The organism is Pedococcus sp. P2_E5 (genome assembly GCF_056403895.1).
The window spans coordinates 1-56,215 of record NZ_JBFUEP010000023.1 but is presented as its reverse complement, the minus strand read 5'-3'; the positions used below and the strand labels follow the sequence as shown (position 1 = coordinate 56,215).

Annotated in this window: 54 protein-coding genes and 1 tRNA gene (1 of these 55 cut by a window edge); 19 read left to right on the top strand and 36 right to left on the bottom strand. The window is 69.5% G+C overall.

Annotated elements, in window-relative coordinates; translation table 11 throughout:
* On the top strand, positions 1-532 hold the 3' portion of the coding sequence (locus tag AC1DVZ_RS09695) for a FadR/GntR family transcriptional regulator (protein ID WP_477617978.1). It extends 230 nt beyond the left edge of the window; only the last 532 of its 762 coding nucleotides appear in the window; the start codon falls outside the window, past its left edge; the stop codon is at positions 530-532.
* Between the two features lie 5 nt (positions 533-537).
* Here the strand turns inward: AC1DVZ_RS09695 and AC1DVZ_RS09690 are convergent, their stop codons facing one another.
* From AC1DVZ_RS09690 to AC1DVZ_RS09675, 4 genes are read right to left on the bottom strand one after another with little or no spacing between them, the layout of a single operon-like run.
* Positions 538-1,515: an aldo/keto reductase gene (locus AC1DVZ_RS09690; protein WP_477617977.1), complete on the bottom strand. Its 978-nt coding sequence runs from the start codon at positions 1,513-1,515 to the stop codon at positions 538-540.
* Positions 1,512-2,363 carry an amidohydrolase family protein gene (locus tag AC1DVZ_RS09685; protein WP_477617976.1) on the bottom strand — a complete coding sequence of 284 codons (852 nt, stop codon included), beginning with the start codon at positions 2,361-2,363 and terminating at the stop codon, positions 1,512-1,514. The genes AC1DVZ_RS09690 and AC1DVZ_RS09685 overlap by 4 nt, the downstream gene beginning before the upstream one ends.
* Complete coding sequence (locus AC1DVZ_RS09680) at positions 2,360-3,124, bottom strand: SDR family NAD(P)-dependent oxidoreductase (RefSeq protein WP_477617975.1); 765 nt, start codon at positions 3,122-3,124, stop codon at positions 2,360-2,362. Before AC1DVZ_RS09680 ends, AC1DVZ_RS09685 begins: the two co-directional genes overlap by 4 nt.
* On the bottom strand, positions 3,124-3,972 hold the full coding sequence (locus AC1DVZ_RS09675; protein ID WP_477617974.1) for a fumarylacetoacetate hydrolase family protein: 849 nt from the start codon (positions 3,970-3,972) through the stop codon (positions 3,124-3,126). The genes AC1DVZ_RS09680 and AC1DVZ_RS09675 overlap by 1 nt, the downstream gene beginning before the upstream one ends.
* Positions 3,973-4,129: 157 nt before the next feature.
* On the opposite strand from AC1DVZ_RS09675, the gene AC1DVZ_RS09670 reads away from it, so the two are divergent.
* Positions 4,130-4,858 carry a FadR/GntR family transcriptional regulator gene (locus AC1DVZ_RS09670; RefSeq protein ID WP_477617973.1) on the top strand — a complete coding sequence of 243 codons (729 nt, stop codon included), beginning with the start codon at positions 4,130-4,132 and terminating at the stop codon, positions 4,856-4,858.
* Positions 4,859-5,455: 597 nt separating this feature from the next.
* Here the strand turns inward: AC1DVZ_RS09670 and AC1DVZ_RS09665 are convergent.
* The 6 genes from AC1DVZ_RS09665 to AC1DVZ_RS09640 form a co-directional block, all read right to left on the bottom strand.
* Positions 5,456-6,526 (bottom strand): glycosyl hydrolase family 32, encoded by a 1,071-nt coding sequence (locus AC1DVZ_RS09665; protein WP_477617972.1) that lies wholly within the window; start codon positions 6,524-6,526, stop codon positions 5,456-5,458.
* Positions 6,527-6,573: 47 nt separating this feature from the next.
* Complete coding sequence (locus tag AC1DVZ_RS09660) at positions 6,574-6,741, bottom strand: LacI family DNA-binding transcriptional regulator (protein WP_477617987.1); 168 nt, start codon at positions 6,739-6,741, stop codon at positions 6,574-6,576.
* Between the two features lie 62 nt (positions 6,742-6,803).
* Positions 6,804-8,033: a glycoside hydrolase family 32 protein gene (locus AC1DVZ_RS09655; protein ID WP_477617971.1), complete on the bottom strand. Its 1,230-nt coding sequence runs from the start codon at positions 8,031-8,033 to the stop codon at positions 6,804-6,806.
* A 7-nt stretch (positions 8,034-8,040) separates the two neighbouring features.
* A complete protein-coding gene (locus tag AC1DVZ_RS09650) occupies positions 8,041-8,961 on the bottom strand; it encodes a carbohydrate ABC transporter permease (RefSeq protein WP_477617970.1) in 921 nt (306 codons plus the stop codon).
* 2 nt (positions 8,962-8,963) lie between these two features.
* On the bottom strand, positions 8,964-9,911 hold the full coding sequence (locus AC1DVZ_RS09645) for a carbohydrate ABC transporter permease (RefSeq protein ID WP_477617969.1): 948 nt from the start codon (positions 9,909-9,911) through the stop codon (positions 8,964-8,966).
* 135 nt (positions 9,912-10,046) lie between these two features.
* Positions 10,047-11,336: an ABC transporter substrate-binding protein gene (locus AC1DVZ_RS09640; RefSeq protein WP_477617968.1), complete on the bottom strand. Its 1,290-nt coding sequence runs from the start codon at positions 11,334-11,336 to the stop codon at positions 10,047-10,049.
* A 378-nt stretch (positions 11,337-11,714) separates the two neighbouring features.
* Here AC1DVZ_RS09640 and AC1DVZ_RS09635 point away from each other — a divergent pair, with 378 nt between their 5' ends.
* Entirely contained in the window at positions 11,715-12,740 is a 1,026-nt protein-coding gene (locus AC1DVZ_RS09635; protein ID WP_477617967.1) for a LacI family DNA-binding transcriptional regulator, read from the top strand.
* A 347-nt stretch (positions 12,741-13,087) separates the two neighbouring features.
* On the opposite strand, the gene AC1DVZ_RS09630 is transcribed toward AC1DVZ_RS09635, so the two are convergent.
* Both AC1DVZ_RS09630 and AC1DVZ_RS09625 read right to left on the bottom strand, forming a co-directional pair.
* A complete protein-coding gene (locus AC1DVZ_RS09630; RefSeq protein WP_477617966.1) occupies positions 13,088-14,089 on the bottom strand; it encodes a LacI family DNA-binding transcriptional regulator in 1,002 nt (333 codons plus the stop codon).
* Positions 14,090-14,691: 602 nt separating this feature from the next.
* Positions 14,692-14,775 (bottom strand) — tRNA-Tyr (locus AC1DVZ_RS09625).
* Between the two features lie 101 nt (positions 14,776-14,876).
* Between AC1DVZ_RS09625 and AC1DVZ_RS09620 the strand changes: the two genes are divergently transcribed.
* On the top strand, positions 14,877-15,377 hold the full coding sequence (locus AC1DVZ_RS09620) for a YajQ family cyclic di-GMP-binding protein (RefSeq protein ID WP_477617965.1): 501 nt from the start codon (positions 14,877-14,879) through the stop codon (positions 15,375-15,377).
* A 105-nt stretch (positions 15,378-15,482) separates the two neighbouring features.
* Here AC1DVZ_RS09620 and AC1DVZ_RS09615 read toward each other — a convergent pair whose 3' ends face one another.
* From AC1DVZ_RS09615 to pepN, 3 genes are all read right to left on the bottom strand, one after another.
* Positions 15,483-16,460 carry a serine/threonine-protein kinase gene (locus AC1DVZ_RS09615; RefSeq protein WP_477617964.1) on the bottom strand — a complete coding sequence of 326 codons (978 nt, stop codon included), beginning with the start codon at positions 16,458-16,460 and terminating at the stop codon, positions 15,483-15,485.
* 244 nt (positions 16,461-16,704) lie between these two features.
* A complete protein-coding gene (locus AC1DVZ_RS09610) occupies positions 16,705-18,870 on the bottom strand; it encodes a hypothetical protein (protein ID WP_477617963.1) in 2,166 nt (721 codons plus the stop codon).
* 153 nt (positions 18,871-19,023) lie between these two features.
* Positions 19,024-21,495 (bottom strand): aminopeptidase N, encoded by a 2,472-nt coding sequence (gene pepN, locus AC1DVZ_RS09605; RefSeq protein ID WP_477617962.1) that lies wholly within the window; start codon positions 21,493-21,495, stop codon positions 19,024-19,026.
* Between the two features lie 104 nt (positions 21,496-21,599).
* Between pepN and AC1DVZ_RS09600 the strand changes: the two genes are divergently transcribed.
* Positions 21,600-22,487, top strand: a complete 888-nt coding sequence (locus AC1DVZ_RS09600) for an SGNH/GDSL hydrolase family protein (RefSeq protein WP_477617961.1) — start codon at positions 21,600-21,602, stop codon at positions 22,485-22,487.
* Between the two features lie 81 nt (positions 22,488-22,568).
* Here the strand turns inward: AC1DVZ_RS09600 and AC1DVZ_RS09595 are convergent, their stop codons facing one another.
* The 12 genes from AC1DVZ_RS09595 to AC1DVZ_RS09540 form a co-directional block, all read right to left on the bottom strand.
* The gene (locus tag AC1DVZ_RS09595; protein WP_056924211.1) at positions 22,569-22,772 is read right to left on the bottom strand and encodes a cold-shock protein; all 204 of its coding nucleotides are present in this window, start codon (positions 22,770-22,772) and stop codon (positions 22,569-22,571) included.
* A 241-nt stretch (positions 22,773-23,013) separates the two neighbouring features.
* Complete coding sequence (gene htpX / locus AC1DVZ_RS09590) at positions 23,014-23,901, bottom strand: zinc metalloprotease HtpX (protein WP_477617960.1); 888 nt, start codon at positions 23,899-23,901, stop codon at positions 23,014-23,016.
* Positions 23,902-23,962: 61 nt separating this feature from the next.
* The gene (locus tag AC1DVZ_RS09585; RefSeq protein ID WP_477617959.1) at positions 23,963-25,516 is read right to left on the bottom strand and encodes a proton-conducting transporter transmembrane domain-containing protein; all 1,554 of its coding nucleotides are present in this window, start codon (positions 25,514-25,516) and stop codon (positions 23,963-23,965) included.
* Complete coding sequence (locus tag AC1DVZ_RS09580) at positions 25,513-26,988, bottom strand: complex I subunit 4 family protein (RefSeq protein ID WP_477617958.1); 1,476 nt, start codon at positions 26,986-26,988, stop codon at positions 25,513-25,515. Before AC1DVZ_RS09580 ends, AC1DVZ_RS09585 begins: the two co-directional genes overlap by 4 nt.
* A gap of 28 nt (positions 26,989-27,016) precedes the next feature.
* Positions 27,017-28,891, bottom strand: coding sequence for an NADH-quinone oxidoreductase subunit 5 family protein (locus AC1DVZ_RS09575; protein WP_477617957.1), 1,875 nt, complete (start codon positions 28,889-28,891; stop codon positions 27,017-27,019).
* Positions 28,888-29,259 carry an NADH-quinone oxidoreductase subunit NuoK gene (nuoK, locus tag AC1DVZ_RS09570; protein ID WP_477617956.1) on the bottom strand — a complete coding sequence of 124 codons (372 nt, stop codon included), beginning with the start codon at positions 29,257-29,259 and terminating at the stop codon, positions 28,888-28,890. Before nuoK ends, AC1DVZ_RS09575 begins: the two co-directional genes overlap by 4 nt.
* Positions 29,256-29,807 (bottom strand): NADH-quinone oxidoreductase subunit J family protein, encoded by a 552-nt coding sequence (locus tag AC1DVZ_RS09565; RefSeq protein WP_477617955.1) that lies wholly within the window; start codon positions 29,805-29,807, stop codon positions 29,256-29,258. The genes nuoK and AC1DVZ_RS09565 overlap by 4 nt, the downstream gene beginning before the upstream one ends.
* A complete protein-coding gene (locus AC1DVZ_RS09560) occupies positions 29,804-30,415 on the bottom strand; it encodes a NuoI/complex I 23 kDa subunit family protein (protein ID WP_477617954.1) in 612 nt (203 codons plus the stop codon). Before AC1DVZ_RS09560 ends, AC1DVZ_RS09565 begins: the two co-directional genes overlap by 4 nt.
* Positions 30,412-31,371 carry a complex I subunit 1/NuoH family protein gene (locus AC1DVZ_RS09555; RefSeq protein ID WP_477617953.1) on the bottom strand — a complete coding sequence of 320 codons (960 nt, stop codon included), beginning with the start codon at positions 31,369-31,371 and terminating at the stop codon, positions 30,412-30,414. Before AC1DVZ_RS09555 ends, AC1DVZ_RS09560 begins: the two co-directional genes overlap by 4 nt.
* Positions 31,368-31,898: an NADH-quinone oxidoreductase subunit C gene (locus AC1DVZ_RS09550; protein ID WP_477617952.1), complete on the bottom strand. Its 531-nt coding sequence runs from the start codon at positions 31,896-31,898 to the stop codon at positions 31,368-31,370. Before AC1DVZ_RS09550 ends, AC1DVZ_RS09555 begins: the two co-directional genes overlap by 4 nt.
* A complete protein-coding gene (locus tag AC1DVZ_RS09545; protein ID WP_477617951.1) occupies positions 31,895-32,482 on the bottom strand; it encodes an NADH-quinone oxidoreductase subunit B in 588 nt (195 codons plus the stop codon). The genes AC1DVZ_RS09550 and AC1DVZ_RS09545 overlap by 4 nt, the downstream gene beginning before the upstream one ends.
* Positions 32,482-32,838, bottom strand: coding sequence for an NADH-quinone oxidoreductase subunit A (locus AC1DVZ_RS09540; RefSeq protein WP_477617950.1), 357 nt, complete (start codon positions 32,836-32,838; stop codon positions 32,482-32,484). Before AC1DVZ_RS09540 ends, AC1DVZ_RS09545 begins: the two co-directional genes overlap by 1 nt.
* A 70-nt stretch (positions 32,839-32,908) precedes the next feature.
* Between AC1DVZ_RS09540 and AC1DVZ_RS09535 the strand changes: the two genes are divergently transcribed.
* Both AC1DVZ_RS09535 and AC1DVZ_RS09530 read left to right on the top strand, forming a co-directional pair.
* The gene (locus AC1DVZ_RS09535; RefSeq protein WP_477617949.1) at positions 32,909-33,556 is read left to right on the top strand and encodes an LON peptidase substrate-binding domain-containing protein; all 648 of its coding nucleotides are present in this window, start codon (positions 32,909-32,911) and stop codon (positions 33,554-33,556) included.
* Between the two features lie 39 nt (positions 33,557-33,595).
* Positions 33,596-34,099: a DinB family protein gene (locus AC1DVZ_RS09530; RefSeq protein WP_477617948.1), complete on the top strand. Its 504-nt coding sequence runs from the start codon at positions 33,596-33,598 to the stop codon at positions 34,097-34,099.
* 46 nt (positions 34,100-34,145) lie between these two features.
* Here AC1DVZ_RS09530 and AC1DVZ_RS09525 read toward each other — a convergent pair whose 3' ends face one another.
* Positions 34,146-34,688 (bottom strand): GNAT family N-acetyltransferase, encoded by a 543-nt coding sequence (locus AC1DVZ_RS09525; protein ID WP_477617947.1) that lies wholly within the window; start codon positions 34,686-34,688, stop codon positions 34,146-34,148.
* A 113-nt stretch (positions 34,689-34,801) separates the two neighbouring features.
* Positions 34,802-35,785, bottom strand: coding sequence for a glycosyl hydrolase (locus AC1DVZ_RS09520; protein WP_477617946.1), 984 nt, complete (start codon positions 35,783-35,785; stop codon positions 34,802-34,804).
* 256 nt (positions 35,786-36,041) lie between these two features.
* Between AC1DVZ_RS09520 and AC1DVZ_RS09515 the strand changes: the two genes are divergently transcribed.
* Entirely contained in the window at positions 36,042-37,592 is a 1,551-nt protein-coding gene (locus AC1DVZ_RS09515; protein WP_477617945.1) for an HNH endonuclease signature motif containing protein, read from the top strand.
* A 154-nt stretch (positions 37,593-37,746) separates the two neighbouring features.
* Positions 37,747-38,256 carry a putative immunity protein gene (locus AC1DVZ_RS09510; protein WP_477617944.1) on the top strand — a complete coding sequence of 170 codons (510 nt, stop codon included), beginning with the start codon at positions 37,747-37,749 and terminating at the stop codon, positions 38,254-38,256.
* 9 nt (positions 38,257-38,265) lie between these two features.
* On the opposite strand, the gene AC1DVZ_RS09505 is transcribed toward AC1DVZ_RS09510, so the two are convergent.
* Positions 38,266-38,949 (bottom strand): hypothetical protein, encoded by a 684-nt coding sequence (locus AC1DVZ_RS09505; RefSeq protein WP_477617943.1) that lies wholly within the window; start codon positions 38,947-38,949, stop codon positions 38,266-38,268.
* A 195-nt stretch (positions 38,950-39,144) separates the two neighbouring features.
* Between AC1DVZ_RS09505 and AC1DVZ_RS09500 the strand changes: the two genes are divergently transcribed.
* The 10 genes from AC1DVZ_RS09500 to rarD all read left to right on the top strand — a co-directional run bounded on the left by AC1DVZ_RS09500 (position 39,145) and on the right by rarD (position 48,162).
* Entirely contained in the window at positions 39,145-39,447 is a 303-nt protein-coding gene (locus AC1DVZ_RS09500; RefSeq protein ID WP_477617942.1) for an urease subunit gamma, read from the top strand.
* 26 nt (positions 39,448-39,473) lie between these two features.
* Positions 39,474-39,833, top strand: coding sequence for an urease subunit beta (gene ureB, locus AC1DVZ_RS09495; RefSeq protein WP_477617941.1), 360 nt, complete (start codon positions 39,474-39,476; stop codon positions 39,831-39,833).
* Complete coding sequence (locus AC1DVZ_RS09490) at positions 39,826-41,535, top strand: urease subunit alpha (RefSeq protein WP_477617940.1); 1,710 nt, start codon at positions 39,826-39,828, stop codon at positions 41,533-41,535. Before ureB ends, AC1DVZ_RS09490 begins: the two co-directional genes overlap by 8 nt.
* Before the next feature lie 13 nt (positions 41,536-41,548).
* The gene (locus AC1DVZ_RS09485) at positions 41,549-42,217 is read left to right on the top strand and encodes an urease accessory protein UreF (RefSeq protein WP_477617939.1); all 669 of its coding nucleotides are present in this window, start codon (positions 41,549-41,551) and stop codon (positions 42,215-42,217) included.
* Positions 42,210-42,950 (top strand): urease accessory protein UreG, encoded by a 741-nt coding sequence (gene ureG / locus AC1DVZ_RS09480; RefSeq protein WP_477617938.1) that lies wholly within the window; start codon positions 42,210-42,212, stop codon positions 42,948-42,950. The genes AC1DVZ_RS09485 and ureG overlap by 8 nt, the downstream gene beginning before the upstream one ends.
* Entirely contained in the window at positions 42,934-43,653 is a 720-nt protein-coding gene (locus AC1DVZ_RS09475) for an urease accessory protein UreD (RefSeq protein WP_477617937.1), read from the top strand. The genes ureG and AC1DVZ_RS09475 overlap by 17 nt, the downstream gene beginning before the upstream one ends.
* Positions 43,654-43,717: 64 nt before the next feature.
* Positions 43,718-43,966: an SCO4226 family nickel-binding protein gene (locus AC1DVZ_RS09470; RefSeq protein ID WP_477617936.1), complete on the top strand. Its 249-nt coding sequence runs from the start codon at positions 43,718-43,720 to the stop codon at positions 43,964-43,966.
* A gap of 216 nt (positions 43,967-44,182) precedes the next feature.
* Positions 44,183-46,123 (top strand): 2-oxoacid:acceptor oxidoreductase subunit alpha, encoded by a 1,941-nt coding sequence (locus AC1DVZ_RS09465; RefSeq protein WP_477617935.1) that lies wholly within the window; start codon positions 44,183-44,185, stop codon positions 46,121-46,123.
* On the top strand, positions 46,120-47,217 hold the full coding sequence (locus AC1DVZ_RS09460; RefSeq protein ID WP_477617934.1) for a 2-oxoacid:ferredoxin oxidoreductase subunit beta: 1,098 nt from the start codon (positions 46,120-46,122) through the stop codon (positions 47,215-47,217). Before AC1DVZ_RS09465 ends, AC1DVZ_RS09460 begins: the two co-directional genes overlap by 4 nt.
* Before the next feature lie 24 nt (positions 47,218-47,241).
* Complete coding sequence (gene rarD / locus AC1DVZ_RS09455) at positions 47,242-48,162, top strand: EamA family transporter RarD (protein WP_477617933.1); 921 nt, start codon at positions 47,242-47,244, stop codon at positions 48,160-48,162.
* Positions 48,163-48,231: 69 nt separating this feature from the next.
* Here rarD and AC1DVZ_RS09450 read toward each other — a convergent pair whose 3' ends face one another.
* From AC1DVZ_RS09450 to AC1DVZ_RS09425, 6 genes are all read right to left on the bottom strand, one after another.
* On the bottom strand, positions 48,232-50,589 hold the full coding sequence (locus AC1DVZ_RS09450; protein ID WP_477617932.1) for a glycoside hydrolase family 31 protein: 2,358 nt from the start codon (positions 50,587-50,589) through the stop codon (positions 48,232-48,234).
* Positions 50,586-51,737 (bottom strand): glycoside hydrolase family 15 protein, encoded by a 1,152-nt coding sequence (locus tag AC1DVZ_RS09445; RefSeq protein ID WP_477617931.1) that lies wholly within the window; start codon positions 51,735-51,737, stop codon positions 50,586-50,588. The genes AC1DVZ_RS09450 and AC1DVZ_RS09445 overlap by 4 nt, the downstream gene beginning before the upstream one ends.
* Positions 51,738-51,804: 67 nt before the next feature.
* Entirely contained in the window at positions 51,805-53,070 is a 1,266-nt protein-coding gene (locus tag AC1DVZ_RS09440) for an ABC transporter substrate-binding protein (RefSeq protein WP_477617930.1), read from the bottom strand.
* Between the two features lie 67 nt (positions 53,071-53,137).
* Positions 53,138-54,019 carry a carbohydrate ABC transporter permease gene (locus AC1DVZ_RS09435; RefSeq protein ID WP_477617929.1) on the bottom strand — a complete coding sequence of 294 codons (882 nt, stop codon included), beginning with the start codon at positions 54,017-54,019 and terminating at the stop codon, positions 53,138-53,140.
* Complete coding sequence (locus AC1DVZ_RS09430) at positions 54,012-54,893, bottom strand: carbohydrate ABC transporter permease (RefSeq protein ID WP_477617928.1); 882 nt, start codon at positions 54,891-54,893, stop codon at positions 54,012-54,014. The genes AC1DVZ_RS09435 and AC1DVZ_RS09430 overlap by 8 nt, the downstream gene beginning before the upstream one ends.
* Positions 54,890-56,104 (bottom strand): ROK family protein, encoded by a 1,215-nt coding sequence (locus AC1DVZ_RS09425; protein ID WP_477617927.1) that lies wholly within the window; start codon positions 56,102-56,104, stop codon positions 54,890-54,892. The genes AC1DVZ_RS09430 and AC1DVZ_RS09425 overlap by 4 nt, the downstream gene beginning before the upstream one ends.
* Positions 56,105-56,215 lie beyond the last annotated feature (111 nt).

Sequence of the window (56,215 nt, the reverse complement as noted above, 5' to 3'; positions counted from 1 at the left end):
GGTCGGGACCGTCGTGCGAGCCATGGACTCGTGGGACCTCATCGACGAGGTTGTCCTGAGCGCCATGGTCAAGTACGACGAGTCGCTCGGAATCCTTGATGACCTCGTGTCAGTCCGGGCCGCGCTGGAGATGGCCATGGCGGAGGAGGCTTGCAGAGGTCAGCAGGCTGCCGATCTCAGCACCCTGCGGCTGGCCTACGAGGAGATGACGGAGAGCTCCAACGATGCCCCAGCGTTCGCCCGGGCCGACGTTCGGTTCCACGACGCCGTGATGACCTTGTCCGGGAACCGGCTGGGGCGAGCCATCGTCACCAGCATCCACGACCAGGCCCGAACCACCGGTCGGTACCACGGCTCGGCGACCCAGGCCAACATCGACATCACGCTGGCCGAGCACCGGGCCATCCTCGACGCCCTGGAGCACCGCGACGGCGCCCGCGCGGGGCTGGCGATGCGGGCGCACATCCTCGGGTCCTGGGAGCGCCGCCGGCCGGTCGCCGCCGACTCGCGCGGCACCAGCGCCGCCGACTGATGGAGTCAGAGAAGCCCTTCGACGATGGCGTCGGCGTCGTCCCAAAACGCCTCGGGCACGGGCCGTGACAGCCACCGGACGGCAGATTCGGCGTGGTCGGGCTTGCCCAGCCCGGCGACGACGCTCGCGACAGCTGCGTGCCTGAGGGGGAACTGGAGGGCGACCTGGGGAAGGGTGCAGCCGTGTTCCCGCGCGAGGGCGGCGAGGTCACGAGCTGCCTGCAGGAGGCGTGCATCAGGGGTTTCGTAGTTGAAGTGCGATTCTGCGCGGGGATCGGCTCGTGCCAGCAGGCCGGAGTTGAACGGCGCAGCACTCACGACGCTGACCCCACGCTCGAGGCAAGCGTCGAGCAGGGGTGCACCGGTGCGGTCGAGCAAGGTCCATCTGCCCGCCACCATGACGACGTCCAGCTCGCTCTCCTGCACGAACCGGAGCGGCCCCTGCCACTGGTTCATGCCTACGCCGACCGCCCTCACGATGCCTTCGTCGCGCATGCGCACCAGTTCGGGCAGCGCTCCGTCGAGAACTTCCTGCGTGAAGTCGTCGGGGTCGTGCACATACGCGACATCGACGTGGTCGACGCCCAGCCGCTCGAGGCTCTCCTCCAGGCTGCGGCGTACACCTGGGCCCGAGTAGTCCAGTTCACGGCGCAGGTCGTCGGCGACGTCGAACTGGTGGGCCATGTCGGACCCCGTGGCGTTCTCGTTGGAAACCAGCAGGCGCCCGACCTTGGTGGAGAGAACGTACTCGGCGCGCGGCCGATCAACCAACGCCGCTCCCAGGCGGCGCTCAGACAGCCCGAGGCCGTAGTGGGGGGCGGTGTCGAAGTAGCGAATTCCGTTGTCCCACGACGTATTCACCACCGCGCTGGCCTGTTCGTCCCCGACGGCTCGATACAAGTTCCCGAGGTTGGCACCCCCGAAGCCCAGTGTGGTCACCTCGACGTCGGTCGCCCCCAGCCGTCGCCTTTCGAGGTTGGTCATGGCAGGCCGTACCAGGTCGTCGTGGTGCCCCCGAGCACCGCCTGCTGCTCGCCCGGCGAGAGCTGGGCGACAAGCTGTTCGTTCGCGCTCCACACCGTCGCATAGTCGGCGCGAATGAGGCAGACGGGCCAGTCGGAGCCCGCCATCATCCGGCCAGGACCGAAGACCGCGAGCGCGTGGGCGGCATACGGCTCGAGGTCGGCGACCGACCATGTCGGGGACGCTTCCGTGACCATCCCGGACAGTTTGCAGGCCACGTTCTCGGATGTCGCGAGGTCGGCCAGGTGGGTGGACCACGGCTCGAGGTCACCCGTCGCGATCGACGGCTTGCCGAGGTGGCTCAGGACGAACCGGACCTCCGGGGCCCGTCGGGCAGTCTCGATCGCGGCGGGGAGCTGGTTCTCGTGGATGAGGAGGTCGAAGGCGAGCCCCGCCTGGCCCACGGCCGCCAACCCTCGCCGCACGTCCTTGCGGTTCAGCCACAGCGGGTCGGCCTCGCCCTGCGCCTGGTGTCGCAGCCCCACCAGATGCTCACCACCCGGCGAGGACCTGAGCTCGGCGATCCGCTCCGACACATCCGGCGAGGTCAGGTCGACCCACCCGACGACGCCGCGGACGACTGGAGTGTTGGCGGCCAGGGCCAGGAGCTCGGCGGTCTCTGCCGCGACGTTGATCGTCTCGACAAGCACGGTCCCGCTGACGCGGGCTGCAAGCAGTTGCGGCTCGAGCTCGCCGATCGTGAAGGTTCGGTCGATCCCTGGAAAGGTCGTCGTCCATCCTTGGGGCCGAACGTCGAGGTCCCAGAGGTGGTGGTGGGCGTCGATGCGCTCGGTGGTCGCTGTGGTCACGACCGGGGTCGCAGTCGAAGCCGGTCCATCCCGCCGTCCACGGCCAAGGTGGTGCCGGTTGTCGAGCCGGCCAAGGGGGAGACGAAGTATGCGACGGCGTGTGCGATCTCCTCCGGGGTGACCAGTCGCCCGTGGGGCTGCCTGGCCTCCAGCGCTGCTCGCTCTGCGGCAGGGTCATCGGCCGAGCTGAGCAGGCGTTGCACCCACGGGGTGTCGGCCGTGCCGGGGTTCACCGCGTTGACCCGGATGCCCTCGGGCAACAGGTCCGCCGCCATGGCGAGCGTCAGGGACAGGACGGCGCCCTTGCTGGCTGAGTAGACCGCCCGGTTGGGCAGGCCGGCCGTGGCGGCGATGGAGGAGATGTTGACGATGGCCGCGTGGTCCGACTCGCGCAGACTTGGCAGTGCGGCGCGAGTCACGCGCACGATGCCGAGGACGTTGATGTCCAGCACCCTGAGCCACTCCGCGTCGTCGTTGCCATCGACGCCGCCCTGGGCGCCGATGCCGGCGTTGTTCACGACGATGTCGAGTCCCCCAAGGGTGGTGACAGCCTCCGTCACCGCTGCCCGGACCGCGGCGTCGTCACTGACATCGGCTGCGACGGCGAGGCGCCGGCCCCCGGCCACCGGGCTGATGTCTCGGTCCAGCACGGCGACCGCCGCACCGCGGTCAGTCAGCAGGTCGGCGATGGCCAAGCCGATACCCGAGGCTCCGCCGGTGACGAGTGCCTTGAGGCCCGCGAATTCTCCAGTTGCAGTCATCACGCGGCTCCGAAGGTCTGGCGCTGGCGACCCAGGCCGTCGATCTCGAGCTCGACGACGTCCCCGGCCCTGAGGTAGGGCGTGCCCGGCACGCCGAGGGCGACCCCGGCAGGGGTGCCCGTGTTGATCACGTCACCGGGGTAGAGCGTCATGAACTGGCTGATGTAGTGGACGAGGAAGTGGGCCCCGTAGACCATGTCTGAGGTCTTGCCGTCCTGCTTGAGCTCGTCGTTGACCCAGAGCCGGAGGGTGAGCGCCTGAGGATCGGCCACCTCGTCGGGGGTCACAAGCCAGGGGCCGAACGGGTTGAACGTCGCGCAGTTCTTTCCCTTGTCCCATTGCCCGCCGCGTTCGATCTGGAACTCGCGCTCGGAGACGTCGTGGCTGATGGCGTAGCCCGCGATGTGCTCGGCTGCGGAGGCGGGGCTCTCGAGGTAGGCCGCCTCGCGGCCGATCACGACTGCGAGCTCCACCTCCCAGTCGGTCTTCGACGAGGCTCGCGGAACAAGGACCTCGTCGTCTGGCCCCACCACCGTGTCGGGAGCCTTCATGAACAGCACGGGCTCGCTCGGGACGGCGGCACCGGTCTCGGCGGCGTGGTCGCGGTAGTTGAGTCCGACACAGACGATCTTCCCGATCCTTGCCAGCGGGGGGCCGAACCGCGTGGACCCGTCGATCACGGGCAGATCGCCGGCGGACAGTGCCCGCCCCACGGTCGCGTGGAGATCCCCGGACAGGGCGGTGCCATCCAGGTCGCCGATGACGGTGCTGAGGTCGCGCCACGCCCCCGCCTCGTCCTGGACAGCGGGGCGCTCTGCGCCGGCGGCCCCGATGCGTGCCAACTTCATGGGTACTGCCTTCCTTGCCCACAGCGTGGCACAGGCCGCGCGGTGGGTGTGCTGGTGCGGGTCGCGGTGGACCCGGCAGATGACACGCTCTCGACGGGGCTAATCATTATTCGTCATACGTATTCTGTCAAGGCGCGTTTCTGGTTATGCTGCGGCCATGAGCGCAATCCTGTCCTCGCCGTGGCCACGCCGGCCTCGTCGTCTCGCCACCGCGGTGGTCGAGGAACTGGTCGACCGGATTGTGAGCGACGAACTGGTCACAGGCGACAGCCTGCCCACCGAACCGGTGCTGTGCGAGACCTTCGGTGTGAGCCGAACCGTCGTGCGCGAAGCGGTGAAGGCACTCGAGGCGATGCGCCTGGTCACGGTCCAGCAGGGTCAGGGGACGCGAGTCCGCCCGCTGGCCGACTGGGACCTGTTGAACCACACGGTGCTGTCGGCCGTTGTTCGCCACGACGCTGGCAACTCGATCCTGGAGGACCTGGTCGACGTTCGCCGGGCGTTGGAAGCCCAGATGGCCGGCCAGGCCGCCACCAATGCCACGGAGGCGGACCGAGCTGCAATCACCCAGTGCATGATTGCGCTCGACGACAGCATCGACGACGCCACGGCCTACTTGACGGCTGATGTGGCCTTCCATGACGCGATCATGGCCGCCTCGCGAAATCGTCTGGGGCGAGCCATGATCCACACCGTCACCGTCGAGGCCTATCGCAGCATGCGCTTCGTCGGCGACCCCTCCAGGGAGCACATTCGGTTGACCAACGAGGCCCACCAGCGGATTCACGAGGCAGTTCTGGCCGGTGACGCAGAAGCGGCCGAGCAGGCAATGGACGAACACATCCTTGAGTCGTGGCAGCGCAGGCGCCCCGCTAGGGAGAAGTAGTGCAGGTCGCCCCGTTCGTCACCTGCCTGGGGATGTCCGGTTCCCGATGTGCGCCGCGCGACGGTCATGGTTTCGGAGCGGCTCGGGCACGAGGTCGTCTTCCCCCAGGCCTCCTCTGCGCAGGTCCACGACGGCAGGAGTCCGACTGTCACGGCCGTCGGACCCCAGATTCCCCGCCCATTCCCCGCAGCCACGATCGGCCATGGCCTTTCCGCAGACCACAGGCCTACCGAAGACCCCGCAAACCTTCCGGCGACACATACCCCTACCGGGCAAAAAGAGGGCGCCCGACTCGCGTTTTCCGCAGGTCAGACGCCCTCTGTGCACGTGGTGGCAGGTGAAGGATTCGAACCTTCGAAGCTTTCGCGATGGATTTACAGACCGAGGTATGCCGCCCGCCCACCTTCGGCTTCACGGCTCACCAACGAACTCCGCCGCGACTTCCCCACAGCCACTCGACGGCCCCCGAAGCCAGTCGACGCCAGCCGGACACACTCCCAGCGTTGGATGAGGACCAGACAGGCTCGTGCCATGGGTCCCCTGTGACTTTCTGGAGCAGCCGAGTAGCCACGAACGGGCTTGCCACAGTCGCCCCAGCTACGTGCGGCATTCCGCTGCCAAGGCTGCTGGAAAAGAGCCAGTTGGACGTGGGTGCTTCTCATGATGGGCGCCGTCGCTGTCGACGAACCAAATGCGTCCGTCCTTCAGCACGCACTTCATCGGGTCAGTGACGGCGCCGATGAAGACGTCGTCGACTCGGTTGATGAACGCGAGGAACATCATGTCGCCGGAGGTTCGGTCGCGAATGAACCGGCCGACGTACAGCTCATCGGTGGTCAGCAACTGTGCACCTTCGATGTCGTACGGACCCAACGGCGTTTCGGCCCTTGCTGCCCACACTCCACCCGTGGTGCCCGACGCGCGGCGCCACCGTGCGGCGTCCTGTGCCACGCAGCTGAACGTGACGAAGTGAGCGCCATCGAAGTCCACGAGGTTGAGGACTTCGAGGTGGCCGAAGCCCTGGCCCGGCTCCGTGAGTGGGGCACGCAGTTCCCAGGCTGTGAGGTCCGCGGACCAACCGTGGCCGATGACCCCTCGGTCGAAGTAGTCCGGCGGACCTGACGCCGCCCGAGCCGTGATCAGCATGTGCCATCCGGTGCCCTCCGGATCTGGAAACACCCAGGGGTCGCGGAATGCCTCGTCGTGCCAACGCCCCGCGGCAAGCGTCTCGTACCATCGGTCGTCTGTTGACAACACCGGACCGGAACCCTTGTCCCAGTGGATCAGATCGGCACTGGTGGCGAAGCCGATAGCTTGGATGTTGCTGCCGGCCGGAGGTCGCGTCGAGCCGGTGTAGAACATGAACCACCGACCATCTGGATGCCTGACGACCGACCCGGTCCAGGTGGCGAGGTCATCGAATGCTGGCGCGTCGCTTCGCACGAGCGCATCCTCAACTCGCGTCCAGTTGCGGAGGTCCCCCGACACGGCATGCCCGATGGAGGCGCGGTCATGCCTGGCGTCTGGATCCTTCAAGGCCCTCGAGGCGAAGAGGAAGAACATGTGGTACTTCTGTCCGTCGTCGACGAGCCAGAAGTCCCACACCCATGACTCCGGGAGTCGAAACACGAATGGTCTCCTTCGTTCTTCGCTACGGCCGAGCGACATTCCGGGGCTTCCAATGCCTTGACCCGAACTTCGGGTAATGACATGGGTCAGCGCCCGTTGCGCATACGCCTGACCGACGCTGCAGCCTCGTTGCGTTCGTACCCGAGCGTTTTGATAGCGCGAATCACAGCGGTTCGGGCCGCCTCGCTGACGTGTGCGTTGCCATTCACGACGCGCGAGACCGTCGCGGTGCTGACTCCGGCGACGCGCGCCACATCCTTGACCGTCGGCGGCCCGGGCCCGGGCCCGGTGCCGGCGCTTGAGTCGAGCTCCGGGATCACGGCATGCCGTCGGGGTTGGTTGGGGACACGGGCAGGGCTGCCGGCGCGGGCAATTGCGCTCCGGCGATTGAGGTCCCCGTGCACACCTCCAGGACGGGACCGTCGACGATGACTGTCAGCGTCTCAGCAGGCTTGTCACGCGCTGATGGGATGCGCAGGTGCGTTGACCCGACGCTGACCACCAGCTCGTCGCGGCCGGACTTTACTTCGACACCGTTGTGGTGGAACCCGTCGATCTCGTCAACCTCGAGCAAGGTGACGTCAGGGTCAGCGCCGTGGGCTCGGAACGCGTCCATCGCGTTGGGGTGTGGTCGAAGATGCAGCACGCCGTCGACGACCGAGAGCCGGTAGGGGATGCTGAGGGCGCCAGCCCAGCCGGCGTCCAGGTCGGCTACTCCCCGGATCCAGAAGATGGCGCATGGGAGGTTGTCGGCGTCGAGGAACGCTGTCGCGGCGTAATGGCCCCCTCCGTGCGTGATCTGTGTCCATTCGGTGCTCTCGAACCGACCGTCCTGAAGCTGTCCGACGGCAGCCAGTACCTCGCCCGTGATGCCGTCCTTCCAGGAGCCGACGAACAGGACGTCATGCCCGTCGACCCTGACCAGGTGTGGACATTCCCAGGCGGTGCCGAGCCAGGGTCCGTCGTTTCTGAGGACTCCGACCGCGAGCTCGCCGTCGAATGCCCAGGTGGTCAGGTCCTTGGACACCCAGCTGAGGACTGCGGGGCGCCCGTCGACATACCCGGCGCCGACCACCATCCGCCAATGATCCTTCTCCCGCCGCACTGACGGGTCCCGGAAGACGGCGATCCGCTTGCGCGTTTCCACATCGAGCGGAAGCTCTACGCGGTCCCCGTTCGTCCACCGTTGCCACGCCTCATCGACTGGGAACGCGGCTCGCACATCCGCCACATCCAGATTTGGTTCCCGCGCCGAGGTATAGAGGATCAGTGGCTGCCCGTCCAGAGAGAAGCAGAGGGTTCCCGTCCAACATCCGATCTCATCGGGGGCAGGCTCGAGCGCGGTCGCCTCGGGCATCCAGTTCATCAGGTCGAGGCTGGTCGCGTGCCCCCAGCTGATCTCGGGACTCCATGACACCCGCTCAGGAAGGGCTTGGTGAAACAGGTGGAATTTCCCGTCATGGAAGACGACCCCGTGTGGGTCGTTGAGCCAACCCTGTCGGGGTGTGAAGTGAAAGGCTGGTCGCCCATTCTTTGCGTGGCTCACTCCGTTCTCAGCCCTTCACGCCGGAGGAAGCGATCGAGTTGATGAACGATCGCTGGAAGGCGATGAACAGCATCAGCACCGGGACGGTGATCATGGTCGCGTACGCCATGATCTGCCCCCAGGCGACGTTGAGCTGCTTGAAGTAGCCGATGCCGACCATCACTGGCCGAAGTTCCTCGGACTGGACGGACATCAGCGGCCACAGGTACTGGTTCCACATCGGCAGGAACGTCAGGATCGCGACCGTGGCGATGGCTGGGCCTGACAGCGGCATGATGATGCTGCGGTAGATGCGGAACCAGCTCGCCCCGTCAACCATGGCAGCCTCGTCCAGCTCCTTGGGGATGCTGTCGAAGTACTGGTAGAAGAGGAACATCGAGAAGGCGTTGGCGATGAACGGGACGATCTGCACCTGATAGGTGTCCAACCATCCTTGGCTGAAGCCGCCCGGTCCGAAGAAGGGCAGCTTGTTGGACCACCACAGCAACGGCAGGGCCAGGGTCTCGAACGGCACGATCAGGGTCGCGAGGATGATCCCGAGGACGAAGGATCCGCCGCGGAACTTGATCCGGGCCAATGAGAAGGCCGCCATCGAGTTGACGATGAGCCCGAGCACCACGGTGACGACTGTGATGAGGATCGAGTTCATCATGAACTGGGCGAAGGGGACCCGGTTGAAGACTCCCGTGTAGTTGTCCAGGGACAGGTCACCGACGGGCAGGAACGCCTTCGGGCCGGTGAGGTCGGCGAAGATCTGGGTGTCGGGTTTGAAGCTGGAGATGATCATGAACACCAGGGGCAGGCCGAACACCAGGCACAGGGCCGCCCGAAGGAGGACGCCGAGGGCGACGCTGATCCGGTTGGGGCCCTGGTCGGGGCGGTGGGTTGCGGGGGCCGCCGTCTCGGCGACGTGGGGCAGGGTGGTCATGGTCAGGCCTTCTCACGAGTGAGGTAACGGTTGACAAGAGTGACTGCGAGGACGAGCACGAAGAAGGCCAGCGAGATCGCGGAGGCATAGCCCGTCTGTTGCTGCTGGAACCCGGTCCGGACCGCCATGAGCACGAGCGTGGAGGTCGAGTCCAGGGGTCCTCCTTCGGTCATGATGTTGACCTGGGTGAACAGCGAGAACGCCGAGATGGTGATGGTGATGAGGATGAAGGTCCGGGTCGCCCGGAGTCCCGGCCAGGTCACGTAGCGGAACTTCTGCCACGTTCCGGCGCCGTCGAGGTCGGCGGCCTCGTACAGGTCGCCCGGGATCGTCTGGAGGCCGGAGAGCCAGATGACCATGTGGAAGCCCATGGCCTGCCAGGCGGACATGAGGATGATGGCGATGAGCGCGGTGTGCGGGTCGCCCAGCCAGTCCGGCCCGGCGATCCCGAAGTTCGACAGTGCTTGGTTGATGAGGCCGTTCTTCTGGTAGAGGAACAGCCACAGCATCGACACGACCACCATGGAGGTGACGACCGGAAGGAAGTACACGGTCCGGAAGAAGTTGACCCCACGCATCTTGACATTGACCAACAAGGCCAGCCCGAGCGCGCAGGCGGACTGCAACGGCACGATGATGATCGCGAAGATGATCGTGTTGCGCAGCGACTTCCAGAAGGTCTCGTCTTCGAAGAGACGGGTGAGGTTGTCCAGGCCGGTGAACTGGGCGGGCCTGGGAGAGATCAGTCTCGCGTCGGTGAAGGCGAGCACGAAGGTGAGGCCGATCGGGATCAGCAGGAAGGTGATCAACAGGACGGCAGCGGGCAGCAGCATGAGCACTGCGGTGCCGGTCGCCTGCCCGGGCCGTCGAGGCTTGCCTGTCGCCGCCGGCTTGCCGGTCGCCGCCGGATTCCCGCCCTTGGCGGCTCGAGGCGTCGAGATGGTCGTCATTGTCCGTCTCCTTTGATGGGCACAACGGGTCACGCACGTTCGGGTTGATGTCGGGCCGAGGCTGAGTCGGGCCGTGAGGTCGGTATGCCGCGGGGTGGGACACTCGCCCGCGGCATACCGGGTCCTCTTGTGGCCTTACTTGAAGTAGCCGTTGCCCTTCTGGTTGGCGTCGATGTCCTTGACGGCCTGGTCGAGCGCCTTCTTGGGGTCGGCACCGGTCAGGATGTCCTGCGCGGTCTTGGTGAACTCCGTCGCGATGAACGGGTAGCCGGGGGTGATGGGACGAAGCACCGCGTACTTCTTGGCGTACTGACGGAAGATGTCGTTCTCACCGCCGGCCTGGTAGCCCGGCACGGTGGCAGCGGCTGCATCCGTCGCCGGGATGTTCTTGGTTCCCGCTGCTACCGAGGCGACGTACTTGTCCTGGGCGGCGAACTTCATGTAGTCCTGCGCACCGGCCTTCTCAGCGCAGCCGGTCGAGACGCCCCACTGCCACGAGCCGCCGCCGATCTTGGGGCCGTTGCCGAGGTCCGGCGGCGGCAGGAACAGGGTGTCGGCGCCGAAGGCCTTGCGGGTGTCGGTCGCTGTCCAGGTGCCGTTGTACAGGATGGCGGTCTTGCCGTTGACGAAGTCCTTGGCGGGGTCGGCGCCCGACTTGAGCGGCACCAGTCCGTCGGTGACCAGGCCTCGGAACCACTTGGCCCACTCGACCGCCTTGTCGCCGTTCAGGGTTCCGTCCGCCGACTTGTAGTCGGTCCGGTTGACGAGGTCACCGCCGAAGCTCTGCAGCATCGGCGAGTAGGCGTACGGCCACCACTCGCCCGTGAAGCTCGTCGCGATGTCGAGGGGGTTCTGGTACTTCCCAGATGCCTTCAGCTTCTGGAGCGCGGCCGTGAACTCGTCCTTGGTCCAGGGCTGTTCGATGGTGGGGACCCGGATGCCGTTTTTGTCGAGGATGGTCTTGCGGGTGACCATCACGAGGGCCACGTCGTAGTACCCGTAGGAGAAGGTCTTGCCGTTGTACTTGCCGAGCACGCTGGGCAGGAACTTGGAGAGTGTGCCGTCCAGGCCTTCGAGGGGTGCGAGGTAGCCGGCCCATGCCCAGTTGGGGACGTTGGGGCCGTCGATGTCCAGGATGCAGGGCAGCTTCTTCGAGGCGGCTGCGGCGACGACGGACTGGTTGTAGGAGTCCTGCGGGAAGGCCTGGACCTTCACCTTGTACTTGGTCTGGCTGGCGTTGTAGTCGTCGACGATCTTGGTGATCGCGGCGAGCTCTTCCTTGTTGCCGGCGTTGTGGGTCCACATGGTCAGTTCGCCGTTGCCGCCACCGCTGGAGCTGCCGCCCTTGGCGCAGGCGGTCAGTGACAGTGGGAGCGCGGCGACGAGCAAGCCGACGGCGATGCGCTTGATGGGGTTGAGCTTCACGGGAGTCCTCCGAGGGGTCCATGGGCAGATGAGGGTGTTCAGAGCCGGGATGAAGGCGCACCGGCGTCTGTCTTGGCAGTGGGCGAGCCCACAGTCGGGTCGACTCGATCGCGAGGATGAGCAATGTTCGAGCCGGGCCTCAGCGACGAAAAGTGCGGGCCACGGCCTCGTCGTTGGGGCTGCCGAAGGTTCCCTTGGTGTGGGATCCTTTGCTTGCTAAATGGATTCAGCAAGGTGATGCTAGCAGCCACTGTGGGTCCTCACAAGAGGCTGCTAAAACCTTTCTACGTGCATCTATATGAGCGGCCTGGATTCGCAGACCGGTACTATCAGGAGACTGATGACCGAACGGGTCGCCAGCTATCGAGGGGTGGACAAATGCAGAAGCGGGTCACGCTGGCCGACGTGGCAGCACGCGCGGGCATGTCCAAGACGGCCGTCAGCTTGGCGCTCAACAACCGTCCCGGGTCGCGGTTGTCCGCGGAGGCCGTGGAGCGGATTCAGGCAGCGGCGCGCGAGCTGAACTACCGGCCCAACCCCGCCGCCCGGTCCCTCAGGATGGGCAGGACGCATACGGTCGGGTTCATCTCGGACGAGGTGACCGTCACCCGCTACGCGTCGGCCATGATCCGGGGTCTGCTGGACGTGGCGGACGAGCATGACCACGGGGTCCTGATCGCGGAGACCGGCGAGCACCCCAAGCAGTTGGATAAGGCGCTCGAGTTCATGATTGATCGCCAGGTCGACGGAATCGTTTTCGGGTCGCTCACGGCGCGGCTGCTTGAGCTGCCGGAGCTGCCCGAAGGCATCCGGGCGGTCACCGCAAACGCCACGAGCGCCACGGCTCACTCGGCCGTTCTTCCCGCGGAACAGGAGGCCGGGTACCGCATGGCCAGGTTGTTGCTCGATGCGGGCCACCGCGACGGGATCGGCATCGTGGGATATGCCCCGAAGGCCATCGACTCGCCCCTCATCTCGGCCACGATCGGCAACCGGTTCGCGGGTATCTACCGAGCACTCGACGAGGCCGGGGTTGCGCCCGTCGTCACGGCCGAGTTCGAAATGTGGGAGCCGTGGAATGGCTACGACGCCACCAAGAGCATCCTCGAGTCGGGTGTGAAGTTCACCGCCCTGATGTGTCTCAACGATCGCGTCGCCTTCGGCGCGCACCAGGCTCTGACGGAACGCGGCGTGATGGTTCCGCACGATGTGTCCATCGCCTCGTTCGACGACGACGAACTCGCCTCGTACATGCGTCCCGGCCTGACCACAGCCCGGCTCCCGTATGAGCAGATGGGACGGCGAGCAATGACACAGCTGATGGACCCCGACGCTACCCCGGGTAGCCATTTCATCGAGATGCCGATACAAGTTCGCCAATCCATTACGGCGCCGCGGCCGTGAAATGCCTGCGTCGTCAACACCCTTGGGGTCGGTGACCGTCGAGGCGTCCAGGAGCTTCCTGCTGCCAAAGAGCCGAGTCCCTGAGTCACAGATCGCCATGGCCACAAGTCCGGCGCACGAGGTCAGGTCAAAGGCAATGGTGGCTGCCACCTTCGTCCCTCCCGGGGGTGTCCAAGTGAACATGTTTTCTCCTCTGGACCTGTGCATGGCTGGATGGCGCCTTGCAGGCGCTACGAACTTGCCGGGCGCGTATTCGTCTCCCGGAGTGGATGAAGCTGTTCGAGACCGTCGCCAAGGCTGTCCTGCTCATGGTCGGCGTTCCGTGGCTCGGGTCTCCACCGGACCTTCTAGGTGTCGTCGGGTGCAGTGGTGGGGTGAGAGCAACCGCATGACCGGCGGATGATGAGGTCGGTCTGGAAGAGGGTGTGATTGTTGGCGCCCTCGTCAGCAGATCCATCAAGGATGAACTTGACTGCCGCGCTGGCCATGGACCGAACTGGCTGGCGCACAAGTGTCAGCGGCGGCCAGGTGTGAGCCGCCTCTGAGATGCCGTCGAAGCTGACGACGGCGATCTGTCCAGGCACATCGAGTCCGCGATCGTGGATCGCATGGAGAACGCCGATGGCCTGGATGTCAGAACTGACGAAGATCGCGGTTGGGACACGGGGTCGGGACAGCAGTTGGGCTGCCGCTTCATAGCCGCCGTCCGGCGTGTACCTCGCCCGCACCACCGGTCCCAGCTCCGCGCCGTGCAGGCGATGTGCCTCGCGCCACCCCACCTCGCGATCGTCTGGCTCGGCCGAGGAAGCTCTGCCGGCAATGAGAGCCACTTCAGGGTGCCGATGCGTCGTGAGCAGGTGCAGGACCGCCTCAGTGGTCCCAGCTGTTGAGTCTGGCCCCATGGTGCGGAAGCCTGGGATGGCGAACGGGCAGTTGACGAACAACAGCGGAACTCCTGGACTGCGAAGTCTGGAGACGTCTTTTCGCGCCAGACAGGTCATCGAAATGATGCCGTCCACGTTGCGTCCGGCTAGGCGTTCTATGAGCTCGAATTCAGTCTCGGGCCGACCAGCCGAGTTGGCCGTCAGGAGCTCTACCCCAGCGTCGTTTGCCGCTTCATACACGATGTCGTTGAACTCGCCGAAGAAGGGGTTGGCCGTGCCTTGGTGGATGACGCCGATAATTCCTGTTGAGCCGGTGCTTAGCGCCCTGGCCTGGGTATTCGGCCGGTAGCCGAGGAATTCGATGGCCTCGCGAACGCGCTTCGCTGTCTCTGGGGCAACAGGCCGCGGACCATCGTTGACGACGTAGCTAACGACCGCCGTGCTTACACCCGCGAAGCGGGCCACATCGGCCAACGTCACACTGCGTGGACGTTTCGATGACCTCGGCATCATCGTCCTCCAGACCGGTCGCCATCATGCATCTCGTGAACGATGCTAAGGGCTTAGATTGCTTCCTGTCCAGACCCAGATTTAGGCGCTCGATCACGGGCCAATCGTCATCTATGGGCTTAGAGTGTCTGGGCCTGCGCCCAGGTGGTGACCCTCGACAGACCCGGTCTTCGCGCGGGCGTCTCTTTGAGTTTGGGCATGCGGACCTCGCCACGTACTTGCGGAACAGGATTTTCGCCGGTCAGGATGCCCCACCTCGTACATCCCGACCCAGACGATGTCGAAAGGGTTCACACGCCCCTAGGGCGCTATACCCAAGCCTTCCGGTAGCCCGCGTTGCAGCACGGACCACCTGACCACGCCTCCCCAGCGTCTGGTGGATGAGCAGGCCTGCGGTCAGGGCAGCCGCCTTTGCACGCCAAAACGGACACAGCGTTTCCGCAGGTCAGAAGCCTGACGAAGTGGCCGTAAGTCTTCCTGCGTGGCATACCCCTACCGGGTAACAGTAGAGGACGCCCGACCCGCGTTTCCGCGGGTCAGGCGCCCTCTGTTGCACGTGGTGGCAGGTGAAGGATTCGAACCTTCGAAGCTTTCGCGATGGATTTACAGTCCACTCCCATTGGCCGCTCGGGCAACCTGCCGTGGTGCGCGTGGAAGGATAGCAAGGACACCCACGAATGCCGAAACCGGTAGCCGCCCAAGCCCGCGGCCGCCGCGTGACGCCCAGGAAGGACACGCCACCATGGCCGACAGCTCGTTCGACATCGTCAGCAAGATCGACCACCAGGAGGTCGCCAACGCCCTCAACAGCGCCTCGCGCGAGGTGGCGACGCGCTACGACTTCAAGAACGTCGGCGCCTCCATCGAGGCCAGCGGCGAGGACAAGGTGATCATCAAGGCCAACACCGAGGAGCGCGCCAACGCCGTCCTCGACGTCTTCCAGACCTGGCTGGTCAAGCGCAAGGTCTCGCTCAAGCACCTCGACATCCCCGAGCGCGGCCCCCAGCTCTCCGGCAAGGAGTACCGCCTCGAGCTCGGCCTGCAGGAAGGCATCTCGCAGGAGAACGCCAAGAAGGTCGGCAAGATCATCCGCGACGAGGGCCCCAAGTCGGTCAAGTCCCAGATCCAGGGCGACGAGCTGCGCGTCACCAGCAAGTCGCGTGACGACCTCCAGGCCGTGCAGGCACTCCTCAAGGGCAAGGACGACCTGGACTTCGCGATCCAGTTCACCAACTACCGCTGACATCGGCGCCCGAGGGCGCCCTCCCGGAGCAACAGGTATGCCGCCGTCCCCCAGTCGGGGACGGCGGCATACCTCTCTGCGGTGGTCGCGCTGGGTCGTGCGGCGCTAGGCGCTGCCGGGTTGGGCCGTGTCCGTGCCGGTCTCCATGGCCATGGTCGGGCCACCGAGGTCGGGGAAGCGGATGACCGAACCGTCGGTGTTGGGTGAGTCGTCCTCGGACCAGCTGTCGAGCGCGCTGGCCAGACCCAGCGAGAGCCCCGCCATCTCGTGGTCGCCGATGCCGACGCGCGAGGCGACCTCGCGGGCGTTGGCGGGACGGTCAGCCGGGCTCTTCGCCAGGCAGTCCCGCACGAGTGACGCGAGGTCGTCGGGGACGCCGTCGGGCAGTGGCGGGGGTGGTTCGTTGACATGGCTGAGAGCCGTCGCGACGGGAGTCCCCCTGTCGAACGGCCTACTCCCCGAAAGCATCTCGTGCGCAACCACCCCGAGGGCGTAGAGGTCGCTGGCCCCGGTCGCGGCCTGGCCCAGCGCCTGCTCCGGGCTGAGGTAGTCCGGCGTGCCGAGCATCTCGCCCGCCCTGGTGTGACCAGCGGCGTCGAGCGCCCGCGCGATCCCGAAGTCCGTGAGCTTCACGAGCCCGTCGGGACGCACGAGGATGTTGGCCGGCTTCACGTCGCGGTGGATCACCCGCGCCTCGTGAGCGACGCCGAGGGCGAGGGCGGCCTGTCCGATGAGGGAGCGCACCTCCGCGGGGTCGAGCGGGGCGCGGCGCTTGAGCAGCAGGGACAGCGGCTCACCCTTGACCAGCTCCATGACGAGGAAGGCCAGGCCGTCGTCCTCGCCGTAGTCGAACAAGGTCGCGATGTTGGTGTGCAGCAAGGCTGCCGAGTGCACGGCCTCGTCACGGAACCGGAGGGCGAAGAGCTCCTCGTGTCCGGTGTCGGGGCGCATGACCTTCACGGCCACGGTGCGCTGCAGCACCGTGTCCGTGCCGGCCCAGACGTCCGCCATGCCGCCGGATGCGATCCGTGCACCGAGCACGTAACGACCGCCGAGTGTGTCGCCTTCGTCGAGTCGGTTCATCCTGGGTAATCCACCCGTACCTCCGTAGACGGAGGTGAACGTCAGCTGACATCGCAAAAGCCCTCGCCACCTGCGATGGTAGCCCCGAAACGGCCGCAGTGCGCCCCTGCGCGTCCGGCAATCAGCCCTCTGACCTGCACCGACGCCGCGTGTCCTTCGATTCCGCAGGCTCACAGGCCCCACGCAGAGGTATGCCGCCGTCCCCGAGCCGGGGACGGCGGCATACCCGTCGTGGGTCGTCGCCTCAGGGGAGGTGGATCGTGATCTCCCGCTGCTCGCCACGGTCCAGCGACACCGTGGTGGCGTCGGCCTCGGAGGTTGCCGAGTCGTACCAGACCGTCTCGCCCTGGCCGTCCTCGGTGTAGCGGGTCAACGCCAGGGTGAAGTCGCCCGGTGGCAGGTACGTCGAGCTGAAGGTGTTCCCGTTGTAGACGTCGAAGTCACCGATGTAGTCGCCGGACGTCGTCCAGATCAGGCCGACCCAGTAGTCCGTGGTCGGCTGCCCGTCCGCGGTGACGACGCTGCCGGTGATCTGGGCACCGGGCTGGAGGATCGCGTCGTAGCTCGTGGGCTTCAGCGCCCTGACCCGCAGCGGCACGGCGGCCGACGCGTCGTCCGCGTTGCCCGACCACAGAGGGGCGAGCCCTGACTCGTGCTGCGGCTCCACGAACACCGTGTGCTGCCCGGCCGGCACCCCGTGGATCGTGTACCGCCCGTCCTCGTCGGTCTGCGCATAGGGCGGGACGACAGGTCCACCGGCCCGACCGGAGTAGCCGCTGTCCGGGCTCACCCAGGCGCCGACCACGGGCAGCCCGCGGTAGTCGGTGATCCGACCCGTGATCGTGCCGCCCGGCTTCAGCTGGACGTTGCGAACCTTCTCGACCTGGCCGGCGCCGACGGCGACGAGGTCTGCCGTCGCCTGCGACGTGGCCTTGAAGGCCCAGCTGAGCGAGTAGGGCGAGTCCTGCGTGACCTGCTGGAACGACAGCGCGTACGTGCCCTGCGGAAGGCCCTTCACGGCCCACTGGCCGTCGGGCCCGGAACAGGTGGGCACCTCACCGCGGACCACGCCGCCGGTCCGGCCGGCGAAGGCGTGGGGGCAGACCTCGGCCAGCGCGGTCCCGGTCTTGGCGTCGACGACCTTCCCCGAGATGGTCGCACCCGTGGCGAGGGCAGCGCCCACTGTGGCGGGGGATCCGCGCTCGACCGTGAAGGTCGCGGCGTCACCGAGGACCCGGGTGTCCCCGGTGAACTCCGAGACGTACCTGCCCAGCGGGTCGGTGAACTCGGCGATGAAGCTGCCGGTGCTGCTCACGTCGACGGAGTAGTGACCCGATTCGTCGGTGCACCCCTCCCCCGCCCACATGAGGTTGTCCGGGTCGTCGCCCGGCGCGTAGACGGTCACGCACGCGCCGTCGATCGGGGCCTGGGTGGCGGCGCTGCGCACCACGCCCTCGACCTGCGCGGCGGCGAGGAACTGGTCGTCCACCTGCACGGTGTCGCCCGCCGCGACGGTGAAGTGCGCCGCGTCGTCGCGCGACGTCTTCCCGAAGGCCCACTGGTTCGCGGGCCATGAGTCGAAGTTGACGACGTACTCCCCGGGCCGCACCAAGGCGCTCCAGGCGCCGTCCTGGTCGGTCGACGCGAACGCGGCGGTGTAGCCGTCGTCGCTGGAGCTCGAGACCGCGACGCTGGCCCACTCGGCGGGCTGCCCGTCCGCCCGGGTGAGCGTCCCGCGGAGGTGCCCGCYGGTGGCGAGGGCTGCGTCCACGATGGCGGGCGCGGTGATCAGGTCAGCATCCGCGTAGGACGTGGCGTCGTTGGCCCACTCGCCCACGTGCACGTCGTCATAGGCCTCGAACTCGACCTTGTAGCCGGCGCCGGCGACCAGGCCATCCACCGTCCAGGTGCCGTCCTCCGCGCTGCACGTCGAGGTGACGTAGGCGTCGGTCTCGTCGGCCAGCGTCACACACGCCTGGAGCGGGGCGCCCGTGTCCTCGGCGGTGATCGTCCCGGACAGGGTCGAGTCCCCGACCTCGCGCGAGTACTCGAGGGGGAAGTCGAGGTGGGTCGGGGCCTCGACGACCGCGGCGTCCTCGAACGTGGTCGCCCCGCCGCTCCACTGCCCCTTGTAGAGCGAGTCGAACGCGTAGGCCTCGACCTTGTAGCCGACTCCCGTCTCCACTCCCTCAGCCGTCCACTGACCGCTCTCGTCGGTGCAGCCCGAGGCGATGAAGGTGTACCCAAGGTCGTAGACGCTGACGCACCCCTGCAGGCTCTCGCCCGTGGCTGCCGCCGTGATCGTCCCCGAGATGGTCGATGGTTCTGCTTGCGCGGGTGCGGCAAGGACCCCGGTGGCCAGCGCAGCCGCCAGCACGATCCCCCCGACCCGCCCGAATGCTGCGCGCATGAGCCGCGTGCCTTCCGCCGGTGTGTGTGAACAAATCGGGCGGAACATAGCAGTGGAGCCGAGTGGTGCGGGCGGTTTAGACCAACTTCTTACCTACCGGCCGCCGCCCGGCTGTGCGGCCGGCGGCCGGCGGCATACCTGCCGTGGGCGGACTCAGCCGAAGGTGGCCCGCGAGCGCAGCGCCTCGCGGAGCTCGGACTCGGCGTCGACCACACTCCGCCGCACCCCCACGCTGAGTTCGCCGCCCTCCACGGCCGCGGCGCTGAGCTCGGCCGTCGCCTCCTCCACGATCCGCGCGGGGTAGGCCAGCGTCGCGACACGGGCGATCGCGTCCTCCCCTACCCAGGCGGTCATGGCAGGGACCTCGGTGAAGTAGCGCTCGACATAGGGCCGCACGGTGTCGAGGTCGTCGGCGAGCCAGAACCCCTGGGCCAGTGCGTTGAGCTCGTAGTTGGAGCGCGATCGGTTGGCCGTCAGCTCGTCCCAGGCCCAGGACTTCGCGTCGGCCGACGGCATCGCCGCGCTGGCGAACAACGCGTTGAGCCGGCCCTGGAGCGTGTCGTCGTCGGCGCGCCGGCCCTCGACGAAGCCTCGGTCGACCAGGCCGCGGGAGGCGAGGTTGCGCACCGCGATCCAGCCGAAGTCCGAGTCCTCCTCCAGCCCCGCAGGTCGGTCCTTGCCCGCGGCCCAGGCACGCAGCAGGGACTCGTCGGCCGAGGACCGTGCGACCGTCCTGGCGGCGACGAGAGCGCCCGTGGAGCCCGGCGCCGCCGACCGCAGCAGCTGCGCCGCCGAGTCGGCCACCACCTGCTCGGCCCAGGCGTGCTCCTGGGGCGGAAGGAAGGTCGGGATGATCCGGGCCAGGAGCGCCAGCGCGGTCCGGCTCAGCACCGAGTCGTTGGCCTCGGCCGGCCAGGCGTTGCCGAAGGTCCGGACGAGGACCCGTGGGTCGACCGTGCCGAGGCATACGCCGTCGAGGAGGGCGATCCACACCACGGCCCGGGCCTGGGCGTCGGGAACGGCCGCCAAGGCGGTCGGCACGGCGGCAACGGACGCCGGGTCGAGGGTCACGGTGGCCCAGGTGAGGTCGGAGGCATTCGGCACGACCAGGTCGGCGGCCGGCACCTCGCGCAGCGCCTCGACCGTGGTGCGGTCCCGGGTCACGGTCACCGGGACGCGGAACACCTCGACGCCGCTGGTGAAGCCCGCGACATCCATCGTGTGCGGCCGGTCCGCCGGAAACTGCCGCGGCACGGCTCGGTCGACGACGCCACTGTCCGGGACGACCGAGATCACGTCGAGGCCGGCTGTCAGCAGCCACGCCCGGCTCCACGCCGTGAGCGACAGACCGGACGCGCGCTCCATGAAGCCCATGAAGTCCGCGAGCGTGCCGTTGCCGAAGGAGTGCTCGCGCAGGTAGGCCGACACCCCGGCGATGAAGGCGTCGTCACCGATATGGGCGATCAGCTGCCGCAGGGTGGCTGCTCCCTTGGCGTACGAGATCCCGTCGAAGTCCTGCAGCGCCGCCTGGGTGTCCAGCGCGGCGGCTCCGGCCACGGGGTGCGTCGAGGGGGTTCGCTCCGCGGCATACCCCCAGCCCTTGCGGGCCATCGTCGAGTCGATCCAGGCGTCGGTGAACTCCGTGGCATCCACGCAGGTGCGGTGCGACATGTACTCGGCGAAAGACTCGTTGAGCCAGAGGTCGTCCCACCACTGCATGGTGACGAGGTCGCCGAACCACATGTGCGCCATCTCGTGGGTGATGGTGTTGGTACGCGAAAGCACCTCGTCCCGCGCCGCCGCCCCGCGGAAGATCATCGTGTCGCGGAACGTCACGCAGCCCGGGTTCTCCATGGCTCCGGCGTTGAACTCCGGCACGAACACCTGGTGGTACTCCCCGAACGGATAGCGGATCCCGAACAGCGAGTGGTAGTAGTCGAAGCTCGCCTTGGTCACCTCGAGCATCTGTGGCGCCTCTCGCTCCAGGTGCTCCCTGAGCGAGGCCCGCGCATGGATCCCGAGCGGTATGCCGTCGTGCTCGTCGCGCACGGAGGCGTAGGGACCAGCGCAGACGGTCACGAAATACGTTGCCAGTGGCTGGGTTTCGGCCAGCTCCCACTTCCCCGGCGCCACCTCGGTAGCCGCGCCGTTGCCGAGCACGATCCATTTCTCGGGCGCAGTGACGGTGACGACATAGGGCGCCTTGAGGTCGGGCTGGTCGAAGCAGGCGAACACCCGCGGACCTGCATCGAGGAACAGGTGGCCGTAGACGTAGTGCTCTCCGTCGGCGGGATCGACGGCGCGGTGCAGCCCCTGACCGTCACGGCTGTAGGCCATCAGCGTCTCTACCTCGAGGACGTTCTCGGCCGCCAGGCCGGCGAGCTCGATGCGCGCCTCGCGCAGCCCGGCGACATCGACCGGCGAGCCGTTGAGCGTCACCGAACGCAACTCCGAGGGAAGGACGTCGAGGAAGGTGGAGCGCCCAGGGGCTCTGCAGGAGAACGAGATCCGGACTCGCGACTCGAAGCTCTCCTCACCACGGTCGAGGTCGAGGTCGACCTCCATCCTCGTCACGTCTATGAGGGCGGAGCGCTCTCGGGCATCCGCCCGGGTCAGGGAAGGCATGTGACCGATTCAACCAGCCGTACTGCTTGCCGCTCTGCGCGCACTCCCGCCAGAGTCCTACCACTAAGTAACCTACCCGCAGTAACAACAAAGGAGTTGTTTCCATGCGTCCTACCTTGAGCCGGGGACTGGCTGGGGCTGCCGCTCTTGTCACCGCTCTCACCGTCGTCGCCACCGCCACGCCCGCGAGCGCGACCACCTCCATCACCCCTGCCACCCTGAACGACGGCACCGTCAACTACGTAGCCCTCGGGGACAGCTACTCCGCCGGAGCGGGCATCCTGCCGCCCGACCCGTACGCGTCGCCGCTCTGCATCCGCACGACCAAGAACTACCCACGCCTCATCGCGTCGGCCACGGGGGCAACCCTCAAGGACGTCACCTGCACCGCAGCCGAGACGCGGCACTTCTACACCTCGCAGTACCTCGGCGTGCCGGCCCAGCTGAACGCCGTGCGGTCCGACACCGACCTGGTCACCCTCACCATCGGCGGGAACGACAGCAACGTCTTCGTCGGGGCCATCGTGGCCTGCGGGAGCAAGGGTGTGCTGACCTTGGGCTTCGGCAGCCCGTGCAAGAACTGGTTCGGCAGCTACTGGGACAACCTGGTGGAGAACAGGACCTACCCGGCCGTGAAGCAGGCCCTGCGGGACATCCACACTAAGGCTCCGAACGCCGAGGTCGCCATCCTGGGCTACCCCGACATCCTGCCGGCCACCCGGGGCTGCTTCGCCCAGATGCCGATCGCCTACGGCGACGTTCCCTACGTCCACAACATCCAGTCGCACGTGAACGCGGTGATCAAGCGAGCGGCTGCCGAAACCGGCACCACCTTCGTCGACATGACGGCGACCGGCCGGGACGCGTGCCAGCCGATCGGCACGCGCTGGGTCGAGCCGATCCTGTTCGGGACCAACACCGTGCCGGTGCACCCGAACGCCCTCGGCGAGGCTGCGATGGCCAAGCGCACGATGGTGGCCCTGGGTCTCTGACGTGCTGAGCCTCTGAGAGAACGCCGAAGCCCCCGGCCGCATTGGCCGGGGGCTTCGATCTAGTTCAGAGGGTGGGGCAGGTCAGATGACCGTGACCTTCTCCGCCTGGGGACCCTTCGGGCCCTGCGTGATGTCGAACTCCACGCGCTGTGCCTCGTCGAGCGAGCGGTAGCCGCCGGACTCGATCGCGCTGTAGTGCACGAAGACGTCGGCGCCGCCGCCGTCCTGCTCGATGAAGCCGAAGCCCTTCTCAGCGTTGAACCACTTCACTGTTCCCTGTGCCATGGGATAACTCTTTTCCTAATTGGCCGATGTGGCCGCGGATGCGGACCACCAGCTGCGACATCACCACGACACGGAATACACCGCTTAAAGAAAAGGCCCGCGCTTGGCGGGCCCACTCACACGAGGAACTGCAACTGCAGCCATCGTAACGTGTATCGGCCAGACTTTCATTCCCAGCCCCCCGCGAGTCTTGGGAAGCGGTCGTCCAGACCGCCTCGCTGAGCACGCGGAGGGCCTGGTCTCAGCGCTGGCGGAACCCGGAGGCCTGTGCCTCGAGCCGGGCGATCCGCTCGGTCATCGGGGGGTGGGTGGAGAAGAAGCGCGACACGTCCTGGGGGCGGAACGGGTTGGCGATCATCATGTGGCTGGAGTTCTGGAGGGCCGGGGTCGGCTGCAGCGGGGCGTTGGCCACCCCCGTCTCGAGCTTGCGCAGCGCCGACGCCAGGGCCAGCGGGTCGCCGGTGAGCCTGGCGCCGTCCTCGTCCGCGTCGTACTCGCGGGTGCGGCTGATCGCCATCTGGATCATCATCGCGGCGAACGGCGCGAGCAGGGCCATGGCCAGCATCGCGATCGGGTTGGGACGGTCCTCGTCGTTGCCGCCACCGCCGAACATGCCTGCGAACATGAGCATCTGGGCCACCGACGTGATCACACCGGCGATCGCTGCGGCCACCGAGCCGGTGAGGATGTCGCGGTTGTAGACGTGCATCAGCTCGTGTCCGAGGACCCCGCGCAGCTCACGTTCGTCGAGCAGCCCCAGGATGCCCTCGGTGCAGCACACGGCGGCGTTCTCGGGGTTGCGGCCGGTGGCGAAGGCGTTGGGCGCCGCAGTGGGGCTGATGTAGAGCTTGGGCATCGGCTTGCCGGCGGCGGTGGAGAGCTCGCGGACGATGCGGTACATCCCGGGCGCCTGGGCCTCACTGACCGGGTAGGCGTGCATCGCCTTGATCGCGAGCTTGTCGGAGTTCCAGTAGCCGTAGGCGGTCATGCCGAGGCCGAACAGCGCGAACAGCCAGATGAAGGCGGGGCTGCCGGTCGAGCTGGCGATGACGCCGCCGATGGCCAGGAGGAGGGCGAAGATGCCGCCGAAGAGGGCTGCGGTCTTGAGCCCGTTGAAATGGTTGTGCATGTCTGCCTCAACGCTCCCTTCCGTGCTCGCGTTCCCGGCGAATCGGTGCTGGTGCCCGGGTTCAGCCGAGCAGGCCGAACAGCAGCTGGGGCATCACGCTGGTGGCCACGAGCGCGAGTCCGGCCAGCACCAGGGCGGCGAGCGCGGGACGCGGGATGCTGCGGATGACGGGCCGGGCGGGACCCTCGTCGGGGTCGCGCAGCAGCACGGCGAACCAGCGCAGGTAGACCGCGACGCCGATCACCGCGTTGAGGACGGCGACCACGGCCAGCACCCACTGCCCCTCCCCGACCACGGGCCGCAGGGCGACGACCTTGGCGATCAGGCCGACCACCCCTGGCGGGAGCCCGGCCAGTGAGAGCAGGGCCAGTCCGAGCGCCCCGCCCAGGAGCGGGTGGGCCCGCAACAAGCCGGTGTATGCCGTGAGCGTGCGCCCGAGGTCCACGGCGCCACGAAGACGCGGGGTCGACGTCACGACGTGCACCACGACGAACGCGACCAGCGTGGCGATGACATAGGCGAGCAGGTAGCCACCTGACGCGGCCGCAGCCCGACCGTTCAGGGCAGACAGCGGCAGCACCACCCACCCTGCCTGGGCGACCGTGGACCACGCCAGCAGGCGCACGGGGTCGTCCTGCACGAGGGCGAGGACGTTGCCGAGCGTCATCGACACCGCGGCGAGCAGCCCGATGACCACGATGACGGGCGCCCCGGCCCCCACGAGGGCCTGGACGACGACCAGCAGGGCAGCCAGCGCCGCCACCTTGGAGGTGGCCGCGAGGAAGGCCGCGACGGGTTCGGTGGCCCCGGCGTAGGCCTGCGGCGTCCAGACGTGGAACGGCACGAGGCTGAGCTTGAAGCCCAGACCTGCGAGCAGCAGGAGGGCCGCGAGGAGCAGCACCACCCGTCGCTGCGGCTCGGCCAGCGCGTCGGCGGCGGCGCCCGGAGCGAACACCGCCTCGCCGGTCGACACCAGCCACAGGGCTGCGCCGAGGACGACCATCGCGAACGACACCAGCGACGTGGTCAGCAGGGCGAGGGCCCCCCGCCCGGCGGGGGCGTCGCCGCGCAACGCGACCAGGGCGATGGCGGGCAGGGTGGCGAGCTCGAGGCAGACCAGCCAGGAACCGAGGTCGTGGGCGGCGGCCACCCCTGCGGCGCCCGCCGTGGCGGCCAGGACCAGGGACACGAGGACGGCCGGGCCGCCCCGCAGGTCTTCTCGCGGATCGGTGCCCGGCCAGCTCAGCAGGAGCACCACGAGCGCGGAGCCGAGGGCGCCCAGCTGCAGGGCACTGGCGAGTGGCCCGGCTTCGAAGAGGCAGGCGCCGTCGGGCGCGGGGAGACAGAGCGTGCGGAGCGGGTGGTCGCCCGCCCGCAGGGCGCCGGGGACGGCCAGGGCGATGCCTGCGGCGAGCGCCAGCACCCCCATCGCGGCGTGCAACCGGACCAGGCGCGGGGCGATGACGTCCAGGACCAGCACGGCCACCGCACCGAGGGCCGGGACGAGCACCGGCCCGAGCACCGACCAGTCGAAGGTCACCAGGGTGGTCGCGGCCGGCACCGCCGTGGGCACGGCCGCCACCGCTGCGACCGCGGTCGCGGTCGTGGCGATCATGGTGCGGCCCCGATGATCGTGGTCACGGCGTCGCCGGTCATGGCCAGCAGGGGCCCGGGGGCGATGCCGAGCACCACCACCCCCAGCACGAGGACGGCGATGACGTCCCACTCGCTGTCACGGCTGTCCTCGATGACGGGGGTGGTGCGCTCCCCCGCCCAGACCATCCGCGCGACCCGCAGCGCGTAGGCCGCTGCGAGGACCGTGCCGACGGCGGCGACGACGGCCAGGGTGCGGAACAGCCCTTCGGGACGGTCCGCGGCGGGCGACCACGCGGCATACACGCTGAGGAACTCGCCCCAGAAACCCGCCAGGCCCGGCAGGCCGAGGGAGGCGGCCAGGCCGACGATGAGCGCGAAGCCGAGCCGGGGGGTGACCTCGCGCAGGGCAGCGCGGGCGGTCTCGAGGTCGGCGCTCCCCCACCGCTCCTTGAGTCCGCCGACGACGACGAACAGCAGGGCCGAGACGACGCCGTGTGCGACGTTGGCGAACAACGCCGCCTGGAGTCCCGTGCGGGTCCCGCTGGACAGGCCGAGCACGACGAACCCCATGTGGGCGACCGAGGAGTAGGCGATCAGGCGCTTGAGGTCGCGCTCGACGAGGCAGGCCAGCCCTCCCCAGATGATGCCGACGGCGCCGAGGACGGCCAGCACCGGCGCGACGTTCGCGAACCCGTCAGGCAGCGAGGCGAGTGGCAACCGGACCAGGCCGTAGGTGCCCATCTTGAGCAGCACCGCCGCCAGCAGCACGGAGCCGGCCGTCGGGGCAGTCGTGTGGGCGGGTGGGAGCCAGGTGTGCACCGGGAAGACCGGCACCTTGACCGCGAGCCCGGCGACGAGCAGCGCCGCGACCAGGGTCTGGGTGCCGACGGGTATGCCGTGGCCCCCACCTTGGGCGAGGACGTCGAGGTCGGAGGTGCCCGCCTTGGCGACCAGCGCCAGGATGCCGACGAGCATGAGCGTCGAGCCGAACGCGGTGTAGAGGACGAACCGTCCCCCGGCGTCGGCGCGCGCTCCCAGGTCGTGGGCATCGCCGAACCGGGTGATCAGCACCCACATGGGCACGAGGACGAGCTCGAAGGCGACGAAGAACAGGACGGCGTCGCGGGCGTAGAAGGTCGCCAGCGCGCCGAACTCCACGAGGAGCAGGCAGGCGTGGAAGGCGGCGGTGGTTCCCCCCAGGGGAGGCCGGTCGAGGGTGTGCAGCACCACGCCGACACCGAGGATCGCGGTGAGCAGCAGCAGCGGCGCGCTGATGCCGTCGACGGCGAGCTGCCAGCGCAGACCGAGGTAGGGGACCCACGCGCGGTCGACCGTGGGACGCACGATCACGGCGACGATGACCGCGGCCAGCGTGACCACGCTCGCGCTGCTCGCGAGCAGGTTGGCGGAGCGGTGGGAGACAGCGCGGCCACCGGTGAGCAGCCAGACGGCGACCGCCGCCGGGACCACGAGGCTGACCAGGATCACCACGGTCTTGCCTTCACCACGGTGTTTGAATTCACCACAGCGCCACCCCCGCGAGGGCGACGGCGACGACACCGGCGACGACCCACGCCAGCCCGGAGGCGGCGCGTTCGGCTCGGTGGGCCCGCTGGCCACCCGTGCCGCCGAGCCGGGTTGCCGCGGCCGCGCCGCGCACGTAGGCGTCGACGACCTCGCGGTCGAGGAAGACCACGAGGTGCGCGAGCGCGACCACAGGCCGGGCGACCCAGTCGACATAGAGGCGGTCGACACCGAAACCGTTGTCGAAGGACGGGATCCGGGCGCCGACGATCCGCACGGCCGGATCCGCACCGTCGGCGAGCGACCGCACGGCGAGCCCTGCTCCCACGATCAGCAGGATGCTCAGCAGCGCCACCAGCCAGCCGATGTGACCGCCGAGGTCGAGCAGGGGCGTGAAGACGACCAGCCCGCCGACGACGGTCAGGATGGCCAGGACCGTCACCGCCGCTTTCACGGGGAAGCCGGCGGTGTCGGCCTCGTGGCGTTCGATGTCGGCGGAGGCGAGGTCGTCGAGGACGATCCACGCGCGCATGCAGTAGGCGGCGGTGAGGACGACGGTCAGCAGGCCTGCGAGCAGGACGATCCACGCGCGCGCCTGGCCGTCGGCTGCCCCGGCCTCGGCCGCGGCGAGGACGTGCTCCTTGGACACGAACCCGACCAGCGGAGGCACCCCGGCGAGGGCCAGCAACCCGACGAACATGGCGGGGCGGATGAACAGGTGGCCGCGAAGGCCGCCGCGCATGGTCGCGGCTGCCGTGCCCCCCACCGTCACGCTCAGCCACCCGATCGCGAGGAAGAGCAGGGCCTTGAAGAACGCATGCGAGTAGAGGTGCAGCACGCCGGCGCCGGGTCCCTCGTCGACGGGGGCGACGGCCAGTGCGGAGAGCATCAGGGCGACCTGGCTGAGGGTCGAGTAGGCGAGCAGCCGCTTGAGGTCGCTCTGCCCGAACGCCAGCCCCGCGGCATACACCATCGTCACGGCGGTGCTCAGCGCGAGCACCCAGCGCGCGCCCTCACTGGCCGCGAGGATGTCGAACAGCTGCGCGAGGACGAACGTGCCCGCGGCGACCATGGTCGCCGCGTGGATGAGGGCGGAGGCTGGGGTCGGGCCCTCCATCGCGTCGGGGAGCCAGTCGTGGAACGGGACCATGCCGGACTTGCCCAGGATGCCGATGACGAGCAGCACCATGGCCGCCGTGCGCAGGGTGGCGTTGGGTGCGAGGCACGCGCCCGTGTCGGGGCAGTCCGTGGCGGCCCAGGCCTGGAACACCTGCGGATATGCCGTCGAGCCGGCTCCCGCGGCGAGGATCACCACCCCGAGCACGAAGCCGACATCCGCGAGGCGGGTGACGAGGAAGGCCTTGAGCGCGGCGCGGCGGGCGGACTCCTTGCGGCTCCAGTGACCGATGAGCAGGTAGGAGCACCAGCCCATCACCTCCCAGCCCACGAGGGTCAGCACGAGGTCGGCGGACTGGACGACGAGGAGCATGCCGGCGGTGAACAGCGAGACCGTGGCGGCGAAGATGCCGTAGCGGTCGTCCTCGCGCAGGTACCAGCCGGCAAAGGCCTGCACCGCCCAGCCGACGATCGCCACGACCAGCGCGATGAGGGCGGTCGCGGCAGTTGCCTGCAGCTGCAAGGGGATTCGCAGCTCCCCCGCGTCGAGACCGGGGATCGTGTGGACGAGGGTCACCCTCGACGAGCCGTGCACGGCGACGACCTGGAGCAGGGCCGCGACGACCGCCAGCAGGGAGGCGCCGACGGCGACGAAGCGGGCCGCGCGGGGGTCTGCGCGACGGGCCAGCAGCAGCCCGACGAGGGCCGTGACGGCCGGGATGAGGACGACCAGCCGGGCAGCGGCGCCGCTCATGGGCTCGCCTTGCTGACGGTGGGCCTGGCGCTGGGGTCGCTGGCCGTGGGGTCGCTGGCGGTGGGGTCGCTGGCGGTGGGGTCGCTGAGGTCGACGTCGCCCCGCAGCCGGTAGACCGCGAGGACCACGGCCAGCGCCACGACGACCTCCGCGGCGGCGATCGTGATCACGAACAGCGTCAGCACGTTGCCAGCCGCCCAGCGGTCGGCGCCCGCGGCAGCGACCGAGACGAGCAGCAGGTTGGCGGCGTTGAGGATGAGCTCGACACCGATCAGGACGAGCACGGCGTTGCGCCGCGCCAGCACGCCGTATGCCCCGATGCCCGCAAGCACGGCGGCGAGCAGGTAGGGCCCCGCGAGGTGGATCATGCGACACCACCCGCGTCCGGGTCAGCGGGTGCCGCGGTCGGCGCGGCAGGATCGGGGCGGGTCATCCGCGACACCGCCATGGCGGCGATCAGGGCGACCAGCAGCAGGAGGGACAGGACCTCGAAGGGCCACACCCACGTGCCGAAGAGCTGTTCTGCCACCTGGGTGGTCGAGCTGTCGTGACGTTCGACGGCCGGGCCCGCGATGGGGAGGAGGGCGGCGGCCAGCAGCGCGGTGATGCCGGCCCCCAGCACTGCCGCGAGCCCCCGGTGCAGGCGGCTGGTGCTGATCTCGCTGTTGGGTCCGATCGGCGCGCGGGTCAGCATGAGGGCGAACAGCACGAGCACGACGATCGCGCCGACATAGACGAGCAGCTGCACGAGCGCGACGAACTCCGCCCCCAGGACGAGGTAGCAGCCGGCCACGGCTCCGAGGCAGACCACGAGCCACAAGGCGGCATGGACGACGTGGCGCGTCGTCACGGCGAGCAGCCCACTGGCGGCGGTGATCAGCCCGACCGCGGCAAAGGCCACGTCGAGAGCCGTCATTCCCCGGTCTCCGACTTCTCTTCCTGCCCGGTCGGGGTGACCCGCGTGGGGGCCGAGCGCGCCGGCGTCGCGCGGACCAGTCGGCCGGGGCGAGTGGTCGCGGCGATCTCGGCAGGTTCGGCCGAGTGCTCGTCGAGTGCGGAGGGCGGCGGCACGGTGGGCATCCACTGGCCGAGCCGGTCCTTCTCGTGCAGCAGGTCGCGGATGTCCAGCTCGGCGTACTCGAACTCGGGACTCCAGTGCAACGCGTCGAACGGGCAGACCTCGATGCAGATGCCGCAGTACATGCAGAGGCTGAAGTCGATGGCGAACCGGTCGAGGACGTTGCGCTGGCGCTCACGCCCACCAGGGGTCGTGGCGGGGATCGTCTCCTTGTGCGAGTCGATGTAGATGCACCAGTCGGGGCACTCGCGGGCGCACAGCATGCACGAGGTGCAGTTCTCCTCGAGCAGCGCGATGACGCCACGGCTCCGGGGAGGCAGGTGCGGCTGCGCGTCCGGGTACTCGGCGGTGTGCGTCGGCCTGGACATGGTGCGGGCCGTGGTGGCCAACCCCTTGAGGATGCCCGGTATGCCGATGGCTCCCGGCTTCTTCGCGTCTTGGCTCATGCGGTGGTCACCACCCAGACGCCGGTGATCGCCAGCTGCGCCAGCGCGAGCGGGACCAGGACGAGCCAGGCCAGCCGCTGCAGCTGGTCCTCGCGCAGCCGGGGCCACGCGACGCGGAGCCAGATGACGACCACGGCGATGCAGAACCCCTTGAGCAGGGTCCACAACCAGCCGAGCTGGTCGCTGAACAGCCCCTGCCAGCCGCCGAGGTAGAGCACGGCGAAGAGGAGGGACATCACGACGATCCCGGCGTACTCGCCCAGCAGGAAGAACGCGAACCGCAGCCCGGTGTACTCGGTGTAGGCGCCGAACACGATCTCCGAGTCGGCCACCGGCATGTCGAACGGCGGCCGCTGGAGCTCGGCCACGGCCGACACGAGGAACACGATGGCTCCGGGCAGCTGGAAGACCAGCCACCAGGGCGACCAGGCGGCAGCGATCCCGGACAGCGACAGCGAGCCGGCGGCGAGGCAGACGCTCGCGACCGCCAGCACCATCGGCAGCTCGTAGGAGAGGAGCTGCGCCGCGGCACGCATCGCGCCCAGCAGCGAGTACTTGTTGGCGCTGGCCCAGCCGGCCATGAGGGTGCCGAGGATGCCCACCGCGGTCACCGCGAGGACGAACACCGCAGACGCGGGGAGGTCTGCGGCGACCAGGTCGGGGCTCAGCGGAATCGCTGCCAGTGCGACGAGATAGGGCACCAGGGCCACTGCCGGGGCGAACCGGAAGACCCGCTGGTCGGCAGCGGCGGGGGTGATGTCCTCCTTCTGCACGAACTTGACCCCGTCGGCCACCAGCTGCGCCCACCCGTGGAAGCCACCGGCATACATCGGGCCGAGCCGGCCCTGCATGTGGGCCATCACCTTGTGCTCGGTCTGGCCCACGAGCAGCGGCAGCACGAGGAAGGCAGCCAACACCCCGACTGCCCGCAACGTCACCTCGACGGCGTCGCTCATCGCGGCCCCCACTCGGGATCGGGTACTCCGGGGGCGGACACCCGGCGTCGACCGGTCGGCCTGGCGTGCTCGGACTCGCCCGGCTCCTTCGCTCCCGGCCACGGCTTGGAGGCCCGGGCGGCGAGCACGAACGACTTGCGCAGCGGCGTGCCCTCGAACCCGTCTGGGAGCAGGAGCGGTCGCAGCCCGAGACCGGTGCCGTCGTCGAACCCCTCGAAGTCGAGGCCGAACATCTCGTGCGTCTCGCGCTCGTGCCACGCGACCCCGCGGAACACGCCCGTCAGGCTGCCGAGGCTCGCGCCTTCGGGCACGCGCGTGCGAAACAGCTTGCGCCGCAACGCACCTGGCGAGGACCCGTCCATGAGGTGGCACACGACGTCGAGCCCTGGCGCCAGCTCGTCGTCGCTCTGGTCGACCGCGGTGAGCCAGTCGAAGAAGGTGTAGGCCGCGTCGCGAGCCGCGGTGATCGTCGCCACCCAGTCGGCCGGGTCGACCTCGGCGCGCTCGAGGGCGGTGGGGTCGCTCACGAGGCGTCCTTGGTCGGGGGCTGCACCAGCGGTCGCGTGACCTCGCCGGCGGACGCGAGGCGGTGCCCGGCATACTTTGCACGAATTCCCTTGGTGGACAACGTCTCCGCAGCGATCTTCTCCTGCAGCTTGAGGATGCCCTGGAGGAGCGCCTCGGGTCGGGGCGGGCAGCCGGGGACGTAGACGTCGACGGGGATGATGGTGTCGACACCCTTGGTGACGGAGTAGGAGTCCCAGTAGGGGCCGCCCGAGTTGGAGCAGGCTCCGAACGAGATGACGTACTTGGGTTCGGGCATCTGGTCGTAGAGCCGTCGCACGGCCGGAGCCATCTTGTCGGTCACGGTGCCGGACACGACCATGAGGTCGGCCTGTCGCGGACCGGGGGCGAAGGGGATGACGCCGAGCCGGATGAAGTCGTGCCGGGCCATCGAGGCGGCGATGAACTCGATCGCACAGCACGCGAGGCCGAAGTTGAAGACCCACAGCGAGTAGCGGCGCCCCCAGTTGAGGACCACGCGGATCGGTTGGGGCGCCAGGTCGGTGGCGGGACCGACCCGGGGCATGGGCAGAGGAGTCGTCGCCATCACAGCCACCTCAGCAGACCGCGCCGTGCGGCGTGGACGAGTCCGACCAGCAGGATCCCGATGAACACCGCGATCTCGAGCAGCGACACCGCACCGAGGTTGCTGCGCACGACGAGGGCCCAGGGGAACAGGTAGACCGCGTCGACGGCGAAGATGACGTAGAGGAACGCGTAGACGAAGTAGCGCACCTGGGTCTGGGCCCAGTCCCGACCCACCGGATCGACTCCGGACTCGTACGTCGTCAGCTTGGCCCGGGTCGGCGCCTTGGGAGCCAGCAGCGCCCGGGCGCCCATCGCGGCCACGAAGAGCAGCAGGCCGACAGCGACCACCGCGGCGATGACGACGTAGGGCGACACGGTTGGCAGCCTAGTGGCCCACCTCCGCGAGGGGGTGTTGCGCCGGGTCGTGGGCACCTACCGTGACGACATGGCGCGGGTTCCGCTCTTCCCCCTCGGCACCGTCCTGGTGCCGGGTGCCGTGTTGCCGCTCCAGCTCTTCGAGGCGCGCTACATCGAGCTGCTCAGCGACCTGCTGAACGCCATGGAGGTTCCCGAGTTCGGCGTGGTGGCGATCCGCCAGGGTCACGAGGTCGGCCCCGACTCCGTGCACGACCTGCACGAGGTCGGCTGCGTGGCCAGGGTGACGCAGGCGGCCCCGGTCGGAGACGGTCGCTACTTCGTCCTCAGCACGGGGATCCAGCGCTTCCACCTGGACGCGCTGGTGGCAGGTGCCGGCACGGCATACCTGATGGGTGAGGTGAGCATGCTGGAGGAGACAACCGGCGACGCCGAGGAGGTCGCGGGGCTCGCCGAGCGGCTGCGGCGGGCGCTGCACGAGTACGCCCAGACCGTGGGCGCCGACGAACCCACGTGGCCCTCTGAGGCCGTGGAGCTGTCGTATGCCGTGGGAGCGGCCGTGGGGCTCGACCTCGGCGAGCGACAGCAGCTGCTGGCCGCCGACGACACCGAGAGCCGGCTGCGCCTGGGCCTGCGGCTGGTCCGGCGCGAACGGCAGCTGGCGACGTTGCTCGGGGTGGTGCCGCCGTCACCGGAGCACGGCTTCAACCTGAACTGATCAGTGGCGCCCGGGCCGCCGGTGCGACAGGGTCGGGCCATGACGCGAACCGACACCCCCGATGCCTGGGACGAGCGCTCGACGCTGCTGGCGATGCTCCAGTACACCCGCGACACCGCGACCGAGAAGTGCCACGGCCTTGCCGACGAGCACGTGGGCAGCGCGCCACTGGCGACCTCGCCCCTGATGACGATCGGCGGGGTCGTCAACCACATGCGCTGGGTCGAGCACTCGTGGATCGAGAACCGGTTCGTCGGCGGCCCGGACCTCGGGCCCTGGACCGACGAGGAGCCGGACCGGGAGTTCAGCCTGGGCGCCACCACTCCCCTCGCCACGACGCTGGGCGAGTATGCCGCGCAGGCCGTGCGCACGGACGCGATCGTCGCCGGGCTCGACCTGGACGACCTGTCGGCGACCCCTTTCAGAAGCGGCGAGCGCCCGACCCTGCGCTGGGTGCTGCTGCACCTGGTCGAGGAGAACGCCCGGCACAACGGGCACCTCGACATCCTGCGCGAGCTCGCCGACGGCCGGACCGGAGACTGACGCCCCCTCCCCCTGCAAACGGCCGTCTTGGCGGGGTCGGCGCTCGTCAGCCGTCGAGGCGTTCGAAGGCCGGCGCGTAGCGGAAGGCGCCGGACAGGCCCTCGCCCCACGCCCCCAGCCCGCGCACCATGAAGTACGCCGGTCCCCAGTCCTGCGGCGGGGTGATTCCGTGCTCGACGGCCGGACCGAACCCGAACCGGGGGTAGTACGTGGGGTGGCCGAGCAGGATGATCGCGCGCTCGCCGAGGGCGTCGGCGGCGGCGATGGTCGCATGCATCAGCGCCGACCCCACACCCGTCTTCTGGACAGAGGGGTGCACCCCGAGGGGTCCGATGGCGACCACCCCTGCGGGGACACCGTCCACCGTCCCCCGACTCACGGCGACGTGGCCGACGACGACCCCCTCGCGTTCCGCGACCAGGCACAGCGCCGGCACGAGGTCGCCGTCGGCGCGGAGCTCGTCGACCAGGTTGGCCTCGAGCCGCCCGTCACGGGCCGGCGCCTCGTCGGTCGCGGGCGCGGCGAACGCGAGTCGGTGCAGCTCCCGGATGGCATCGGCGTCGGACGGGCGCTCCTGGCGGATGAACATGCTCGCGACCATAGGTGCGGCAGCCGCGGGCGCGCCCGGCATTTTCCGGCCGACCAGACAACGGGGGTATGCCGCGTGGCCGGCTCGGCCACGCGGCATACCTCCGGGTGTGGTCAGCGGGCGACGAGGTAGCCGTCGGCGTCGAGGGTGACGGGGATGGGGTCGATGATGTGGAACCCGTCGAGGCCCTTCGGTTCGAGGTTGCGGAACCCGACGAGCACCCACGACCCGTCGCGCTGCCGCACCAGGGGCGCCGCGAAGAGGTCGGGTTCCGGGGTGAACGGGCGGGCGGCGTCGATGTCCCAGGGTCCGAGGGGTCCCGCTCCGGGCACCGACCAGGTGCAGTAGTTGCCGGTGCGCTCGATCCGTTCTGCCGTCATCTCCTGCCGATGGCAGGTGAAGACGAGGACCCAGCGGCCGTCGATCTGCTTGTTCTGCAGCACCTCGAGCTGGCCGAACCCGGCTCCTGGCTCACAGAGCGGCGGCCCGAGCGTCCAGGTCTCGAGGTCGGGACTGGTGGCGTGGGCGACGACGCCGTCGTCGTTGCGCGCGGCGTCGCGAGCCCGCGCGCTGACGAGCATGTGCCAGCCGTCGCCGCCCGGGTCGGCGAAGACGAGGGGGTCACGCCAGGTCTCGCTCGCCCCCTCCAGATCGGGTCCCTCGGTGGGGGCCGGGGTGTTGGCGAGCGTCTTGTACCAGCGACCGTCCACGCGTAGGGCGGGGTCGGGGCCACCGCGTTGCCAGTGCTGCAGGTCGTCCGACACCGCCGAGCCGATCCGCTGGTCGTACACGTGGTGGCCGGTCGTCGACACCGCGGTGTAGAACATCCGCCACCGGTCGCCGTCGCGGAGGACGGAGCCGGTCCAGATGGCGAGGTCGTCGAACCGACCCGTGCCGCTCTGGTCGGGTCCGAAGCACTCCCCGAGGTCGGTCCAGTTCACGAGGTCCGGTGACGTGGCGTGCCCCACCCGCGCTGCGGTATGCCGCTTGCCCGGGTCCCCGAGCGCGCGTGGCGCCTGGAGGAAGAACAGGTGGTAGAGGTCGCCGTCATCGGCGATCCAAGAGTCCCAGACCCACAGGTCATCCAGCCTCAGCATGACCAGAGTCTGGCAGGGCGGAGGCGGTGGCACCCGACGAAACCAGAGGGTGGTCAGACGGTGGGCAAAGGGTGGGCAGAGCTCGGCAGCAGACTGGGCCCCCGACGTTCCCCAGACCGTTCCAACGGCCCGCCAGCTGAGAGCATCGCGGCGTTCCACGGTTTCCCAGCACCCTGTCTCCCCAACGGCTTGCCGGACCACGGAGGTCTGGTCGCTGTCAGTCGCGTTGTCAGTGGCGTCCTCTAGGATCGAACACATGTTCGAAAGCGTGCGAAGCGTGGAGGCGACCGATCCGGCCGTCCTCGCGAGCGCGCTCTTCACCCTCACCGACGACGAGATCGAGGGCATGTCCCAGGCGCAGGCCGAGGCGCTGACGGTCGCCGCCCAGCGCGTCGTGAGCGCAGCCACGGCTCGTCAGCGTTCCGCGATGGAGACGGTCGCCCGACGGTGCGACGAGCAGGCTGAGCGCGACGTGGCCGACGGCATGGCTGTGGGGATGCGGCGCCGCCACGTGTCGGGACACGCCGTCGCGGCCGGCTCGCTGGCCGCCCTCCTCCATGTCTCACCGCGCACCATGTCGACCCGCATCAGCCACGCACGTCGGGTGGTCTGCTCCTTGCCCCAGGTCCAGGCGCTCGCGTGGTCCGGCGACCTCGAGCCCTACCGCGTGGATGCGGTGGTGACCGAGTCCCTTGCCGCACCGACCGACCGGTTGCACGAGTTCGAGGCCCGGGTGCTGGAGGGCGATGCGACTCAGCTCTCCTGTGCCGCTCTCAGGCGCCGGGCACGGCGCAGCGCCGAGCGGTGCAACCCACAGGAGGCAGCGCAGGCAGCCGAGCTGGCCAGGGGTCAGCGTGACGTCAGCATCCGTCCTGGCGAATGCAGCGGCATGACCCGGCTGGTGGCCGACCTGCCGACCCCGACCGCGCTCCGGCTGTGGAGCGCCGTGGACGGGCTCGCAGCGGAGTACGCACGAGCCCAGCCGGGTCTGCGCATGGGCGCCGCTCGCGCCGACGCGCTGTCCGACCTCGTCGAGGCCAACGCGACGATCAGCACCACCATCGAGCTGGTCGCGCCGATCGACTGCGAGCGACCAGGCACGGTCGCGCCTCCGGTCTCGACGGCGTGCCTGGGCGTCCGCGACGACGCCGCCGACTCAACCGACCTCAACGCCACAGGCACCCCGTCGCCGGGCAGCGACACCGCCGACCGCACCTCCCACGGCGACGACTCGGCCATTCCGGACTCAATGGGCGCCGATGCAGCTGCCGAGCTCAGAGCGGTGCCTGGCTGGTACGCCGACCTCGGTGGCTGCGAAGAGCTCGACGACGGTGTCCTGCACGACCACGAGGATCAAGTCTGGTTCGTGTCCTCCCACACGGAGGTGCCAGTCCTCGGCTCGCTGCTCCCGGCCGACGTGGTCGCCCTGCTGAGCGATCCAGACGTCGTCCTGCGCCTGGCCGGCAGCGACTCGGTCACCGGAGCCGTCCGATGGCAGGACCCGACCACCTACAGACCCGGGGCCGCGATGGCCCGCGCGGTCCGGTCGCGGGACGGGACCTGCCGGTTCCCCGGGTGTGCCACCGCCGCCAAGCGGTGCCAGCTCGACCACGTCATCCGTCACCCCGACGGCCCCACCTCCGTCCCCAACCTGCAGTCCCTCTGTGCCACCCACCATGGGTTCAAGCACCACGCCGGATGGCGGGTCGAGATGGACCCGCTCGGGGTCTGCACCTGGACCGCCCCTGACGGCGGCACGCACACGACCTGGCCGCCCCTGGACCGTCACGGTTTCCGCGCGGCCTGAGTCAGGGCGGACTCGTGGCCACGGCCCCGCTGTCCATCCATTGCGTGTTCCAGATTCCACAGCGGCGTTCAGCGCGACCGCGCGCGCATGGCCCAGCATGAGCAGTGAACCGGGAGTCCGGCCATGTCGGATTCAGGGCTGGCAGGCTGTCTCCGTGATCCTCCCGGAAGTCCGTGACCCGCGCTTGGTCACGATTCGCCGTGGCGGGACGCTCACGGATGCAGATCACCACTTGCTGGCACTGTGGGCGGCCACGTGTGCCGAGCACGTCCTGCACCTGTTCGAGTGCGAGGAGCCATCCGATGGTYGCCCTCGGGAGGCGGTCGAAGCGGCACGCGCGTGGGCCCGCGGCGAGAGGCCGATGATGGCCGCCAGGGCCTGCGGCGGACACGCGATGGGTGCGGCGCGACCTCTGCGCGGGCCTGCGCGGTTCGCCGCCTACGCCGCCGGTCAGGCCGCCTGCGTGGGGCACGTCGCTGAACACGACCTCGGGGCAGCCGCCTATGCGATCAAGGCCGCCCAGGCCGCGAGCCCGCACGATCTCGAAGCCAGACGACGTGAGCGCGACTGGCAGCGCGACCAACTTCCCGAGGCGATCCGAGCGCTCGTGTTGGAGGACGAGGCGCGCCGCAACGCGATCTGTTGGTCCGTCTTCGACGACTGACGAGCCCCCTCAGCGACGTGTCGCAAGGGCTTGGAGGAGGGCCAGGAGGAGATCCGCGACGCGGTCGGGCTCGGAGAGGTGGCTCAGGTGGTGACCGATCTCCTGACGAACCACCCACCCCGCGCTGCGCGCGAAGGCCAGCTCGGCGGCATACGTTTCCCCGAAGGCCAGGTATGCCGCCCGCCGCGCCTCCCAGCCCCGTGGCACCGGGACGGGCGTCGTGAAGTAGGCGGGTGCGAGGCGTGGCGCCTCGTGGATCACCAGGTCGAGCCATTGGTCGTCGGGGAAGAGCCCTGCGATGTCGGCGCGCTCCCACCACAGCGGCCAAGGCGGCAGCAGTCCGTCGCGGAGCGGGAGCGAGTCGATGAACTCGGCAAAGGCTGCCGGGGCCAGCAGCGTCTCGGACTCACCCACGGCGGGTAGGGCCGCGTCCATGAAGATCGTGGGCAGGCCGTGCTCGAACGCGACGGCGGGCGCGAAGTAGCCGGCGTTGCTGTGGGCGAGGACCACCGTCGCGTCCTGGTCCGCGACCTGGGACCGGAAGCAGGCCAGCACCTGTGACGGGGAGAACTCACCGGGCGGGAGCTCGGCCACGGTGGTCGTCGTCGCGCGAGCGGTCAACGCGGCAGCCAGTGGCACATACGTCGCGGCGCCGAGCAGCGGGCTGGGCAGGATGACAAGGCGCGGCGACACCCTCGGCACGCTAGCCCGGCCGCGGCCACTTCTGGCCACCGAGGTGGGTCCGCGCGGAAATGGCGCTGCGGATCCGGCACGGCTGGCCAGAAGTCGGGGCCGTCACCGGGTCGGTCGCAGTCACGGGTGGCGGTGATGAAACGCCCGCGAAACACTGCCTTGGTCTACTGGGCCCGCACCCGCCAAGGAGGCCGCATGCACCTGTCCCCCGCGGACACCGAGAAGCTCCTGCTCTCGGTGGCCGGGATGGTCGCCCGTGACCGGTTGTCGCGCGGCGTGAAGCTCAACCACCCCGAGGCCATCGCGCTGCTGTCCACCTGGGTCATCGAACGGGCACGCGAAGGCTCCACCGTCGCCGACCTGATGGAGCAGGGGCGGACCGTGCTGCACCGCGACCAGGTCATGGAGGGTGTCGCCGAGATGGTCAGCGACGTCCAGGTCGAGGCGACCTTCCCCGACGGTCGCAAGCTCGTCACCCTCCACCACCCGATCGCCTGAGCCATGCCCCAGCAGGAGGAAACCCGTTGAGCAGCAACAGTTCCGGCCCGGGCGCGATCAGGGTCAAGCACGGCACCGTCACCATCAACGCCGACCGCACCGACGCCGAGCGGCTCACCCTCGTCATCGTGAACACGGGCGACCGTCCTGTGCAGATCGGCTCGCACCTGCACCTGCCCGACAGCAACACGGCGCTGGACTTCGACCGCGACGCGGCGCGCGGCTTCAGGCTCGACATCCCGAGCGGGACGTCGGTGCGGTTCGAGCCGGGCGTCAGTCGAGAGGTGGCCGCGGTGGCGCTGCGCGGACGGCGCCGGGTCCCTGGGCTGCAGCTGCCGGGGCAGCGCCATACGCCCCACGGGCCGGGCGGTGAGCTCGATGGCTGACCTCGACCGCGAGCGCTACGCGGCCATCTACGGCCCCACCAAGGGCGACCAGGTGCGCCTCGGCGACACCGACCTGTGGATCGAGATCGAGGACGACCTGACCTTCGGGGGCGACGAAGCCGTCTTCGGTGGCGGCAAGTCCATCCGGGAGTCGATGGCCCAGGGCACCCGCACCAGCGCGGGCGGCGCGCTGGACACGGTGATCACCAACGTCGTCGTGCTCGACCACTGGGGCGTCATCCGCGCCGACGTCGGTATCCGTCACGGGCGCATCGTCGCGCTCGGCCGCAGCGGCAACCCCGACATCGCCGATGGAGTCCACCCCGACCTCGAGATCGGCCCCGGCACCGACGTGATCTCCGGCGAGGGCCGGATCCTCACGGCCGGCGGGGTCGACCTGCACGTCCACTTCCTGTCGACCAGCCAGGTGCACGAGGCGCTCGCCTCGGGCATCACCACGCTCGGCGGCGGCGGCACGGGACCCTCCGAGGGGTCGAAGGCCACCACCGTCACGCCCGGACCGTGGCACCTCCAGTCGGTCCTGCGAGGGCTCGACCACCTCCCGGTCAACCTGCTCCTCATGGGCAAGGGCAACACCGTCAGCGCCGAGTCCCTGCGCGAGCAGGCGCTGGGCGGCGCCGCGGCATACAAGGTGCACGAGGACTGGGGCAGCACCCCGGCGGCCATCGACGCGGCCCTGCGCGCGGCGGACGAGTTCGGGCTCCAGGTGGCGCTGCACAGCGACAGCCTCAACGAGGCGGGCTTCGTCGACTCGACGCTTCGCGCGATCGGCGGGCGCAGCATCCACGCGTTCCACACCGAGGGCGCCGGCGGCGGCCACGCCCCCGACATCATCACCATCGCCGGCCACGCCAACGTGCTGCCCGGCTCCACGAACCCGACCCTCCCCCACACCGTCAACACCGTCGCCGAACACCTCGACATGCTGATGGTCTGCCACCACCTCAACCCCTCCGTGCCCGAGGACCTCGCCTTCGCCGAGAGCAGGATCCGGGCGAGCACCATTGCGGCAGAAGACATCCTGCACGACATCGGGGCCCTGTCGATGACGAGCTCGGACGCCCAGGCGATGGGCCGGATCGGCGAGGTCGTCACCCGCACCTGGCAGGTGGCCCACGTCATGAAGGCGCGCCTGGGCCCGCTCGGCGGCACCATGCCCGCCGACAACGAGCGCGCCCGCCGCTACGTCGCCAAGTACACGATCAACCCCGCCATCGCGCACGGCATCGACCACGAGGTCGGCTCGGTCGAGACGGGCAAGCTCGCCGACCTCGTGCTCTGGGACCCGAAGTTCTTCGGCTGGCGCCCCGACGTCGTCCTCAAGGGAGGAGCAATCGCGTATGCCGCGCTCGGCGACCCGAACGCGTCGATCCCCACGCCGCAGCCGGTCCTCATGCGCCCCGCCCTCATTGGTGAGGGAGGGGCCGGTGCCGACCACTCCCTGGCGTTCGTGGCCCCGGCCGCGCTGCAGGACGGACTGGCCCAGCGGCTCGGCCTGCGACGCACCCTCACCCCGGTCCGGCCCACCAGGGAGGTCACCAAGGCGGACATGATCAACAACGACACGCTGCCCGTGATCGAGGTCGACCCCGAGTCGTTCGCGATCCGCATCGACGGCGAGCTCGTCGAGCCGGCGCCCGCGACGGAACTCCCACTCGCCCAACGCTATTCACTCTTCTGACCATCACCTGACGATGCTCCCCCACCCCGAGTTCGCCGCGATGCTGCTGGCCGACGGACGACTCCCCGTCGGCGCTCACACCCAGTCCTCCGGACTCGAACCCGCGCTCCTCGGCGGGCTCGAGCCGAGGGACGTCCCCGGACTCATCGCCACCAGGCTGCGCACCGTCGTGCTGGTCGACGCGGCGACGGCCGTCGTCGCACGCCACCACACGCTGGCCGGCCTGCCCCTCGAGGACGTCCAGCTCGCCTGGGCTGCGCGCAACCCCAGCGAGGTCACACGTACCGCCTCGATCGCCGTGGGCCGCGGACAGCGCCGCCTGGCGCAGCGACTGTGGCCCGGCACCGCGACCGCCTCCGCGCTGGCGACGATGCCTGCCCCCGCGCGACCGGTGGCCGTGGGCTCGATGGCTGCCGCGGCAGGGTTGGACGGCGCCCGGACCGCCCGGCTGGTCGCCTACGACGACGTGCAGTCGCTGTGCGCCGCCGCCCTCAAGCTCTGCCCGCTCGACCCCGTCGAGACGACCGAGTGGCTGCTGCACGCAGGCCCCGAGATCGAGGAGGTCGTCGGCGCGGTCGCGCACCTCACCGACGCGGATGACATACCCGCACCGTCAGCGCCGCTGCTGGAGCAGTGGCAGCACGCCCACCCCACCCACCCACGGAGGCTGTTCAGTGCCTGAGAACCCCATGGTCACCCGCGCGTTCCGGCTCGGCGTCGCCGGGCCGGTCGGCACCGGCAAGTCCTCCCTCATTGCGATGGTCTGCCGCGAGCTCAGCGGCGTGCTCGAGCTCGGCGTCGTCACCAACGACATCTACACCGACGAGGACGCCCGCATGCTGCGGGCCGCCGGCGTCCTCGACCCCGAGCGGATCCGCGCCGTCGAGACCGGTGCCTGCCCGCACACGGCGATCCGCGACGACGTGACGGCGAACCTCCTCGCCGTGGAGGACCTCGAAGCCGACTTCGCCCCGCTCGACGTCGTCCTGGTCGAGTCCGGCGGCGACAACCTCACCGCGACGTTCTCGCCCGCCCTCGTCGACGCGCAGATCTTCGTGCTCGACGTGGCCGGCGGCGGCGACGTGGTCCGCAAGGGCGGCCCGGGCATCTCGCGGGCCGATCTGCTGGTGGTCAACAAGACCGACCTGGCGCCACACGTCGGCGTGGACGCCGACCTGATGCAGCGCGAGGGCCGGGACGCCCGCGACGGACGCCCCGTCATCGGCCTGTCCCGCACGGACGCCGAGTCGGTGGCCGAGCTGCGGGGGTGGGTGCTCGCCATGCTCGCCTCCCACCGCGGCGGACGCCACGTCCCCGTCGACCCCGGTCCGATGGCCCCGCACTCACACACCGATGACGGCGCCCACGCGCGCAGCCACGTCCACGACGGCGGTGACGGTGTCCACGCACACTGACGTCCGCACCGCCAGGGTCGCCCTGTGGCCCCAGGACGGCCGCTGCCGGCTGGAGCTCGCGAACGGCCTGGTCGCACCGCGTGTCATCCGCCACGACACCAGCACCGCAGAGGTCTCGCTGATCGCCACGACTGCCACCCTCCTCGGCGGCGACACCCTGCGGCTGGTGGTCGAGGTCGGCCCCGGCCTGCGACTCGACCTGCGCGACGTCGCCGGCACGGTGGCCTACCACGGTCGTGGCCTGGGCTGCGTCGTCGACGTGTCGCTGCGCGTCCACGACGGCGCGACGCTCACCTGGGCCTCCGAACCCCTCGTCGTCGCCGACGGCGCCGAGGTCACCCGTCACCTACGCGCCGACGTCGCGGCCGGCGGACGGCTCCTGCTGCGGGACCAGGTGTCGCTGGGGCGCAGCGGTCAGGAGGGCGGTCGCCTCGACTGCCACACCTCCATGACGTATGCCGGCCGGCCGGCCCTCGTGGAGCACCTCGAGGTGCGGTCCGGCCTGGATCCCGGTGCCCTCGGCACTGCGCGGGTGGTCGACTCCGTGACCAGCCTCGGCTGGCGACCCGAGACGCCCGCCGGCCACGCGGCATACCGACTGCACGAACCGGGAGCTCTGAGCAGGCAGCTGCTCACGCAGGCGCACGACTCGACCCTGCCGGCCCTGTGGGCCGAGTGGAGGGCTCAGCTCCCATCAGTTTGACGGAGCCCCGACGGCGCCGCCCCGGCGTAGCGTGGCGGGACGACTAGCGGGGAAGGAATCAACCATGGGTCAGTTCATGGACGTCCACACCAACATGCCGGGGGTCACGGCGGAGGCACTGCTCGAGGCGCATCGAGCCGACCTCGCCATCCAGGACGAGGAGGCGGTGGACTTCAAGCAAGCCTGGGCCGACCCTGAGTCCGGTCACGTCTTCTGTCTCTCCGAGGGTCCGAGCAAGGAAGCCATCCAGCGCATCCACGAGCGTGCCGGACATCCCTACGACGAGATCCACGAGATCACGGTCACGGCCTGACCTCGCCGGGCGGAGCGGACCGCTGCGGTCCGCTCCGATCGGTTGCCCTCCCTCGTCCGCAGGATCGCCGCCGGCGATCCAATAACGACATGCCCGGGTGTCCGAAATGCGGGTTGCCCGCATGCGGCGAGGGCGGCAGTCCTACCATGGAAGAACGTCCGCAGGAGGAGCGCGACGCGCAAGAAACAGCAGATGAACAGGTGGCGGAAACACGTAGTGACGCAGACACAGTCGAGCAGCAAGTCGATCAAGCGCCTCGATCGAGTCGTGATCCGGTTTGCGGGTGACTCGGGCGACGGCATGCAGCTCACGGGAGACCGCTTCACGTCGGAGACCGCCGCGCTGGGCAACGACCTGTCCACCCTGCCCAACTTCCCGGCCGAGATCCGCGCGCCCCAGGGCACGCTTCCCGGCGTCTCCAGCTTCCAGCTGCACTTCGCCGACCACGACGTGCTCACCCCCGGCGACGCCCCCGACGTGCTGGTCGCCATGAACCCCGCCGCGCTCAGGGCCAACCTGCGCGACCTGCCCCGCGGCGCGACGATCATCGCCAACACCGACGAGTTCTCCAAGCGCAACCTCGCCAAGGTGGGCTACGCCGCCAACCCGCTCGAGGACGGCAGCCTCGAGTCCTGGCACGTGCACCCGGTGGCGCTGACCTCGATCACCGTCGAGGCGCTCGCGGCGTTCGAGACCCTGTCCCGCAAGGACAAGGAGCGCGCCAAGAACATGTTCGCGCTCGGGCTGCTCTCGTGGATGTACCACCGGCCGACCACCRGAACGGAGTCGTTCCTGGAGAAGAAGTTCGGCTCCAAGCCCGACATCCTGGCCGCCAACCTCACCGCGCTCAAGGCCGGCCTGAACTACGGCGAGACCACCGAGGACTTCGCGGTGTCCTACGAGATCGCGCCCGCGAAGATGGCTCCCGGCACCTACCGCAACATCACCGGCAACGCCGCGCTCGCGCTCGGCCTGGTCACCGCCGCACACCGCGCCGGCATCCCGCTGGTGCTCGGGTCCTACCCCATCACTCCCGCCTCCGACATCCTGCACACCCTGTCGGGACTCAAGCGCTACGGCGTCACCACCTTGCAGGCCGAGGACGAGATCGCGGGCATCGGTGCCGCCCTCGGTGCCTCGTTCGGCGGTGCCATCGGGGTCACCACGACGTCGGGACCCGGTGTCGCCCTCAAGTCCGAGACCATCGGCCTGGGTGTCTCGCTCGAGCTCCCCCTCGTCATCGTGGACGTGCAGCGCGGCGGGCCCTCGACGGGGCTGCCGACCAAGACCGAGCAGTCCGACCTGCTGCAGGCGATGTTCGGCCGCAACGGCGAGTCGCCGGTGCCGATCATCGCCCCGAAGTCGCCGGCCGACTGCTTCGACGCCGCCCTCGAGGCGGTGCGCATCGCGACGGCCTACCGCACGCCGGTCTTCCTGCTGTCCGACGGCTACCTCGCCAACGGCTCCGAGCCCTGGTCAGTCCCGTCGGTCGCCGAGCTCCCCGACCTGACCGTCGAGTTCGCCACGGAGCCCAACGACACCGATGAGTCGGGCCAGCCGGTCTTCCACCCGTTCCTGCGCGACGAGGTGACCCTCGCCCGCCCCTGGGCGGTCCCCGGCACCCCGGGCCTCGAGCACCGCATCGGGGGCATCGAGAAGGCCAACATCACCGGCAACATCTCCTACGACCCCGACAACCACGACCTGATGACCCGCCTGCGGGCGGCCAAGGTCGAACGCATCGCCGACACGATCGGCGACCTCGAGGTCGACGACCCGAGCGGCGACGCGCGGGTGCTCGTCCTCGGCTGGGGTTCGACCTACGGCCCGATCGCGGCTGCTGCCCGCAGCGTCCGCAACGCCGGCACCGACGTCGCGACGGCCCACCTGCGGCACCTCAACCCCTTCCCGGCCAACACCGGCGAGGTGCTGCGGCGCTACGACAAGGTGCTCGTCCCCGAGATGAACATGGGCCAGCTCGCCCTGCTGCTGCGCGCGAAGTTCCTCGTCGACGTGCACTCGTTCACCCAGGTGCGCGGCCTGCCGTTCACCACCGTCGAGCTCGCCGACGCCATCGTGTCGCTCGCCTCCGGCGACACCATGGCTTCTCACAGCAGCGCCCCCGACGCGGTGGCTGCCAAGGGAGGACACGCATGACCACCGAACTCGGTATGCCGTCCATCGGCGTCCGCAGCGGAACCGCAGGCGTGCCCCGCCTCGCCGACGACGCCCCCAAGCAGACGAAGAAGGAGTTCACCTCCGACCAGGAGGTGCGCTGGTGCCCCGGCTGCGGCGACTACGCGATCCTCGCCGCCGTCCAGGGCTTCCTGCCCGAGCTCGGCCTCAAGCGCGAGAACACCGTCTTCGTCTCCGGCATCGGCTGCTCGTCACGGTTCCCCTACTACCTCGACACCTACGGCCTGCACTCGATCCACGGCCGCGCCCCGGCCATCGCCACCGGGCTCGCCACGAGCCGCCCCGACCTGTCGGTGTGGGTCGTCACCGGCGACGGCGACGCCCTGTCGATCGGTGGCAACCACCTCATCCACGCGCTGCGCCGCAACGTCAACCTCACGATCCTGTTGTTCAACAACCAGATCTACGGACTGACCAAGGGCCAGTACTCACCCACCTCCGAGGTCGGCAAGATCACCAAGTCCACCCCGATGGGTTCGGTCGACCACCCGTTCAACCCCGTCTCCCTGGCCCTCGGCGCCGAGGCCAGCTTCGTCGCACGGACGACCGACACCGACCGCAAGCACCTCACCGAGATCCTGCGCGCCGCGGCCGAGCACCGCGGCACGTCGCTGGTCGAGATCTACCAGAACTGCCCGATCTTCAACGACGGCGCGTTCGACCTGATCAAGGACCGCTCCGAGCAGGAGGCCCGCATCGTCCACCTCGTCGACGGCCAGCCCGTCGGCGTCGGGCCCGAGACCGACCGCCAGGTCCTCGTGCGCGGCGAGGCAGGGTCGATGGAGTTCGTCCCCGAGGCGCAGGCGCAGGGCCGTGACGTCGTGGTCCACGACGCCGGTGCCGCCGACCCCACGCAGGCGTTCGCCCTGTCCCGGCTCGACTCCCCTCAGATGACGCACGTGCCGATGGGCATCTTCCGCAGCGTCACCCGGCCGACCTACGACGACCTCGTCCGGGCCCAGGTGGACGCCGCGATCGACACCGCAGGCCGCCGGCCCACCGACGCGGACATCGACGAGCTCATCCACGGTCGAGACACCTGGACCGTGGCATGACCCGCTCCGCGACCACGGCCTGAGGTGCCACGGGACGACGAACGGCGCGGCGCGGCATACGGGCTGCTCGCCTATGCCATCTGGGGGATCTTCCCCCTCTACTTCGCGGCGCTGAAACCCGCCGGCGCGTGGGAGATCCTGTCGCACCGCATCCTCTGGACCCTGCTGCTCTGCGTCCTGGTCTTGGTCGTGCGCCGCGACCTGGGCTGGATCCGGCAGCTGTGGCAGCGGCCTCGACTCGGCCTCGGGGTCACCGCGGCCGCGCTGCTCATCGCGGTGAACTGGGTGATCTACGTGGCAGCGGTGCTCGGCGGCAGGACGACCGAAGCCGCGCTGGGCTACTTCCTCAACCCCATCGTCACCGTCGCCCTGGGCGTCGTCGTCCTGCGCGAACGGCTGCGGACCCTGCAGTGGGTGGCCGTCGCCATCGGAGCACTCGCCGGCATCTACCTGAGCATTGCCGCGGGCTCCGTGCCGCTCGTCGCCATCAGCCTCGCGATGTCGTTCGGGCTGTACGGACTGGTGAAGAAGAAGGTCGGCGCATCGCTGGAGGCCATGCACTCGCTCGCCGCCGAGACGGCCGTGCTTGCCCCGGTCGCCGTGGTGATGCTCACGGTGCTCACTGCCCGAGGAGACACCACCTTCACGACCGACGGCGGCTGGCACACCACGTTGCTCGTCGCGGCCGGCGTCGCGACGGCCACGCCGCTGCTGCTCTTCGCCGCCGCCGCCCGGCGGGTCCCGCTGGTGACGATCGGGCTGCTGCAGTTCATCACGCCGGTGCTCCAGCTGCTCTGCGGCGTACTGCTCCTCGACGAGCACATGTCAGGCACCCGGTGGATCGGCTTCGGCATCGTGTGGATTGCGTTGGCAGTGTTGAGTTTTGACTCGCTCCGCAACCTGCCGCGACGCGGTCGCCCGGAGGTCGACGCAGTTCTGCCCTGAGCTCTCTCCTCCCTCCGCCCCCCTGACACCTCCCGGGGCGACTGGATCGACCTCGCGACCCCGAAGCCTTCAGTCGGCGAAGACGTCCGCGAAGCCACCTGACCAGGCCGCTGCCCGCGCGTAGACGGGAACCACGTCGATCGGCACTGCCCGCTGGACGACCTGTCCGCCGCGGACCGCCTCACCGGTCCACACGTCGACCCAGTCGCCCTCGGGGAGGTAGGTCGCCCAGGTCTCCTGCCCCGGCTCGGTGACGGGGTTGACCAGCAGGTCGGCCCCGAGCATCCACTGGCGCGGGTGCTGCCACACCTGGGCGTCGTCAGGGTGGTCGAAGAATAGCGCACGCATCAGGGGCCGGTCCGTCGCGACCGTCACCGCGGCCTGCGCTGCGAGGTAGGACACCAGGCGTTCCCGGAGCTGGGCGAACCTGCGGAAGACCGGCACGACGCGGTCGTCCCCGGACTGGTCGGCGACGTGCCAGGGAGTGCGGTCGCGCAGCGGGAGCTGGTGGTGGTTGAACTCGGAGTGATACTGCATGATCGGCATGAACGTCGAGGCGCCCGCTGCCCGCAGGTAGAGCTCGGCGTCGGGCACGGGTCCGGAGAAGCCGGCGAGGTCCCAGCCCCAGTAGACGATCCCGCACGATGCGGCCGTGAGACCGGCCGTGACCGAGTTCCCGAAGGCCTCCCACGTCGAGTCCTCGTCCCCGGCCCAGAACACACCGTGCGCCTGCGAACCCGTGAATCCGCTGCGGGAGAACGTCACTGGCGCCTTGCCGTGCTTGCGCAGGAGGTCGCCGAACGCCTTCGCGTAGTGCACCGGGTAGAGGTTGTTCCCCTCGTCGCCCCGGCGTCCGTCGGCGTACTCCAGGTCGTGGCCCCAGGCGTGTTCGCCGCCGTCGGTCTTGAACCCGTCGATCCCCAGCCCCTCCACGAGGTAGTCCCGCTTCGCGGTCCACCACTCACGGGTGCGCCGGGTGGACAGGTCCGGCATCAGCGACTGGGGGAACCACCAGCCACGGTTGAGGTATGCCGTGCCGTCGGCTTCGCGGACCGCGTGCCCGCCGCCGACCATCGCCGATCCCTCGGCCAGCACCTGCTCGTGCAGTCCGTCCTCGGACCGTGCCGTCTTGAGCAGGGGGATCTGCCAGAACAGCACCTTGATGTCGCGGTCGTGGAGCTCGTCCACCATGGCCTTGGGATCCGACCACGCACCGCCCTCTGGGTAGGTGAAATCCGTTGCGGCGAAAGGCGTTCCATCAGAGCGGACGTCGTAGGTCGCATCGCGGGGGATCATGATGCCCTCCTCGTCGCTCCAGGCCTCGATCACCACGGCGCCGACGGGGATGTCGAGCTCGCGGTGGGTGTCCATCCGCGCCAGCACCAGGTCCTGGGTGTTCCACTCGTTGCCGGAGGCCCAGAGCCGGAAGACCCAGTCGGGGAGCTCCTCGGCGCGCCCCGCCTCGTCCAGGAAGGCCGAGAGCACCTCGGTCGGGGAGCCGTCGTAGGTCCCCAGGTCGACCTGGGCCACGCGGCCGCCTCCCACCTCCACCTCGACGCGCAGCTGGTCCGGCGCGCTCGACCCGATGTCGTACCAGGAGCGACGCGTCGTGCGGACGTGGAAGCCCCACCCGACGCCATCCGCCCCGACCACGTGCGCGAAGGGCATCGGCAGGTAGGTGCGCCCGTGGGCGCCCTGGGACTTGTACTGCTCGAAGACGACCGCGTCGAGACGACGGCCCTGATGGTCGAGGTGGTCGAACCGCTCGCCGAACCCGACGACGTGGTCTCCGGGTGCCAGCGACAGGGCGAACCTGGCCCGATGCACTCCAGTCCTCGTGACCAGCCACTCGACCGAGTCGGCCACCAGCCGCTGGTCGCCGCCCGAGAAGGTCGCCTCGAGCCCGTCCGGAAGTGTGCGGGCCCAGTGGGCCGGCCGGACCTCGAACCAGTCGGTGGTGATGACGGTGGCACCAGGGTCGGCGGTGGCACCAGGGTCGGCGGTGGCGCCAGGGTCGGCGGTGGCACCAGGGTCGGCGGTGGCACCAGGGTCGGCGGCGTCACCGTGGACCGCCGTGAAGCGGTAGGTGTAGCCCGCGTCGTCGTCGACCGGCGGGCTCTGCACGGCCCAGCCACCGTCGCCTCCCAGCGACGCGGCCTGGGCTTCGGCCAGGTGTCCCTCGCCGCCGGCCAGGGCCGCGGCCGAGGCTGCGTCAGCAGTGCGCGGGGACAGCGGCAGCCTCAGGACGTGACCGGTCGCATCCCGCCACTCACAGGTCACACTGACGATGCCGGGGTCGGCCACGACTCCCAGGAGCACGCTCTGGCCGGTCTCGGGCAGCACGGGGATGCGCTGGTCGAGCGATGTCGCGTAGGGGTGCTCGATCCCGTGGGGGCGGTGGGTGAGCAGGGGGCCGGACGTGGTCACGGGTGGAGCCCTTCGAGGAGGCCGAGCTCGTCGGCGAGGATGAGGTACATGCCGTGCGACCACAGCAGCGGGGTGGCGACCGGGCCCCAGCGGTCGAGCCACTCCTGGCGGGACCCGGGGTGTCGCAGGTCGTCGGGGACCTGCTCCGGGAAGTCGCCCTCCGCGGTCGCGTGGTCGGCGATCCACCGCAGGTGACGCCAGGCGCCGTCGAGGTCTCCCGCGGCGGCCTTGTTCCACCCGAGCAGGGCACTGAGCAGCAGCCACTGCCCACCGCCGTAGAACACGTCGGCACGGAAGCGGTGGACGCCTCCGTCGACGTCGAGATCGGCCGCGACAGTGGCCAGGGTCGCGACCGCAATCGGGTCGTCGACCGCGACGACCCCGAACGGCACGATGCAGGCCGGCAGCGACCCGTCGACCGCGGCCGAGCCGAACCACTTCGCCAGGTGGCCGTCGACGACGCCCTCGCCCAGGATGAGGGCCCGTGCCTGCGCGGCCGTGGCACGCGCCGCCAGGGCGCGGTCGGCGTCGAGGACACCCGCGTCAGCGATCGCGACGAGGCCGCCATGGATGGCTCCCAAGGTGGAGGTGTGTCGGTGCTCGACGTGCTCCTCCCACCAGTCGTAGCAGGGGAGGTCCCAGAACGCAGTGGTGAAGTCGAGGGCGACCTCGATGCCGGCCAGCCACCGCCGCAGGTCGCGACCGTGACGCTGCGCGTGCGTGACCACGGACCAGAGCCACATCCCGTAGCCGTCGGTCTGGAAGTCCCACCAGGGGTCCGACCCGTCCGTGCCGGCGAACGTGAACCGCGTGGGCAGCATCCGGTCCAGGGGGACAGCGGTGCCGGTGGCCTTGAGCGCGAGCAGGTCGTCCACCTGGCTGCGACGGCCGGCGAGGACGCGGCATACCCAGTCGTGGAACCGGTCGGCGGAGGCGACGTCGCCGTAGCGCGAGATCCCCTCTGCCGTAAAGGATCCATCGCGCAACCAGGCGTAACCGCGGTAGGCCGAGAAGGTCGGCGACGCCGGGTAGGCGCCGCCCTCGTCCTGGTGCGCGGTGACGACGGCGTGGCTGTGGCGGGCCAGGTCCTGCAGGCGGGTGCGCTCACCGGGCGTCGGCAGCGCGGTGGCGTCGTGGAGAAGAGTCATGGGTCTCTCGCGGTCGAGGTGCTGCCGGGGCCTCGAGGGGGTCGAGGCCCCGGCAGCGACGGACGGGCTACTTGAGCAGCGCGTCGACGGCCTTCTGCGCGTCGGCCAGCGCGGCAGACACGTCCTTGCGTCCTGCGGCGGCGGCCGTGAGCTCCTTGTTGACCGCGTCCTGCATCTCCTGCTGCCGCTCGATGACGGGCGGGAGCGCGGTGGCCTCGAGCGAGTCGAAGACCGCCTTGCGGTTCGCCGGCTTGCCGGCGTCGAGGTAGCTCGACAGCTTGGCCTGGTCCGCGACCGGCGGCAGCTCCCAGCTCGTGGCCAGACGCGCGGAGACCATGTCGTCGGACGACGTCAGGAAGGTCACCCACTTCTGGGCCGCGGCCTGGTTCTTGCTCTTGGCGGAGACGACCGCACCGTTGGTGAACATCGCGGAGGCCTTGGTCGTGTTGCCCGGCTCGACCGCGATGTCCCAGGCGAACTTGGCATCTGCCATGCCGGAGAACATCCAGATCCCCGAGTGCCACATCGCCAGCTTGCCGTCCTTGAACAGCTTCGAGTCGAAGTCGGGCGTGCCTGCACCCTGGGCCTCGGTCGGCATCGTGGTCCCCGACTTCGAGACGAGGAAGGTCGCCGCCTGCTTGCCCGCGTCGGAGTTGAAGGTCGCGGACTTCTTGTCAGCAGAGAGGAACTCGCCACCGGACTGCGCCAGCGCCTTGTAGAACTCGAAGAAGGACACGGGCTGGTAGTCGCCCCAGACGCCCTTCGCCTTGTTGGTCAGCTTCTTCGCCGCAGCCTGCTCGTCAGCCCAGGTCCACGACGACGTGGGCTCGGCGACCCCGGCTGCCTTGAAGAGGTCCTTGTTGTAGAACAGCACGACGTTGGAGAAGGACTCCGGCAGGCCGTACTGCTTGCCGTCCGCGCTGAACGCGTCGAGCAGGGACTTCTTGTAGGCCGCGCCCTGGACACCCTTGAGCTCGGCGAGCGAGCCGTTGGAGGAGTAGGTCACGAAGTTCTCGTAGTTGAGCTCGAAGGCGTCGCCGGCCGTCCCTCCCGCCACGGCGGTCTGCAGCTTGGTGAAGTAGGCGTCGTAGGGAGTGGTCTCGATCTGCACCGTGATGGTGGGGTTGGCCTTCTCGAAGGCTGCCTTGATGGCGTCGAGGTCCTTCTCGTGGCCGCCGTTGGCCGAGAAGTTCATGTATCGGATGGTGGTCTTCCCACCGGACGCCGCCGCGTCGACCGACTTGGTGGCCGAGCCCTGCGCGCAGGCGCCGAGCGCCAACGCCAGTCCGGCAGCGATGACAGGCGCGACGCTGCGCCTGGCGATGTTCCTCATGGTGTTCCTTTCGGGCCTGCCGCGTTCCGGTTGGCGCGCGGTCGGGACTGCTTGGGGGTGCGGGTGACTACTTGATGCCGGTGTGCGCGACGCCGGCGATGATGTGCCGTTGGGCCAGGAGGTAGACCACGGCGATGGGGAGGATGGAGAAGACCGAGCCAGCCATGACGACGTCCCACTGCGTCGTGAACTGGCCCTGCAGGGTCGCCAGGCCGAGCGGCAGGGTCATGAACTCGGGAGAGCGGATGACGACCAGCGGCCACAGGAAGCTGTTCCAGCTGCCCATGAAGGCGAACACCGCGACCGTCGCCAGGGCGGGTCGGATGAGCGGCAGGATGATCGTGACGAAGATGCGCAGGTGTCCGGCACCGTCGATGGTGGCTGCCTCGTCGAGCTCGCGCGGCACCGACTCCACCGCCTGCCGCAGCAGGAAGACACCGAACGCCGAGGCGATCGACGGCGCGAGCAGCGCCATGTAGGTGTCCTGCAGGTTGAGCGACTTCATCTCGATGAACAGCGGCACCACCAGGACCTGCATCGGCACCATCAGTGTGGCGAGGTACAGCGCGAAGACGACGCCCTTGCCGCGGAACTTCAGCCGCGCGAAGCCGTAGGCAGCCATCGACCCCGTCACGAGCTGCAGCAGCGTCGACACCACCGCGACCCACAGGGAGTTCGCGACGATCCGCCACATCGGCAGGGCGTCCAACAGCGTTCGGTATGCCGCCAGCGTCGGGTTCTCGACGAACAGCTTCGGTCCGCCCGCGAGACTTCCCTCCGGCGTGATCGAGGTGACGACGGTCCACAGGAACGGGAAGAGCATGACGACCGCGCCGGCCAGCACCGCGGCATACCTAAGGACGGTCCAGGCCGACAGCGGTCGGCGCGGTCGCGACGGTGGGGTGAGCTGGGTGGCAGGCGGGGCCAACGGCGTCAGCGTGTCAGGCATAGTTCACCCACCGGCGCTGGCCGCGGATCTGAACCACGGTGATGAGCAGGATGACCGCGAACAGGATCCACGAGAGCGCGCTCGCCTCGCCGGCCCGGCCGTAGCGGAAGGTGAGGTCGTACACCTGGCCCACGACGACCTGGCTGGACCCGGACGGGCCGCCGCCGGTCATGACGTAGACCTGGTCGAAGACCTGGAAACCGTTGATCAGCGAGATGACCACGACGAAGAAGGTGGACGGGGACAGCAGGGGCAGGGTGATCCGCCAGAAGCGCTGCCAGGAGCTGGCGCCGTCCGCCCACGCCGCCTCCAGGACGTCCTGGGGGATCGCCTGCAACCCGGCCAGCATGATGACCATGACGAAGCCCAGGTCCTTCCACGCCGACGAGAGGATGACCGCCGGCAGTGCCCAGTTGGGGTCGGTCCACCACCCCGGCTGCGGCGCGCCGACGGCCCCGAGCAGCGTGTTGACCAGGCCGTTGGTGGGGTTGAGCAGCCACTTCCAGACCAGCGCCACGACCACCCAGCTCGTCACGACCGGCAGGAAGTAGGCGGCCCGGAAGAACGACCGCCCGGCCAGCTTCTGGTTGAGCGCCAGGGCCAGCGCCAAGCCGCCGGTGAACACCAGCGGCAGGTAGCCGGCGCAGTAGATCAGGGTGTGCAGGAAGACGCTCCGCGTGCCGGGGTCGGTCAGCAGGCTGCGGTAGTTGTCGAGGCCCACCCAGCGCATCGGGGAGATGAGGTTCCACTCGTGCAGGCTGACCCAGATCGAGGAGGCCATCGGGGTCGCGGTGAACAGGACGAGCGGGATCGCGCTGGGCGCCAGGAAGAACACCACCCAGCCCAGGTTGCGCCAACGGGACCGGCCGGTCACGAGGCACCGCCCACGGCAGCCGTCTGCATGCGCTCGCGCACCAGCTCGCCCTGCGACCCGGCGGTCTCGGCATCGAACGGTGCTGCGAGGACGAGCGATGCGGCCCCGACCGCCCACTGGTCCTCGGTCCAGGACTCGACGGCACAACGGATTCCGCGACGGGTCGGCATCAGGCAGGCACGGAACGAGTCCTCGAACCCGTCCTCCCAGAACTCCCACTCCGTCATGCCCTCGCCCATGAGGAGGACCAGCTCGGGATCGAGGACGTTCACGACGCCGGCAAGCGCACTGCCGAGCATCCGACCCGCCTCGCGGTAGACGGCCAGGGCGCCTGTGTTGCCACCGCGCACCTCCCGGACGAGGTCCCTGATGGTGCCGCCGGCGTCGATCACGCCGCGGTCCCTGGCGGCCGCGACCAGCCCGGACTCGCCGATGTGCGCCTCGAGGCAGCCGGTGTTACCGCAACCGCACAGCGGGCCGTCGACGGTCATGGGGATGTGGCCCATCTCCCCGGCTCCACCGTGGGCCCCTCGGCTGACGGAGCCCTGCTGGACGATGCCGAGCCCGACCCCGAAGCCGATCGTCACCACGAGGTAGGACTCGTGCGACCGGCCGATGCCGTAGACGCTCTCCGCGGCCGCGAGCGTGTTGACGTCGTTGTCCACGAGGACGGGCACGCCCAGTGCCTCACGCAGACGAGGGCCCACCGGCGCCCGGTCCCATCCCAGCGTGGGGGCGTCGACGATTCCTGACGCCTGGGAGTCGACAGCGCCGGGCAAGCCGACCCCGACCCCGAGCAGCCGGCCCTCGTGCTGCGCCACGGCCTCGCGCAGGATGTCCGCCAGGGCGTCCAGCGCGGCCGGTCGGGCCGCGTCGAAGGGCACGGCCCTGGACGAACGCACCGTGCCGTCGAGGTCGATGGACACCAGCGCGACGTGGTTCGGGGTGACCTTGGCGCCGATGGCACCACCGGCACTGCGCACCAGGCCCAGGAGCGTGGCCGGACGACCACCCTGGCTCGGGACAGACTCGAGCTCGGTGACCAGCTCGCGGGCGAGGAGCTCCTTGATCGTCTGGGTGACCGTCGCCGGGCTGACCCCCAGGACGCGGGCGATGTCGGCCCGGGACGACGGACCACGGGTGCCGAGAAGGCCGAGGACGGCGGCACGCACGAGGTTGCCGCGCGTGGCAACAGGTCCGTTCGGAGACATCGTCGGCTCACCCTTTGTTTGATACTAAATTTAGGGTGAACCTAAGTCGGGATCGCGCTCCTGTCAACCCCTTCGTCGAAAACGGGGTCGGGGCGAGCCTCGGGGCGGGGG

Coding starts and splice junctions, on each gene's coding strand:
- AC1DVZ_RS09690 (WP_477617977.1), bottom strand. CDS start 1,515: ATGACCAACCTCGAAAGGCGACGGCTGGGGGCGACCGACGTCGAGGTG.
- AC1DVZ_RS09680 (WP_477617975.1), bottom strand. CDS start 3,124: ATGACTGCAACTGGAGAATTCGCGGGCCTCAAGGCACTCGTCACCGGC.
- AC1DVZ_RS09675 (WP_477617974.1), bottom strand. CDS start 3,972: ATGAAGTTGGCACGCATCGGGGCCGCCGGCGCAGAGCGCCCCGCTGTC.
- AC1DVZ_RS09670 (WP_477617973.1), top strand. CDS start 4,130: ATGAGCGCAATCCTGTCCTCGCCGTGGCCACGCCGGCCTCGTCGTCTC.
- AC1DVZ_RS09665 (WP_477617972.1), bottom strand. CDS start 6,526: ATGTCGCTCGGCCGTAGCGAAGAACGAAGGAGACCATTCGTGTTTCGA.
- AC1DVZ_RS09650 (WP_477617970.1), bottom strand. CDS start 8,961: ATGACCACCCTGCCCCACGTCGCCGAGACGGCGGCCCCCGCAACCCAC.
- AC1DVZ_RS09645 (WP_477617969.1), bottom strand. CDS start 9,911: ATGACGACCATCTCGACGCCTCGAGCCGCCAAGGGCGGGAATCCGGCG.
- AC1DVZ_RS09635 (WP_477617967.1), top strand. CDS start 11,715: ATGCAGAAGCGGGTCACGCTGGCCGACGTGGCAGCACGCGCGGGCATG.
- AC1DVZ_RS09620 (WP_477617965.1), top strand. CDS start 14,877: ATGGCCGACAGCTCGTTCGACATCGTCAGCAAGATCGACCACCAGGAG.
- AC1DVZ_RS09615 (WP_477617964.1), bottom strand. CDS start 16,460: ATGAACCGACTCGACGAAGGCGACACACTCGGCGGTCGTTACGTGCTC.
- pepN (WP_477617962.1), bottom strand. CDS start 21,495: ATGCCTTCCCTGACCCGGGCGGATGCCCGAGAGCGCTCCGCCCTCATA.
- AC1DVZ_RS09600 (WP_477617961.1), top strand. CDS start 21,600: ATGCGTCCTACCTTGAGCCGGGGACTGGCTGGGGCTGCCGCTCTTGTC.
- AC1DVZ_RS09595 (WP_056924211.1), bottom strand. CDS start 22,772: ATGGCACAGGGAACAGTGAAGTGGTTCAACGCTGAGAAGGGCTTCGGC.
- htpX (WP_477617960.1), bottom strand. CDS start 23,901: ATGCACAACCATTTCAACGGGCTCAAGACCGCAGCCCTCTTCGGCGGC.
- AC1DVZ_RS09585 (WP_477617959.1), bottom strand. CDS start 25,516: ATGATCGCCACGACCGCGACCGCGGTCGCAGCGGTGGCGGCCGTGCCC.
- AC1DVZ_RS09575 (WP_477617957.1), bottom strand. CDS start 28,891: ATGAGCGGCGCCGCTGCCCGGCTGGTCGTCCTCATCCCGGCCGTCACG.
- nuoK (WP_477617956.1), bottom strand. CDS start 29,259: ATGATCCACCTCGCGGGGCCCTACCTGCTCGCCGCCGTGCTTGCGGGC.
- AC1DVZ_RS09565 (WP_477617955.1), bottom strand. CDS start 29,807: ATGACGGCTCTCGACGTGGCCTTTGCCGCGGTCGGGCTGATCACCGCC.
- AC1DVZ_RS09560 (WP_477617954.1), bottom strand. CDS start 30,415: ATGAGCCAAGACGCGAAGAAGCCGGGAGCCATCGGCATACCGGGCATC.
- AC1DVZ_RS09555 (WP_477617953.1), bottom strand. CDS start 31,371: ATGAGCGACGCCGTCGAGGTGACGTTGCGGGCAGTCGGGGTGTTGGCT.
- AC1DVZ_RS09545 (WP_477617951.1), bottom strand. CDS start 32,482: ATGGCGACGACTCCTCTGCCCATGCCCCGGGTCGGTCCCGCCACCGAC.
- AC1DVZ_RS09535 (WP_477617949.1), top strand. CDS start 32,909: ATGGCGCGGGTTCCGCTCTTCCCCCTCGGCACCGTCCTGGTGCCGGGT.
- AC1DVZ_RS09530 (WP_477617948.1), top strand. CDS start 33,596: ATGACGCGAACCGACACCCCCGATGCCTGGGACGAGCGCTCGACGCTG.
- AC1DVZ_RS09525 (WP_477617947.1), bottom strand. CDS start 34,688: ATGTTCATCCGCCAGGAGCGCCCGTCCGACGCCGATGCCATCCGGGAG.
- AC1DVZ_RS09520 (WP_477617946.1), bottom strand. CDS start 35,785: ATGCTGAGGCTGGATGACCTGTGGGTCTGGGACTCTTGGATCGCCGAT.
- AC1DVZ_RS09515 (WP_477617945.1), top strand. CDS start 36,042: ATGTTCGAAAGCGTGCGAAGCGTGGAGGCGACCGATCCGGCCGTCCTC.
- AC1DVZ_RS09500 (WP_477617942.1), top strand. CDS start 39,145: ATGCACCTGTCCCCCGCGGACACCGAGAAGCTCCTGCTCTCGGTGGCC.
- AC1DVZ_RS09490 (WP_477617940.1), top strand. CDS start 39,826: ATGGCTGACCTCGACCGCGAGCGCTACGCGGCCATCTACGGCCCCACC.
- AC1DVZ_RS09485 (WP_477617939.1), top strand. CDS start 41,549: ATGCTCCCCCACCCCGAGTTCGCCGCGATGCTGCTGGCCGACGGACGA.
- AC1DVZ_RS09470 (WP_477617936.1), top strand. CDS start 43,718: ATGGGTCAGTTCATGGACGTCCACACCAACATGCCGGGGGTCACGGCG.
- AC1DVZ_RS09460 (WP_477617934.1), top strand. CDS start 46,120: ATGACCACCGAACTCGGTATGCCGTCCATCGGCGTCCGCAGCGGAACC.
- AC1DVZ_RS09445 (WP_477617931.1), bottom strand. CDS start 51,737: ATGACTCTTCTCCACGACGCCACCGCGCTGCCGACGCCCGGTGAGCGC.
- AC1DVZ_RS09440 (WP_477617930.1), bottom strand. CDS start 53,070: ATGAGGAACATCGCCAGGCGCAGCGTCGCGCCTGTCATCGCTGCCGGA.
- AC1DVZ_RS09435 (WP_477617929.1), bottom strand. CDS start 54,019: ATGCCTGACACGCTGACGCCGTTGGCCCCGCCTGCCACCCAGCTCACC.
- AC1DVZ_RS09425 (WP_477617927.1), bottom strand. CDS start 56,104: ATGTCTCCGAACGGACCTGTTGCCACGCGCGGCAACCTCGTGCGTGCC.